Raw genomic sequence first — 57,671 nt, 5'->3', positions numbered from 1 at the left:
AGTACCGGCTTAAAGCGGACTGTTAAAAAAATCAAAACCAGTCTGGGAGAAGCTCAGGTCAAGGTTTGTGAACTGGCATCCGGGAAACGGATTTATCCGGAATACACCAGTGTGGTGGAGCTATGTGAAAAACATCGGTTGGCTTATCAGGATGTTTACCACATCATCAAAAAAGAGTGCGAAGCGGCTGAAGGCATAAGAGGCGTTGAACTCGTTGAACTCAATCGTTTTGAGTTGCCACTATCCTCGTGACTGAGAAAATAATCGGGATGATCAAATAACAAAGTTTGGGAGGATTAAAGAGAAAAAATGGATATTAATAATTTTATGGAACAGTTGAATCGGGGAACGGTGGTTGAAGGTGGCTCGGAAGTCCATCGGATGATGCATGCCATCTCTCAGGAAGCACTGAAACTGACGACGGAGCTCAATGGCGGCTATCATCCGCCGGAAGAAATCCGGGAAATTTTTTCCCGCTTGACGGGCAAACCAGTAGATGAAAATTTTGGATTATTTCCGCCATTTTCTACCGATTGTGGTAAAAATATTCACGTCGGCAAAAATGTGTTTATCAATTCAGGTTGCTGTTTTCAGGATCAGGGTGGCATCTTTATTGGGGATGGGGTTCTCATTGGCCACAATGTGGTGCTGGCCACCCTCAACCACGCTGTCGATCCACAAAAACGCAGCGACATGTTTCCGGCACCAATCCGAATTGGGAATAATGTCTGGATTGGTGCCCAGGCTACGGTGCTTCCCGGGGTTACCATTGATGACGGCGCCATTGTTGCTGCCGGAGCGGTGGTTACCAGAGATGTACCGGCTAATGTGATTGTCGGCGGAGTCCCGGCCAAGATCATCAAAAAAATTGAAATAAATCAGAAATAAATAGTGAAATATCCGGAATAAAAAGAAGGAGGAAACCGGATGCGCAAGATGAAAAAGGTGTATTTAATTTTGGCTTTACTGACCTTATGTTTGTGTTTGGTGGCTTGCGACAGTGGCCAAACCCAGAGAAACGAGCCAGTAAAGCAAGAAAATACAGCGATAGTTAATGAACCGGAAATAACTAAAGAAGTGGTTGAAAATACATCGGTGATGAAAAATGTAAAGATAACAGTAGATGGCCAGGAATTTTTAGCGAATCTTTATGAAAATGAGACAACACTGAAATTCGTCGAAAAACTGCCGTTGACCATTGACATGAGTGAACTTAATGGTAATGAAAAGCTCTATTATTTTGAGAAAGCTTTACCTGTAGCAGCTGAGCAGATTGGAGAAATCCGGGCGGGTGATCTCATGCTGTATGGTGATGATTGTCTTGTATTATTCTATGAAAATTTCTCAAGCTCTTATCGTTATACCCGAATCGCAGCGATCGAAAATGCTGAAGGGTTAGCCGAAGCGGTTGGCAATGGAGCGGTGAGAATTTCGTTCAGCTTATCTGGAGTTTAATCATCAGAAAAATAGATAAGGAGTAAAAATTATGAAAAAACAAGAATTGGAGAAGGTATCTGATTTTGCGTTAGGTCCGGAAAACCTGGGATTGGCCCCGTACTTTATTGGAAAGAGTTACTTAAGTCTTTTGAATGATCAGGAGGTTGACATTTACAATGTTACTTTTGAACCGGGTTGCCGTAATAACTGGCATATCCATCATGGATGTGGGCAGATATTAATCTGTGTTGGTGGCCATGGCTGGTATCAGGAAGCCGGACAAGAAGTTCGGTCGCTGAAAAGTGGCGATGTGGTGTACATCGCAGCGGAAGTTAAGCATTGGCATGGTGCGGCAAAGAACGATGCCTTTGCCCATCTATCATTGACCGTTCCGACGGAAGGTGCCAGCCATGAATGGCTTGAACCGGTGACGGATGAAGCGTATAACAAACTAAAAGTACAGTAAAAACAGAACCATCAATTGCGGTGGCATTCCTGGCTCGAATCATTAAAAGATCGAAAGTGATCCCGAAAATGAAGTGGCCTAATAAACAAAAATAACAATTAAAATATTGGAGGAAAAAATGATTTATCAGAATTTTCAGGACAAAAAACTATCGGCATTGGGTTTTGGAGGCATGCGTCTGCCAACTATTGGCGAAGGCTTTAATGCTCCGGTCAATGAGGAAGAAACAGCAAAGATGGTGGATGTTGCCATTAAGAATGGAGTGAATTACTTTGATACGGCTTACGCTTACCATGGCGGAGCATCCGAAACTGTGTTGGGAAAAACGCTTAAAAATTATCCCCGGGACAGCTATTATCTGGCCAGCAAATTTCCCGGCTATGAAGTCAGAGAAAGCTGGGATGCGAAAGCCCAGTTTGAGGAACAGTTGAAAAAATGCGGCGTCGATTATTTTGACTTTTATCTGATTCACAATGTCTATGAGCGAAATATTGATGTCTATTTTGACGAACGTTGGGGAATTGTTGAGTACCTGATTGAGCAGAAGAAAAACGGGCGAATTAAGCATCTGGGTTTTTCGACCCATGGGCTGAAGCCAACCATTGAGCGCTTTATTGAACGCTACGGCGAACACATGGAATTTTGTCAGATTCAGTTGAACTATCTCGACTGGAAATTACAGAAAGCCAATGAAATCTATGAGATGCTGATCGAAAAGAATCTACCCATTTGGGTGATGGAACCGGTTCGGGGTGGGGCCCTGGCTAGTTTTGACGATGAAAAAACGGCGAAACTTCGGGAACTGCGACCAGATGAAAGCACAGCAGCCTGGGCCTTCCGCTTTCTGCAGGGATTACCCGGTGTGGTAGTGACCTTATCGGGGATGTCAACGCTGGAACAGGTGGAGGAAAACATCAAAACCTATGAATCGATTAAACCGCTAACCGTGCAGGAACAATCAGTGGTTGCGGAAATCAGAGACAGTATGCTCGCGATGCTGCCCTGTACGGCTTGTAAATATTGCTGTTCCGAGTGTCCCCAAGAATTGGATATTCCGACGCTGCTGCATCATTATAATGATCACAAATTCCAACCGGGCTTCATCGCCCCGATGGCGATTGCCGGAATGGATGAGGAAAAGCGACCGGGTGCCTGCATTGAATGCGGTCAGTGCAAACAGGTCTGTCCGCAGAATATTGATATCCCCACGGCTTTGAAAGATTTCCAGAAGATGCTGGATGAAGGGTCGGCTTGGGGTTGATGCTTTTTTAGATTGACAAAAGCGCAGCTGATGAAGTTGATGGATGGAGAATATCGAAAACTGAAAAATTAAAAAGTGGTAGAAAGAAGGAAAAAACACTTACAAAATTTTTGCAGTTCGTATATAATACAATCATTGAAATTTTTAGCGCGTATAATTGTTCAGCGTGAGACCAATCTAGGTCTCACGCTTATTTTTTGCCTAAAATTTTAAAATAATAAGAAGATGAGGAAATGGATAATGGAATTTTACATGAAACTACCCCGCAACAAGAAAGAATTTACACTGTTTATGATGGTGATTTCAATCATCTCGGTGAACATTATTGCCCCCCTGATTAGCTGCTTTGAGGTTGGCTTTAGAATGGACGTCTGGGGAGATGCACTTAAAATAATTCCCTTTATTTGGGTGATCGTGATTGCTCTGGTTTTAATCACCTACAAACCAGCAGGCTGGATGACTGGTAAGATTATAGAAAAGGATGATAGCTTTGCGGCTCATATGGTGGTGAATATTTTATGCAATGTTTTGTTAATGTCGATATTTTTGACCGTCATCGGCCCCTGGATTGGCAACCGTCAAGTGAGTATGGAGCCGATAGTACTGTTTTTCTATAAATGGCCGCGAAACTTTGCCATTTCATTGGCTGTGGAAGCGTTGATTGCCCAGCCCATTGCCCGACTGGTGATGTTAAAACTGCATCAGCTAAAAGATAGGAGGCTTGAAGTTGACAACAGCTGAGTTGGACAGGTCAAAGTTTTGATAACAGAGAAACGGATTCGAAATGTTTAAAAATAAATGCTAAAAAGGATTGACAAAAACCAAAACCCTTGCTAATATGTTAGAAAAAACTAACAAAAGAGGCCATCTTGCTTTGCGGATTGATGATCTCTGACATAAAAAGTGGAGGACGGTATGACGCTAAAATGGAAAGAAACCCTGGAAATGATCACAAATGATGTCTGTTAAATTAAAGATGATTTAACAAAAATTATTCAGATCAGGAGAATTTATAATGAAAAAAGTATCAATTATTTATTGGAGTGGAACCGGAAATACTCAGGAAATGGCCGAAGCAGTTGCCGCCGGAGCAGAGGTAGGCGGTGCTGAGGTTAAGGTTGTCAGCGTCGACAAAGCCAGTATCGAAGAATTGTTAAGTAGTGATGCCATTGCGCTGGGTTGCCCTTCCATGGGGGCCGAAGAACTGGAAGAACAGGAAATGGAACCCTTTGTTACTGAATTGGAAAAAGAAAACCTTGAAGGAAAACCGTTAGCGCTGTTTGGCTCCTACGATTGGGGCGATGGGCAATGGATGGATGAATGGGAAGAGCGAATGAAGAAAACGGGAGCTAATCTGGTGGATGATGGTTTGAAAATCAATGATACACCGGATGAAGAAGGCCTGGAAGCCTGCCGAGATTTAGGTAAACGCCTGACTTCAAGCAGTATCTGAGTAAAATAGTTTAAAATCTCGCGGCAATAGGACATACGTCCTTATTTGCTGCGATTTTTTTTGTTGAAATAAAGACAAAACAGGGGATTAGTTGAAGTTTAATCATAAGTTGCGATGGGATATAAATTTCTGGGATACTCAATATTTTCGATAACAAACACTGGGGAGAAAAACTTTTTTTAATTTTAAATTACCGAAGAAAACACTAAATAGTGATATAATTGAGACTATCGACTCGGTTCTGTTTAGGTTTGACTAGTTTGAGCGTGTTGGAGGAAAATAAAATGAATGTAAAAATGCCGGTTTTGTTTGTTGGTCATGGTTCGCCCATGAATGCAGTTGAAAATAATGAACTTACCCGCGGCTGGGAAGAAATTGCGAAAAAAATTCCCAAGCCTAAAGCAATTTTGTCTATTTCAGCCCACTGGTACACCGCTGAAACCAGAATCAACAACTCGGAAAAACCAGCGATGGTCTATGATATGTACGGGTTTCCCGATGAACTATACCGGGTTGTCTACCCGGCTCCTGGTGCACCGGAGCTGGCAGAAATTACCAGAAACCGGATCAGTCGGACAGTCAAAGTCGATAACACCTGGGGGATTGATCATGGAACCTGGTCGGTGCTGCATCGCATGTATCCTGCGGCAGAAATTCCAGTCTATCAGTTGAGTATTGATATGCGAGCAGCAGCGGAAATCCACTATAAAATTGGACAGGAGCTGACTTCACTTAGGGAACAGGGGGTGTTGATCTTGGGAAGTGGTAATATTGTTCATAATCTGTCCCGGGTAAACTGGGCGCTGGAAGGTGGTTATCCATGGGCAGATACCTTTGATAACTACATTCGACAGAAGATTTTAAACGTGGAACATGGGGCAATCATAGATTACCATTTGGCTGGCGAGTCTTCCAAAGTAGCCTTTATTACCCCCGAACATTTCTATCCGCTGTTATACGTTTTGGGTGCATCAGATGGAGATGACGCGATCACCATTTTCAATGATTCACGCACACTGGGCTCCATATCGATGACAAGCTATTTGATCGCTGAAAAAAATACGGACCAGTAATCGAAAGATTTACAATCAGAAAAAACCATGGCGTGTGTTTATCTCCATGGTTTTTTTCTTTGACACAAGGGTTTTGATAAGATAAGTTAGCAGAACTGAAAAAATCAGTCGTTCTTTTTTTGCATTTCCAATTTTTTCAGCTCAAATTTCTTCTTGTAGTAACAAGCATAAACCTGGGCGTTCTGCTCCTGCTGTTCGCTGACAGTAAGTAAGCGGCACTTATTGATTACCATCATCTGCCCTTTAAAAATGAGATAAATATCTTCCACATCTTTCAGCACTTTGTTGGGATCTGATAATTGATTGATTGTTTCTTCAGCTAAAATCGATAATTGTTTTTTTATTTCAGAATCTGATAACCGTACGGATAAATCAGCCTTGTTTTTACTCTTTTGAGGGAGATTTGTTGCAGTGCTTAAAGGCGATTCTGAAGGAGTCGGGGCTTCTAACGGTGCCGAGGACTCTGAGGGCGCGTTGGCAACGGATTCTTTTTTATCTTTTTTTGTTAATTTCGTACGTCCATGATATTCGTCTCTTGTGATTCGCAAGATGGTTACCTCCATTAAGTTTAGGAATGGGTTTGTTCAAAAATTGATGTTTAAAATTCGATTTGAGAATTCCTTTATTTTACCACTTTTTCTGTGAAATGACTATTATTAAATTCAGTAAGACCTTATCTGTTACAAAAAGAAACGGAAAAGGCTTATTTCTGATTTTGATTTATAGGAGCAACAGCAATTTTTTTAATCCATTTTCGACTTTTCAATCGATAAATACACCAGATAGCTTTGATAATCTGATCAATTTTAAGTAGCGTATAGATCCAAAATGCAGGTAGATGCCAGACTAAACCAGCCAATGCGCCAAGCGGAACCGAGGCCACCCATAAGAAAATAATATCTGCCACCATTAAAAACCGGGTGTCTCCGCCACCGCGCAGGACACCCTTGGTCAGGATGCTGTTGGCAGATTGAAAGATAACAATAAAACCGATGGCAAACATCAGTTGAGCTGCAATTTGTTGGGTTTCTGACGTCAGATTGTAGAGACTGATCATCGGTTTGCTGGTGATCCAGATGATCATGGCACCACAGATGCCAACGGCAATGCCCAGATATAAAAAAGTGATCCCTTGTTGCTGGGCGGTTTCCTCATCACCCCGACCCAGGGTGTGGCCGGTTATAATGGCACTGGCGTTGGCTATGCCCTGGATAAATACGGTGCTGAGTTGCTGAAGAACCAGGGTGATGGCATTGGCCGAGACGAAACTGACACCCAGTCGTCCGATTACCATCGCCACAGCATTGTTGCCAAGGGCGAGTAAAATATCACTGATCAGAACCGGAAGCGCTATGTCAATGTATTCCTTCAAGATATCCCGGCAGCGCATAAAGAGGTGCCTTAGCCGATAATTTATTTTTTTATCAACAAAAAATAAATAACCGCAAATAAATGAGAATTCGACAATTCGGGCAATTAGGGTGGACAGGGCAGAACCCTCTATGCCCATCCGTGGGGCTCCGAAATTCCCGAAGATAAACAAATAGTTGAAGAAAAGATTGATAATAAATGCAAAAATAGACGAAACTAAAGGGAGCCGCACCTGCCCGACACTGCGCAGGACAATGGTGGATGTCAGCGAAAGACCTAAAAGCAGGTAACAGGGAACTGCCCATTTAAAATAGCGCGTGCCTTCCCGGATAATTTCCGGATCAGTTGTATAAATGCGCATGATCGCTTCAGGGGCAAACAAGGTCACCAGCGAAAAGAACAGCGCGAAACCCAGACAGATCCGTAACATAATGGTAATGGTTTTTTTTAAGGCAAGATGGTTTTTCATTCCCCAGAACCGGGAGGTAAGCACGGAAGCGCCCATGCCAATCCCCATGCAACAGATCTGAAAAACCATAATGAACTGATTGGCCAGTGAGGCACCAGACAAAGGTACCTCGCCCAGAGCGCCTACCATCATGGTATCGGTCATGTTGATACCAATGGTAATCAGGCTTTGTAAAGTGATGGGAATGGCAATGGCAGCTACCAGTTTATAAAAGGATGGTTCTTTAATGATTTGATTGATTGGTCTACCTCCCTAAAATTACAGTTTTATTTCTTCATTGGGTTCTAAAATCAGGCGTCCTTCAGCCACAAAGGTTTCGGCAAGCTTACGATCAAACAAAGCGCCCGGTTTCATATGGATGGGGATGCTATGGACGGCACCGATGACTTTCGCGCAGTTCGCAGCTTCCTGAGGATCCATATTATAAAAGCCATCAATCGGTAGCAAGGCATAGTTAATTACTTCTTTGGATAAAACATCTTTCATATAGTCGGTGGTGGATGTATCCCCGGATGCATAGATTTTAATCCCATCAAGCTCAATCACATAGCCCACACACTTGTTTTTGTCATGGCCGGAATTATAGGCAGGAACGGCCTGGATGGTAATCCGATCAATCGACTGACTCCCATAAACCCCATTGATCAGGATGGTTTCCGGCCGGATCACCACACAGTCCTGTTTTTGATGAAGTCGTGCCAAGTTGTTGTGGTCGGGATGCTCATGAGTGATCAGGACAATATCGGCTGGCAGATCGTAACCCTCCCCGGCAAATGGATCGACGTATATCACAATCTCTTTGTCTGAAATAATCCGATAACTGCCGTGACCTTGATAAAATAATTTTCCCATGGAATGCTCCTTTAACAAATTTTATTAATCGATTTTTTGGATTCAATGTCGCATATAAATGCTGATTTAGCACCATAAATTAATCTGTTATTTTCAGTTTATCGCCATGAATTGTTTTTGTCAAAGGAATTTAAGAAGAAAGAACAGTTAGTAGGGAAGGTAAGAAGAATTAGCAGGACAAAAGCCGGGAAGGGAAAAGAGACAAAAAATAAAAACAACGGCTCTTCGACGAGTCCGTTGCTTTCATGAAAGGTTAGAATAGTTTAAGTGTTTGATGATGCTTTGCTTGTTTATAATATACATGGGAATACTTAAGTACATCTTGAAATGATTCTTGATTAAGAATTTATTAAGAAATTCTAATATAGATGTTGATTTATTTTTTTAAAATAATGGAGTTTTTTTCAAAAATACTGGTAACATATTCAAGAAATGTTCGACAATCAAAGTCCTTTATATGCTATAATAGCTTCGTATAACTTTATTCTGCTTAAGCAATTTTGTTTGCGACTAATCATTATCTAATGATCAGCGGAAGAATTGTTTGATAACCAAAAAATTTAGTATAGATCGTTTTACCGCACCTTTGGATTCAGTTTATTATCGTTAAGAAAGAGGCAATGAGAGAGGGCATAATGAATAATCAACATTTTGTTAACAAGGCTTTTCGGGTATTTGTCATCAACAGCATCCTTTCCTCAGCCGGGGTGGTTCTGGGAACCTTTGTGGATGCCATCATTCTGGGAAATGCCTTTGGTGAGGTTGGTTTGTCGGTACTGGCAGTTTCAATGCCGGTATATATGGTTTACAACCTGTTCGGTTACGCCTTCGGGGTCGGCGGATCCCTGAAAGTATCGGAGTCCATCGGTGCCGAGGATAAAGATGGGGTCAGGATCAATTTTACCCAGGCGATGTTTTTTGCGGCGGCAGTGGGATTGATTATTGCAGTATTGGGAATGTTTTTTTTACCAGAAATTATAGGTCTCACCGGGGGGGCAGGTATTGCTGCCGCCGGGGATTATATGTGGCCGATTGTAATAACCGCCCCAATATTCATTCTAGCTCCAGTGATGTCGCTGATGATTCGCAGTGACGCCGATCCGTTTCTATCGACTTTGGGTATCAGCGTTTCAGTGGTCGTAAATCTGGGGTTGGACCTGATCTTCATCTTTGGACTAAACATGGGGGTGTTCGGCGGGGCTCTGGCCATGGTTATTGGACAATTGGGTGCGATTGCCGTTTACTCCCTTCACTTTTTTAAAAAGCATAATCACCTCAAATTGTGTCAGACTTCCCTTAGTCTCAAAGCTGGCTATCAACTTTTTCACGGCGGCTTCGGGATTGCATCGGCCTTTATTTATCAGGGGATCACCCTTGTCATTATTAATAATCTGCTAAGTGTGACAGTGGGGGTTGGAGGACTGGCCGTCTATAATATCCTTTTTAATGTCTCGTTGTTTGCCTATGCCATATTTGATGGGATTTCATTGGCCTTAGCGCCGCTGGTGGCAACTTTCGCCGGAGAAAAGGATACTGAAGGGGTTTATAACACCATGGGCTTGTCGTTGAAGACGGCCGCTTTACTCAGTGCCTTATGTGCATTGGTGTTACTTATCTTCGCCGAACCGATCGCGGCCATGTTTGGGGTAGCCGATAATCTAACTCTGGTGGCTCAGACCATCCGAATCTTTGCTTTCGCGGTGGTACAAACCTGCTTTAACTGTGTGATGGCGCATTTTTATCAGACGATTAAGCGACCAACCCTGGCGGGGATTATTTACTTTATGCGGGGCTTCTTACTGTTGATTGCCTTTTCGGCCTGGTTTATTCCGGTTTTTGGCGTCATGGGAACGGCTTTTGCGATTGTGTCAGCGGAAACAGTAACGATGGTGATCCTGCTCGTCGCAGCGCTGGTGCTTAAGAAACAGGGCGGGTACCGAAACGTACTATTGTTCAAGGAACCCATTATAGCAAAGGATAAAATATATGAAACGACCCTTTCTTCTGACATTAAAGAGCTGGAGAAATGTGTCGAAGAGATCGAAGCTTTTTGCGAACGGCTGGATATTGACAGTAAGAATGCTTATTTTATTAATTTGACCATTGAAGAATTGGCGGCCAATATTATTAATTTCGGCTTTAATGATGGGAAATCCCATTTTATCCATATAAAAATTGCTCTATTTGAAGAAGATATCTACATTCGGCTCAGGGACGACAGCACCAGCTATAACCCCTTTGAAGAATCGGAAAAACCCGATGAAGCCCTGGATTATCTGGGCGTATCGATTGTTCGCAAGAAAGCAAAATCCTTTGCTTATAATCGAACGCTGGTATTCAATAATCTGCTTATTATTCTGTAAAAAAGGTGGTACCAATGAAAGAACCAAAAATTATTCGTCGAATAAGTCTTAAAACAAAATTTGCCTCAGCTAGTATGATTCTGGCCATTTTTCTTTGTGTGATTATTGTTCTGATCTCCTACTTCAGTTACCGTGATGAAATGTTTAAACGGTATGATGAGAACATTTCATCACTTGTTCACACGGCGGCGGCTTTAGTGCCGGCAGATAAGGTGAATCAGTACTATGAAACTCAGCAAACGGATGCGGATTATGATCGATTGATTGAACAATTTCAAATCATTCAGGAACAGAACCATCTTGAATATCTGTACGCCTATGTTCCTACCGCGGATGGGTTCAAAGTTTTTGGTCAGGGAACCAAACCAGGGATGGAAGGTCATTTTGTGCTGGGTGATTTTTTGGGCACCGACTATTATCCGCAAGCCGATATTGATGCGGCAAATAATCTCTTTACCAATCCCGATGCGCCGAAGACCATTATCTCAAATGATAGTGAGTTTGGTTATCTGATCAGTGCCTTTGAAGTGATGCGGGATGCCCAGGGAAATCCGATCCTGGTGGTCGGGGCAGATATGTCGATGAAGGATATTAATTCGACCCTCAATGCCTATATCATTTTAGTATCGTCCATTGCGTTGCTGATATTTGTTTTGTTTATCACGATTTACCTGCTGTTCTTAAACAAATCAATCATCAATCCCCTACAGGTTATTGTGGATAACGCAAGCGATTTTGTCAATATCAACCTGGACGAAAATCTAGGCGAGATTGTCGCCTTGAACATCGATGTGAAAACCGGTGATGAAATCGAAATTCTGGCCGAAGCCTTCAACAAAATGACCAGCGACATCAGCCGCTACATTAAAGAGCTGACCAGCGTTACCTCCGAGCGCGAGCGGATTGAAACTGAGCTGCGGATTGCTACCCTGATTCAGGAAGGCATGTTGCCCCGGAACTTTGAATATCCGGACAGGCATGAATTTACCCTTTACGCATCGATGCGAGCCGCCAAAGATGTGGGCGGCGATTTCTACGATTTCTTTTTTGTCGATGATGATCACTTCTGTATTACCATCGGTGATGTATCCGGAAAAGGGGTTCCGGCGGCGTTATTTATGGCGATGACCAAAGCGACGGTTAAAGATCTGGTGCTCAGACGTTTGCCAGTCGATGAGGTTATGACCGAAGCCAACATTAATTTGTGTAACAACAATGAACAGGGCATGTTTGTCACCTTGCTGATTGCCATTATTAATGTCAAGACAGGCGTGTTTCAGTGGTGCGATGCCGGACATGATCCAGCGATTATCTGGAAAAAAGATGGCACCGTTGAAATGCTAACCGGCAAAAAAGGTTTTGTCTGCGCTGGCATGGAGACCGCCAAATACAAGATGAATGAATCGCAAATTGAAAAAGGGGATATCATCTATTTGTATACCGATGGGATTCCCGAGGCGAATAATACCAAAAATGAATTTTATGGACTGGAACGCCTGAAAACATTGGTTGCTTCAAAAGATGAGCATGATATAAAATCACTGTGCGCCGATATCTTAGCGGATGTGGATGAGTTTGCGGACACGGAACCGCAGTTTGATGATATCACCATGCTCGGATTTAAGCTTGAGGAGTAGCAGGATGGATATAATCATCAGAGCTGGGCAGGAATTGACGGTCGAGGATTTTGAGGCGACGTTAGACCTTGACCGCAAGATTTTTGGAAATGAAATTTTGACCAACCAGGGTATGGCGTTAAAACGGTTTTTGAAGTTTAAGGAAGGACTTATTGCCGCTTATGCCGAGAATACGCTGATGGGCTTTATCAGTTTTTTTGGTGTCGCTGCTTCAGTTTATCAGCGGGCTGTTTTCGAACAGGAGTACATTGACGATAACCTTGATGTACGTGAAGTTTTGCCACTGGAAAAAGGACGGCCAAACAATATCCTGATCCTGGATTTGGCAGTTGATGAATCCTTCCGACATCAGGGCATCTCAAAGCGATTACATGAAATACTCTGGAATTATTTAAGGCATAAACATAACCAAGGCTATCTGATTGAGCGGGTATTTTGTTTTGCAATTACAGCCGAAGGATGTCAAAGTATGAAATTTCTTGGTGCCAGAGCGATCTGGTCAAAAGATAATGTGACCCTTTTTGAACTGGGAAATGAAGTATTCCTGGAGCACTGATGAAATATGTTATTGAAGAGTTCAGTGACGGCCCCATTTATCTTGTGAACAGTAATGTTAAAGACAATCAGATTTTTTGCCAGAGACTAGGATTTCACTCGATCAAAACGATTGATGTGATGGGAGTTTCAGTGGATTTGTTAACCAACAGTAAAGGAGATCAGATAAGATGAAAAGATTGACTGTTAATGCATCGACAGATAACCTGCCAAAGGTACTCGAATTTATCGATAGCGAATTGGAGACAGCGGGGGCCAGTATGAAAATGATATTTCAAATTGATCTTGCTGTGGAAGAAATTTATGTAAACATTGCCCACTATGCCTATGCCCCGGATGACGGCAACGTGATCATTCAATTTGATTCCTATGGTGAACCCCCGCTGGTCGAAATTCAGTTTATTGACCAGGGGAATCCCTTTAATCCTCTGGATAACCCGGATCCGGACATCACCTTGACGGCTGAAGAGCGTCAAATCGGCGGGTTGGGTGTGTTGATGGTCAAAAAAAGCATGGATGAGGTAGATTATCGTTTTGAAGAGAACGAGAACATATTGACCATTAAAAAATTGGTATCCTAAATTAAGATAGGTCGTTTTATCGTATCGAATAAAAAAACGAGGGCTGGAGTTGTTTGATTAACACTGGTTAGAAAGCATTTGGATTTCTTCAAAAATTAACAATAAATATAATGGAGGCGATTGATGAAACGCATTTTTGTAGGCTTGTGCGTATTGATGACATTATTGCTAGCCGGATGCAGTCAGACGGTAGCACCCCTTCCGCCGGTGGAAACGGCAAAAATCGGAACGATGATTGGAACATTGAGTGAATCACTGGCCCCCGAAAAATACCCTGAGGCAGAAATCAGCCGTTTCAACAATTATGTCGATGAGTCGGCCGCGATGATGGCGGGAAAAATTGACTATGCCATCATGGATTATGCAACGGCCCAAAATTTTATTAAAAATAACGAAGGAACGACGATTTGGTCAGAGCCATTGACCGATGAAGTAACCGCGATGGCTCTTAAAAAAGAGAATACTGAGCTTAATCAAAAGATTAATGGGGTGTTGAACAGATATTTAAGTGATGGTACCGTAGATGAAATTAAAGCGCACTGGTTTCCGGAAGAAGGCGGGGCATATGAAATCGTTGACGTACCCAAAAATGCCAGCGGCCCGGTGTTGAGGGTTGCCGTAACATCCCTGACCGAGCCCCGATGTTTTGTCAAGGATGGGGAGCTGACCGGCATGAATGTCGAATTGATGAGCCGTATTGCTTATGAATTGGGGATGCAAGTTGAATTTCAGGACATGGACTTCAAAGCAATGATTGATAGTCTCCAATCGGGAACGAGCGATGTGATTGCAGCCATGTATAATACCCCGGAACGGTCTCAAAAAGTCGATTTTACAGCTGGCTATTTTCCCAATCCTCAGGTTTTTGTTGTTATGGAAGATCGGATCGAGGCAACTGAAGGGGGCCAGACAAGTCAGCAGACGATAAGCAGTAGCAGTGATCTGAACAAGGCTGGCTACATCATTGGCGTACCGGAAGGAACCCCACCGGAAGAGGTCGCCAAAGAATTCATGCCCAACGCTGATATTTCCTATTTCACTCAGTTTATGGATGGCGTGGCAGCATTAAAAAGCGGTAAGGTCACAGCGGTGATCTATGACAGCTCCGGGGTTGATCGGATTCTATTAAGCAATCCGGATCTGGTTAAGCTGGAGGAAGAACTGGGAAACATCGAGATTGCCGCCGTGGTGAGTTTGGAGGATGCAAAGCTAAATGACCAGCTTAATACCTTTATCGGTCAATTTCAGGCGGATGGCACCGCTGCAGCGATGGTTGAGCGGTGGATAAGTAATACTGGTGGGGTAATGCCAGATATTCCCAAACCGCTAAACCCGGAGAAAAAGATCACCATTATTACCAACGGATTAACCGAACCGATGAACTATTATGAAAATGGCCAACTAACCGGTTATGATATTGAATTTATGAAGCGTTTCGCCAGCTATGCTAATCTGGATTTTGAAATCATCACCATGGATTATGCGGCAATGATCCCGGCGCTCCAAAGCGGCAAGGGCGATGTGATCATTTCGGACTTTTTCAAAACCGACGAACGCGGCCAGGAAGTTCTCTACAGTGATGCCTACGTGGTGCTGCATAACAGTGTCCTGGTGCGAAAAAGCATGTATTCCGGAAATAGCGAGAATGTTGAGGGAACGGTTGTGACCAATCAAAGCCAGACTGGTACGGGCAGTTTTTTTGCCTCGCTTCAGGACAGCTTTAACAAAACATTTATTGTCGAAGACCGCTACAAGCTGGTGTTAGAAGGGCTTTGGACAACTATTGTTATTTCGATGCTGTCGCTATTCTTTGGCAGCTTCCTGGGCGCCGTAATCTGTGCCATGCGCAAGTCCCGGTTAAAGATCGTATCCGGACTGGCGATTGTTTATATTCGACTGATTCAGGGGGTGCCAATTGTCTTAACCCTGATGATCCTCTATTACATTTTGTTTGCATCAGTGGATATTCACCCGATCCTCATTGCCGTGGTGGGTTTCTCGATTAACTTTGCCGCCTATTCGGCGGAGATCTTTAGAACCGCCATCGATGCCACTGACAAAGGACAGCTGGAGGCGGCCTATGCGCTGGGATTTACCAGGGTATCCAGCTTTTTCAAGGTAACCTTGCCCCAGGCACTGCGTCACATTCTGCCGATTTTCAAGGGTGAATTTATCAGTATGGTAAAGATGACTTCGGTGGTCGGTTATATTGCCATTCAGGATTTGACGAAAATGACAGACATTATCCGGAGCCGGACCTTTGATGCTTTTTTCCCGCTGTTTGTGACCGCTTTTATCTACTTTGTGATCACCTACCTGTTTATTATCGTGTTGGGAAAAATCGAAGTTCAGATCGATCCTAAACGCCGGAAACGGGTGGTCAAAGGGATTGTCGATCCGGAAGTGAATCCGCTGGAGGTGACGAAATGATAACGATCAACGGTCTATCCAAAAGTTTTGGCCCGTTACAGGTGCTGGAAAATATCAGCACCGAGATAAAAGAAGGCGAAGTCATCTCGATCATCGGGCCATCGGGCTGTGGGAAGTCAACCTTTCTACGCTGCATCAATTTGCTGGAAACCCCGACAAGTGGTGAGATCGTCATTGATGGCCAGAATATCTTGGCTAAAAATGCCGATGTCTCCGCCCTGCGCCAGAAAATGGGAATGGTGTTTCAGTCTTTCAATCTCTTTTCCCATCTGATGATCATTGAAAACCTGATGCTGGGACCTGTTAATTTATTGAAGGTGCCCCGGCAACAGGCCTATGATGAAGGGTTGGCCTATCTGGAAATGGTCGGGCTCCGATCAAAAGCCCTGGCCTTTCCCGATGAATTATCCGGCGGCCAGAAACAGCGGGCGGCGATCGCCCGAACCCTGGCGATGAAGCCGGAGATTGTTTTGTTTGACGAACCCACTTCGGCCCTGGATCCCACCATGGTCAGTGAGGTACTGGGGGTTATCCGCAAGCTGGCATCAACCGGGATGACAATGATGATTGTGACCCATGAGATGAAGTTTGCCCGGGATGTCTCCAGTCGGGTGTTTTATATGGATGAAAAGGGGATCTACGAAGACGGATCGCCGGCAGAGATTTTTGATCATCCCCAGAAGGCCAAGACGCGGGCGTTCATCCGAAAAATTTCATCCTTTGAATATATTGCAGCGGGCAGCGGTTTTGATCTCTATGAACTCAATGCCAAAATCGAAACCTTCCTCAAAAAGCAGATGTTTACCGATCGCCAGATTATGAATGTCCAACTGGTTTGTGAGGAGTTGATCCTGGCAATCCTGCTGCGGGAGTTTCCCAAGGCCACCGTCGCACTTCTGGTGGAGTATTCGGATTTAAGTGGTGAGGTCACCATCCAGGTCAGCTTTGACGGCGACACCTATGAACTGGAAAAAGCAGCGGAAAATGAACTGTCCCTGGCGATTATTCATAATTATGCCAAATCCTTAACCGTTACCAATGAAGCGGGCCGAAATACGGTGAAGATAATTATTTAAGCGAACCATTGATAAATTCACTGTACTGTAACGCTTTTACCAAACGCCTCCGGGTCAACTTGTTGATCCAGAGGCGTTTGCTGTTTGAACAATAATAGATCAAATGGCTTAACGAGAAGAAATCGTATTCATTTGATCCAGCGATTATGATATACTGATTAAAAAGTAAAGCCGACTTAAAAAGTAAAGCCGACATTTACCCAAATCGACTGTAATCAGGGGGATAATAAAATGGCTAACGTGTTTTCTTCCAAGGCCTTAGAGGCCAATCTTAATCAGACCCGGGAAAGCGTCACGGAGATCCCGGAAATACAGCTATGGTTCGGTGAATTATCAAAAGAGTACTGGGGGATTCATAAACGCACCCAGGAATTTTTAATTGAGCTCAATCATAAGTATCGCAACAACCGCTATGTTATTGAATCGCTGCAGACGATTTGTCTTGGCGATATCTGGCTGTACCATGATCTGGAAGACTCCGAAAAAGCCTTCACCGTTCTGGTGGAGATGATCCGGTCAGTGTTGCGGTCTAAACTCAAAGACAGCCAGCGGACGCTGCTCAGCCAGGTATTGATCCGCTTTATGGACCGCCTCGCCAATCTAGACGATTTTCCCAAAGCAATTATTTTTTTGTGCATCGATGTTCTCAAAGAGGACATGGCGGAGCACGAACTTCTTTATGTCAAAAATTCCGGCGTTTTTAAAATATATTTAAATAAGGTGGTGGCAGAACCAGAATTTACCGCAATGCTGGTCGAAATTACCGCAAAATTACTGGATCAGTGCATTGATTATTGGGATCAGACCTCGTTGGCCGATGCGTGGTTTGCTTCCCGACAGAAACTTTTTCCCCATCTGAAGGCAGCTGACATCCAGGCCATCGGCCATGATTTTTTTGAGGATCTCAGAGTTCAGCGTCAGCAGGCCACCGATTGGGATGCGCTTCAGCAGCAACCTTTTTTCAATGACATCGCCAATTATTTCCGCAGCTTCTCAGAAAAATTCCCCACCCATCTGGAAACCATTTACTACTTGTATTATCTATTGCATTTGCCCGGAATGGCCACCCTGAACGACCATTTAATTTATGACATCAACCGCAATCTGCGCAATATCTTTGATGAACTGGATTCCCAGGATATCACCGAATTTATTAACACCATTATGGCTGAGTTTCAGGAACTTAATCGGGAACACGGGGACACGGTACTGGATTGCATACTCACTATGGGTAAAGAAATTATTGCCACTGGAGATGTCGCCAATATTGATTATTTCACCAAAGCCCTGATTAGTCTGGGCTTTAACTACCCGGGGAAATTGAGTCTTAATACCGACTGGCAGATTCTGATCGATTCCAATCACGTCAAAAATATTCGGGTGTGGCTGGAGTTAATTGAAGAAAATCCCCGCGTCATGCGGGAGCTCTTGGCCGCTCTGATTGTCAACCTCAAGTTGGGTGGGATCTTTATTTCCGATACCGATCTCTTTCAGCGGGATATTACCCGGCTGCTTAACGGTGAGATCACGCCGGTTTACCGGGAAATCAAACAGCTGGCGCGGATCTTTCCAGTCTATTTTCGGGAAATCGGGGCCGAGGGTGAGCTCCGGGATGTGACAACTGCCATTGACGAGGCCTCCCGGCGCAAGGACCGGCTGATCCACTTTATGCGCAAACAGATTCATATCGAAAGCAACAATACCCATATTGAGCTGGCCCGGAAAATCATCACCTACTGGTATGACGGTAATAAGGAGCCACTGAAAGAGATGATCCCCCAGGAAATCTACGCTGATCTTGATCAGGACAGTAAATGGTTTATTCGGCCCCATCAAACAATGATCCGACTTTGTGAAGAATTACAAACGTCTCCTGCCGGGCTGCTCCGTCTGGATCTTGATGTGATCCGGGGGGCCCTCCAGGAGTTGGAACCCGATCCAAGCCTGGATATCAAACGAGTACTTCATCTATTCAGGGTTTATTTCCTGCTGTTGGAAAAGTATTCCTTTGAATTTGATGATGTTCTGGCCATGCTCAGAGGTTACAGCCCCAACCTGACCGGGGACTTGAGCCAACTGAAACACATTCTAAAAAGTGACGATAAAGAAGCATCGATCCGCCAGATTTATCAACACATGAACCATCTCAAAGCGATTATTCAAGATCCTCATCCCAGTGAAGCCACCGAAAATATTTATTACAAACGGCACATTGCGGCGGATATTCCCTCGATGTACGGCGAGTATGTGGAGCCTAAGTTTGATGCCCTGGGTCTGATGTACCGGTTGGAACGAACCGTGGCCAAGCTGATGACCCAGGTCACCCAGCCCTTTAATGCGGAGTATATTACCGCCAAAACCTTCAGGCAGATTTATCATATTCTGCTGCTTTTTAAGGATGGCCTGGAGCTGGATGGCATTTATAATCAGGGGCTGAACTCCCATCTGGATATGCTTAAATTTGGGCTGGCTTCGCCCAGCTTTTCGATCCACCAGTACATCAATATTTTTCAGTTTATGGCCAACGATATCAAACAGATTATCAGCGAATACTTTTTTGATCTTTTTGAGGTCCCGATGAAGGTCATTATTCCCCAGGTGCTCGCGACAAAGCAGGTCGAAATGGCTGGGGACAGCCGCAAATTCTATCATATCGAATCAGAGAAATTCCTGCGGGACAACCTGTCCACGGCCTTTCTGGTTCAGGATCTGGATAACTTTATCACCGATACCATTAGTGGATTGCGCAGCATGATGAAAAATTATTCCAGCACCTTTATCGAAAGCATGATGACCTATGACCCGGATATTACCTTCAGCCTGCTGACCGAAAGCACCCCGGAAATTGATAACCCGGTTTTTTTGGGGGCCAAGGCTTATTTTCTGAAGAAACTGATCACCTATGGATTTCATGTGCCGCCAGGATTTGTGATTACCACCGAAGTGTTCAGACATAAGGAAACCATCGAAGGTCACCCGGATATGCTGCGGGATCTGGATCTGCTGATTGAAAAGCATATTGCTTTTATTGAAGCAATTACCGGCCAGTATTACGGAAAAGCAGAAAAGCCGCTATTCTTTTCGATCCGCTCGGGCTCATCGATTTCGCTGCCCGGCGCGATGAAGACTTTTTTAAACGTCGGGATGAATGACGAAATCGCCGAAGCTTATAGTAAGCGGCAGGGTTATGGCTGGACCGCCTGGGATTGTTACCGGCGCTTTCTGCAGAGTTGGGGGATGGCTTTTGGCATTGACCGGGATGTTTTTGACCGGGTGATGCTGGAATATAAACAACAATGGGATGTGGACCTGAAAATTAACTTTACTCCCGATCAGATGAAGACCATCGCCTGCAGCTACAAAATGGTCTTAAATGACTACGGCATCGAAATCGAAATGGATCCCTTTCAACAACTGAAGCAGGCCATTCGCTCGGTTTTGGACTCCTGGTTCTCCGAAAGTGCGGTTTACTATCGCGATCATCTGCAGATTGCCGAGGACTGGGGCACCGCCGTGGTGGTCCAAAAAATGGTGCTGGGGAACCGTTCAGCCCGCTCCGGCACCGGGGTGATTTTTACCAGCAGCCCCTTTAACGGCTGCGCCGGGATTAATCTCTATGGCGATTTTGCCCTCTGCAGTCAGGGCGAAGATGTGGTTTCCGGACTGGTCAATACCCTGCCTATCAGCGAGTTGCAAAGGAAACGGGATTATCGGGACAGTAGTTTGTCGCTGGAGTCGGGATTTCCTAAGATCTACCAGGCCCTGATCCATTATGCCGGAAGACTGATTGAAGAATATGGCTTTGTCCACCAGGAAATTGAATTCACCTTTGAATCTGATAATCCGGAAGATTTGTATATTCTCCAGACCCGGAATCAGAACCTGAAAAAACAGACCTCCTTTTCCAGCTTTCTGCCAGCACCCCACGAAATGGAACTGGTCGGTCACGGCATCGGCATGAGTAGCGCGGTGCTGTCAGGACTGCTGGCCTTTGATATGGCGGATATGGAGGGTTTAAAACGAAACTGTCCCGAGGCCAAAATTATTCTGGTCCGGCCGGATACGGTTCCGGATGATATTCCCCTGATCTTTGTCTGCGATGGTCTGATTACGGCCAAGGGTGGGGTCACCTCCCATGCGGCAGTAGCAGCCGCCAGCGTGGGCAAGGTTTGTGTCGTTAAATGTAAGGGTCTGGTAGTGAATGATTCAACCAAAGAATGTACTATCAACGGGCATCGTTTTAAATCCGGCGATCCCATCGCCATCGACGGCGGGTTGGGGAATATTTACAAGGGGAATTATGAGATTGGTGAGATTTAAAAAAGATCATTGTTTCTGAATGAATACAATAATACTATGAATAACCGTTTGTCATAGCGAGTATTTAGCGAACGATTCTATTTTTTTGAATATACTGGCGAATAATTTCCAATCCTTTTAGGAGTTTTTTACTATTGCCGGCTTTAGATAACGTAACTCTTAAGTAGTGTTCGTCTTCATTTGGGATAACAGTAAAACGATAAGAATGAACAATTTCAACACCTAATTTCATAAGCTCATGCTCTACCTCCTTTCCCGGCTTATCGCATGGAAAGGGAAGCCAGCGGAAAAAGCTGCTATTGGCTGGGGACTTGTGGCCAACCAGTGGGAAACAGGTATCAAAAATCTTATTTGCCTGCAACGCCAGTTCGTATTTTCTCTGAATCAGTTCAACTGCATCTCCGCTATGAATCAATTCGGTAATGATCTCGGCATCAAGGCTGCTGGTTTTCATGTTCATGTTATATATTCCATTTTGCAATTTTTCTCGGAATTGTTCTCCGAAAACTAAAAATGAGACTCGTAATCCTGTACATAAAGCTTTTGGAATATCGCTAAGATAACAGGTCTGCTCTGGCAGTAAGGTGTAGAATGTTGGTGGTTCGGCGGATGGTAATCCAGCAAAAACATCATCTTCAATGATGATCAGATGGTGTTTACGAACAACATTTACCAACTGACTTCTGCGTTTTGCAGAAATGCTGATTGTTGTAGGGTTGTTGCAGGGGGGCATAAGATAAATCCCGCGGACTGAGTTTAGCCTGCATGCTAGATCCAGTTCTGTTGCCAGCATACCTTCCCAGTCAGAGAAGACTGGGATCAGACGAATGTGCATGATTCTGGCGAGTTCGATAAAATTGGGGTAGGTATAATAATCAACTGCAATTGCGTCGCCGGGTGAAAAAAGGGTTGCCAGAATGATCGACAGGCCATTCATAACACCAGACACAATTGCGATGTGATCGATATCAGCATGAATCCCATATTGTTCCAGCGAACTAAGACCTGCAGCAAGGTGATGCGGGTGCCCCAGCATATAGTTATAATCTAATAAATCGGTCAGATACTGTTTTTGTGCGACTTTCTGGACAGCTTTTGCAACAATTGCATTGCATTGTTCAAAGCTGCTGATATAACCCATCTCAATAATGCCGGACTGTAAAGGAAATTCATGGATGGAAATGTATTCAGACGCATGTGGCGCAACAAAAGTACCGCGTCCAGTGACGCCATAAATAAGACCTTTTTGTTTGCACAAATTGTAACTGCGTGTAACTGTCGTAAAATTGATATCCAAATAATCAGCCAGTTCTCGTTGTGGAGGAAGCCTTGTTCCTGGTTTTAATTTTCCCGCAGAGATATCCGCAGCCAAAGCAGAAGCCAGAGAAAGATAATAGGGCTGTTTCAAATGGGATTTTTCCGGCTTCCATGACAAATGATAATTATCATAAGAGTTGATGGGCATACTAAGCACCTCATAAATTATTGTATCCATACAATTGTATCATTGTATGGATATGGGCGCAATGCTATAATTTAGCCAGTAATTTTAATGAGGAAAGGAAATTGCGATGAGAGAATTCAGGTTTGCTGTAAAACAGACAATTGCTATCTTCTTTACATATCTTTTTATTGGGATGGCATTCGGGGTCTTAATGAATGAAGCGGGATATTCTGTATTTTGGTCAGTGATTGCGGCGTTGTTCATTTATGCAGGGTCGATGCAGATTGTTATGGTTTCTCTGCTAACGGCTGGTGCACCGGTTTTGGCAGTTGCGGTAATGACATTTTTTATCAATGCCAGACATATATTTTATGGAGTTGGATTTATCGATCGTTTTCGGAAAATGGGTTGGAAATATCCATATATGGTTCTTACTCTCACAGATGAGACATATTCGGTTCTTTGTTCGGTAGACTATGAGGTGGGACTTGACAGAGAAAAAACAGATTTTTTTATCGCGCTCATTGATCATTGTTATTGGATGTTGGGCTGCTTCCTTGGTGGTTGTATGGGACAGTTTCTGCCTTGGAATACCGCTGGTATTGAGTTTTCTGCGACCGCATTTTTCCTGGTGGTCGTCATCAATCAATGGCAGCAATATCCATCTAAGATCCCCTTTTTCACTGGAATAATCAGTTCTGTCATTTTCTACTGTCTGCTGGGAGCAGACAATTTCCTGATCCCGTCATTGTCTGTCAGTCTGATTGTTTTATTGGTACTGCGCGATCGGGTTGCGTTGCGAATGGAAGGTGCGTAAAAATGGTAAATAATTTGGCTTACATGACCGGGGTAATCGCCATTACTGCGCTAGTGACATGGTTGACGCGGGCACTACCTTTTCTAATTTTTGGAAAACGGCGGTTGCCGCAAACAATCGAGTATCTCGGTAAAGTACTGCCTTCTGCAATTATGGTGATATTGGTTTTTTATTGTGTCAGAAATATCAATCTGACACAGTACCCATATGGAATGGCAGAAATAATTTCTTCCATAGCAGTTATCCTGACACAAATGTGGAGGAAAAACATGTACCTTGCGATTATTGTTGGAACAGTATGCTACATGATTCTGATTCGGACAGTTTTTTAAGCTATGCGCTGAAGTGAATAGCAGTCGTAATGGTCACGATTCACTTATCTTGGCGTAGCCATAGAAAGAAACGGTATGTAGGTCGACTGACAGAACAATCGACCCAGAAATCCAAGGAGCGATAAAGAAAATCCAGGCTGGGTTTAGGTAAAATTATAAGATCATGTCATCCCGGGGATCCCATCTCCATTGACGGCGGGCTGGGGAATATTTACAAGGGGAATTATGAGATTGGTGAGATCTAAGACCAGGGTTAAATTAAATAATAGATTACGTTATAATGAAAACAAATGTGAAATAATGCGATAGTTTTCGTTATGTCGAAAACTATCGTTGAAAACCGATTATTTATAGGATATAATTAAGATAAAAAGACAGGTGGTGGTAACTGATGATAAAAAGAGAAAGATATTTACAGAAAATCAGACCTTTTTTTAATCAAAACATTATAAAGGTATTAACCGGAATCAGAAGATGTGGAAAATCCGTAATGCTGGATCAGATTAAAACTGAATTGATGGATTTAGGTATTGAAAGCAATCAGATTATTGCGATTAATCTGGAGTCCGGGGAATGGTTGTTGAAAAATCAGGTTGAACTGCTTTACGATTATGTGAAGGTACGCATCAATCAAACAAAAAAGAACTACCTGTTTCTTGATGAAATTCAGGAAATTAATGGATGGGAGAGAGCTGTTAATGCATTTTTGGTCGATTTCGACATTGATATCTATATAACCGGGTCAAATGCAAAATTACTCTCGGGAGAATTGGCGACCCACCTGGGAGGCCGATACGTGGAATTTAGCATTTATCCTTTTTCGTTTGCGGAAGTCTGCGAAATCAAAAGGGATAAAGAGTTGGATATCGATATACAGAAGGTTTTTCAAACCTATCTACGAATGGGCGGGATGCCTTTTATTTATGAATCCGACATTGATGAAAGTTCACAGAAAAAGTATCTATCAGATATTTATGATTCGGTGGTGCTAAAAGATATCGTGGGCAGAAATAATGTCAGAAACATCGACTTACTCCAGCGGATTCTGCTATTTTTGATGGCTAATATCGGAAATCCATTCTCATCATCAGCTGTGATCAAATTTTTGAAAAATGAAAAACGAAGTATTTCGCAGGAAACCATCTATAATTATATTAATTATTGCGAAGCCGCATGTTTTGCTTATTTGGTTGCAAGAGAAGATATTGTTGGTAAACAAATTCTGAAATTTCAGGAAAAAATTTACCTCACTGACCACGGATTCAGAGAAGTGGTTTATGGCAACAACGAACGGGATATTCAGCAGATTCTGGAAAACATCGTTTATTTGGAACTATTACGAAGAGGCTATGAGGTAAGAATTGGAAAAGTATCGACCAGAGAGGTCGACTTCATTGCAATAAAAGGCAATCAACGTGAATATTACCAAGTTTCCTATATTCTTGCAGAAGAAACCACCATTGAAAGAGAGTTCTCTCCACTTGAAGCGATTACCGATAATTTTCCCAAATATGTGCTGACTATGGATGCCTTTGATCGAAGTCGAAATGGGATTAAACATGTGAATATTGTGGATTTTTTGTCGGGGGAGTAGGAAGAGTAGAACAAGAACGGCATAATCTGTCGAAACTCTACGGAGCGTTGATTGAATAAGTTCCATCGATCCATTATTATAGTTCATATGGAGGTAATTTTATGGATTGCACGAAGGTAGGCATACTACTGAAGGCGTTACGAAAAGAAAAAGAAATGACTCAAAAACAGGTTGCCGATCGGATGCACATCAGTGATAAAACCATCTCCAAATGGGAACGCGGCCTGGGTTGTCCGGATGTATCCCTGTTAGGGGAGCTGTCGGAACTATTTGAGGTAAATATTGAAAAAATACTTTTAGGAGATCTGGAACTGAATGATATGGAAACTGGAAACTTGAAACGAATAAAATTTTATGTTTGTCCAAACTGCGGAAATGTGATCAGCACCACTGGCGATGCGGAGCTTTCCTGTTGTGGACGCAAACTGGCTCCACTGGTGGCCAAACCAGCTGATGAAAAACACACCGCGGTAGTAACGGATGACGATGGGGAATACTACATTACCTTCGATCATGAAATGAGCAAAGCTCATTTTATTTCCTTTGTGGCTTATGTGTCGACTGATCGGTCCTTGTTTATCCGGCTGTATCCCGAGCAAACCGCGGCAGTGCGGCTGCCTAAAATGAGCGGCGGCAAGCTGGGCAAAAAGTTTGGCAGTAAACTGTATTATTATTGCAGCAAAGAGGGGCTTTGGGTATTGTAAAAATAGGCAGCATTGATTAAGGTGATTTAGATAGATGGAAACGCGATCAAAAAAAGCATTAAAAGAAAACTATAAAAACCGGACCGTTGTTGGGGGAATCTTTGGTATAAAATGTCACGGCAATGACCGGATCTGGATAAAATCAACCAAGGATATGACCGGTCAAAAAAACCGCTTTGGGTTTGCGGTGGCAACCAATTCCTGTCCGGAGCCCGGCATGCTGGGAGCATGGAAACAATACGGTGCCAAGTCGTTTTCCTTTGTTGTTTTGGAAGAAATCGAAAAAGGTGAAACCCAGACTGAGGGAGAGTTTAGTGATGACGTTGCAACGTTGCTTGAAATATGGATTGATAAACAGAAGGAAGAACTAAAGAATGAACACACAATTACATCCCATTGACTTTGAAGCCTGGGAGCGGAGACCGTACTTTTACTACTTTACCGAAATGCTGCCCACCGGGTTTAACCTGAACGTAGAGATCGATATTACGGAGACTTATCATCAGATTAAAGAAGCGGGTATGAAGTTCTTTCCGGCTATCTTTATCTGGTAGCAAAGTTGATAACCGAGCAGTCGGAATTTCGAGTAGCAAAAACAGCTGATACGTTGGGTTATTACGAGGTATTACATCCCTCCTATGCCTGTTTTCACGAGGACGATAAAACCATGTCGCATCTGTGGACAGAATATGACTCGCATTTTGAGAGCTTTTACCAGAACTACCTGAATGATCAGGAACACTATTCCGGGAATCACGGGATTCTGGCAAAACCGGAGCTGCCACCTCCCAATAGCTTTATGGTTGGGATGCTGCCGTGGACACAGTTTAGCAGTTACTCACCGATACCTTATGGCAAGGCGGATTATTATTTTCCGATCCTCCAGGCGGGTAGATTTTTTGAAAAAAACGGCCGAAAAATGATGCCCTTTTCGATCACCGTTCACCACGCTGTAGCCGATGGTTACCATGTCGGTTTATTCCTGGAAAAATTTCAGGCGGCCATGAATCATCCCGACCAATGGATCAGGTTATGACGAAAGTCATAGCCTTTTATTTCTTTTTGCACTGTGTAAGGCGTTCTTAAAATGATATCTTAAGTATGAACAATCTGTGACTGACCAATGAATCGGGCAGATTATTGCGTATGATAGATAAAAAGTGTGATAAAGAAAGGACGTTAAGAATGGAAACTGCAATTGTAAAACTGGAAGGCTTGACAAAAAAATATGATGGCAAGGCCGTCGTCGATCATGTTTCACTGGAAATTCGACCGGGGGAGGTTTTTGGACTGTTGGGGCCTAATGGCGCTGGTAAAAGTACCACGATGAATATGATCTGTTCGTTGGTGAAGCCAACCGCTGGCAAAATCAGTCTATTTGGCAAAGATGTCCAAACCGATATGAAGGAGGCCAAAGCCAGACTCGGTTACATTCCCCAGGAGCTGGCCATTCATGGCAATTTGAAAGCCTGGGAAAATGTCGAGCTGTTTACATCGCTTTATGGAATAAAGGGCAAGGAATTAAAAAGAGCAATTGATGATTCATTGGAATTTGTTGGATTAAAAGATCAACGCAATGTCTTCAGTAAAAACTTTTCAGGCGGAATGAAACGCCGGTTGAACATTGCCTGTGCCATTGGCCATCATCCGGAGCTGTTAATTTTTGATGAACCAACGGTGGGCATTGATCCCCAATCCCGAAATTTTATTCTGGAAAAGATAAAAGTTGCCAATGAGCAGGGTGCCACCATTATTTATACCAGCCACTATATGGAAGAAATTGAAGCGATCTGTTCCCGGATTGCGATCATGGATAATGGCAAGATTATTGCCATGGGCACAAAAAAAGAACTGACCGAACTGGTCACGGCAGAAGCAGACTCGACAATGAGCCTGGAAGAAGTTTTCCTGACTTTAACCGGCAAGAAGCTGCGCGATTATGCCGAGGGAGAACTGTGAGATGCCACTGATATTGATCAAAAACAACATGAAACTGATGTTTCGGAGTAAGGCGTTTCTGTTGATGATGGTCATTATGCCGATCATTGTTATCGCCCTGTTGTCCAGTGCTTTTAAGGACATGATGGCGTCGGCCCGGGAAATCGATCCGTTTACGGTGGGCTACCGAATCACGGAGGACAGCCCTTATCGGACGTATTTATCGGAACTGAAAAAAGCAAGTGCCGAGAACGATGTAACCCTCACCGAATATCCGGAGGGCGAGATCGAAAACCTGATTAAGAATGGTACCGTCACAGCCTTTGTAGACATCCAGGATGATGATTATATCCTGTATCAGTCAAGCGAAAAAAAGGCCGAGGCATTGATCACAGAAAGTATTTTTGACCGTTTCTTTTATCAAGTGGACGCCAATTCTGCCCTGGTAAAAGCCCAGATGGAGCAGGGAATTATTGATCTAAAATTGCTGGAACCGGATCGTAAAACAGCAACCCGGGAGGTATTGGAAGTGGAACCAATGCCCACATCCACCGATTATTATGGCATTATCTATATTGTCTTCTGGAGCTTTTGCGGGATGATGCCATTGGCGGCGGTCATTTCAAGTGAGCGTAAGAATGCGATTCCCCAGCGGATGCGGGTGTCACAAATGACAAAGACGCAGTTTTATCTGGCCAAATTCGTGCCCTGTTTTCTGGTAACCTTTATTGAAATGGGCTTGGCCTGGACAATCTCAGCCTTGCTCTTTAACGTCCATTGGGGACAGCTTCCGGCTTCAGTCGGAATCATTTTGCTTGCTACTATGGCAGCAGCAGCGATCGGCGTTTTTCTTTATCAGCTCTTTAGTAAGGTGGTTGTCAGCGTGGTCGTGGGCTTTTTTTTGACCTGGGTGCTGGGCTTTTTCGGTGGTTCCTTTGATCCGTACTTCTATGAAGATTTCCCGATCATGCTGATGAAAGCATCACCGATTTATTATGTTAACCGGACGCTGGTGGAATTTTCCACCAAAGGATACAGCGACTATACTGGCACCTGTCTGATTTATCTGATTGGTCTGATTTTTGTTTTTGGAATATTAGGCAGCATGCTGATGAACCGGAAAGTGGAGGAATAATATGAATGGCTTTGTTACCTTGGTAAAAACAAATCTGAAGCTGCTGCTTCGAAATAAAGGCTATCTGTGTCTGGTGATACTACTGCCGATTCTATCAGCCGGCCTATTATCTTTGCAATTAGACGAAACCGTGACGATGAAAGATGACAGCTCTTATGTTGTTCAAAACATTGAAGACCGGGATGATAATATCACCAGTATTGAAAATACCAAGCTTTTGGTTAAAATCTATGACAACAGTAACAGTCAATTATCCGACGATCTGGCTCAGGAACTGGCGGGTTCAGGAATTTTTCGAATCTTCCGCTATAATCAGGAAGTGGTTGATTTGGCCACTGCCAGAGCAGCCAGTATCGACAGCGCCGGGAAGAGTAATATTGGCGCGGTGGTCTATATTCCTGAGAATTTTGAGACCGACATCTTATCCGGTGGCAGTGGAAATTTATCGATCATGGAGATCACCGATGACGGACGAAATGACTTGTTGGCCAGCCAGGTCAATACTTACATCAGCTTTATGATGCAAGCCGCCGACAGCACGAATTATGATAAAACAGCACTGGCTTCGATGCTGGGTGAACTGAAAGAAAGTCGGCTCAACAAAAAAATTGAAGCAGTGGAGGTCGGCAATAGCCTGGCATTAACCAGTCAGCAGAACCACCAAAGCACCCGCATCGGTTATTCAATTGCGGCGCTGACAATGGGTTTTCTGTTCTGCGGGGTCTTTATCGCCGACATCATCGTCAAGGAAAAAAACAACAAGGTCTATAACCGGATATTTTTGTCAAAAGCCAGTATCCTCAATTATGTCGTAGCAAAAATGGCCATGATTTTGTTGACCGTTGCGATACAGACCGGTATTTTAGCCTTGGTCACGCCGCTCATGGTGAGTACTGATTTTGGTATCTCTTTTAGCAGCTATCTGTTCCTGGTTTTTGGTCTGGGCTTATGCATCAGTACTCTGTCAGTGGTTATCGGCACCCTGGTCAGCAATACCATGAATGCAACCTACGCTGTCTTTGCCATCTGGATTGTCTCCAACATTATGGCCGGGCTGTACTTTCCGATTACCAGTGCCGCCCAGTGGTGGGTAAAAGCATCGCTATTGATTCCCCAGCGCTGGGTGATCGTCGCCTCTGAAATGCTGATGACTGGAGAAACGGGGGTTTATGCAATGTACGGGATGATTGTCGGCTGTTACCTGCTGGTCCTGATGGCTGGTACCTCCATTGGCGTTATGGTTGGCAAAAAGGATTATTAAACAATTACGTTGAAGTAAAAATTGAATATGTGATAAAATGTCCATAAAACGAACAGGGGAAGGAAGTCAGGCAGATGGTTGAAAAGATGAAGGAAAACTATTTCTCGATGATGAAATTCAGCTGTCTGGCGGTCATGCTGGCATATGTGATCGTTGGCGGTGCGAAATCCTTTCAAGCGATCAGCCAGGAGGTTTTTTGGCTGGGATTGTTTCTGGCGGTAGCGACCCTTTATGAGTTGCTGGACAAGGAAAAAATGGGCTGCCTGGTTGTTGAAATTATCCTCGCGATCGGGATCCTGTTTTTATTTGGGGAAAGCAGCGTCGGTTTTTATTTAATTCCGGTGGTGGTACTGGATACGGTGGCATATTTTAAATTGCCCCTCGTCGTCGGTTTGATGGCCGCTGCCGGTATCTTTTTCAATCCGCCGGATTTAACTGTATATATGATTTTCTGTATCTTTATCAGTGTTATTTATTTTCAGAATCATGTGATGATTAAGCGCTATCAGGATAAGCTTGAAAACTATGAGCAGGAAGAGTTTAAACTAAAGGATTCCATTTCGGACAAAGACCTGATGTTTAAAAAGAAACTGGAACAGAACAGCCTGCATTATAAAAATCAAATCCTTGAAGAGCGGGCCGGAAACTATCAGGCCTTGCATGATAAGCTGGGACATAGCATTAACGGTTCTGTTTATCAACTGGAAGCCAGTAAGGTGCTGATTCATAATAAACCGGAAGAAAGCAGCCGGATTATTCAGGCCGTGATCGACACCTTAAGGGAAAGCATGGATGAAATCCGTTTTATCTTACGCAAGGAAAAACCAGAGCGGAAAAAGGCAGCACTGCTACAGCTGCATGGATTATGTGAAGAATGTCGGGAAAAATACGGCATTCAGGCGACCTTGCTGTTAGAGGGTGAAGATAAAGAGATCCCCGATCAAATTTGGGAAGTGATCCTGGATAATGCCATTGAAGCGGTTTCTAATGCCCTTAAATATGCTGAATGTTCCAGACTAGCCATTGAATTGGTAGTGATGAACAAAATCGTCCGCTGCAGTATTTTTAATAATGGCACAAGCTGTGAAACAATTGTCGAGGGAATGGGGATTCAGGGCATGAAAGACCGGACCCGGAAAGTGAATGGGCTGATTGATATTGATGGCCAGAACGGATTTCGGATTAATATGATTTTTCCGTTAACGTCCGTTTCGGAAAGGGGACCGGTATGAATAAAATAAAGGTAATCATTGTTGATGACTCTGATTTTGTACGCGATGGCATGGGCATCATCCTCGGTGTCGATGATGAGTTCCACGTCGTCGGCTGTGCCAAAAATGGCAGAGAGGCGCTGGAATTTGCCCAAAAAGAAAAGCCGGATGTTTTTTTGATGGATATCCAGATGCCGGAGATGGACGGCATTGCTGCGACCAAAGAGATTGTTGCCCAAGGTCTGGGAAAGGTGCTGATTCTAACTACCTTTGATGACCGCGAGCTGGTGGAACAGGCCATGAAAAATGGTGCCGATGGATACCTGATCAAAAATCATACCCCGGAACAACTTAAACAAAGCATTAAATCTGTTTATCATGGGGTTCATTTTCTCGACAGTCAGGTGCTTGATAAATTTACCGAACCGCAAACAAAATGCAGCACTGGTTTTGACGGCAGTTTGTTTACGGCCAGAGAACTGGGGATCATCGAAGCGGTAGCCGATGGCTTATCGAATAAGGAAATCGCCGAAAAACTCTTTTTGAGTGAAGGAACCGTTAAAAACTATATTAGTGTGATCCTGGACAAAGGCAATCTGTCTCATCGGACCCAAATGGCCATTTATTATTTAACCGGCAGACGATAAGCAAGAACGGGGAAATAAAAAAACGCCATTCGAATTTTCACTCGAATGACGTTATTGACAAGTCTGATTGCGGAGCTGCGGTCAGATTTTTTTTAATGCCGGCTCCAACTGTTGCCATTTGTTGCCCAGAACCGGCGGGGTATAGTGAATCATCTGATCGACCAGCTCCCCGGGATCCGATGAGAGTAGCACCAGTTTGGTATTGGATGGGTTCATAAAGCCTTCGTTGACAATATTCTGCATCATCGCCATGAAGGAATCGAAAAAGTTGGAAATGTTGAGAACTCCAATCGGTTTCTTGTGAATGCCCAGTTGCGCCCAGCTGAGGGTTTCAAATAATTCTTCAAAGGTCCCCACGCCGCCGGGAATGGCAATAAAACCATCAGATAAGTCGGCCATGGTCTGTTTGCGCTCGTGCATATTTTTTACTTCAATAAATCGGGTCAGACGATCATTAATTACTTCCTTGGGGAAGAGACCACCGGGCATAACGCCGGTGACGCGGCCGTTATTATCCAGCATATAGTTGGCTATTTCGCCCATTAAACCGGTTTTCGATCCGCCATATACCAATTCAATATTATTCTCGACAAGGACCAGACCCAGTTTTTTAGTAATTTCTTGGTATTCTGGACGAACACCCAGATTGGAACCGGAATATACGCATATTCTTTTCATTGCTGCTTCCTCCCAGGATCTTATAAAAAATTTAATGGATGCATCAGGAGAGATGCACCCAAAATCATAAGTTCTATTAAGATTCTATATTATATCAAGCAGTGACCGGTTTGACAAGCAGGATCGGTCATTTTAGCCCTTTGCTTAAGAATTGTCGTAAACCTTTCAAATTAAAGAGCAAATAGAAAAAGCGGAAAATATGAGTGTTCTGATCAATGAACAATAACTGGGAACGTGGCTCGTTAATTATGAAGATTTGGTTAAGATTCACGAAGAGCGTTGATAAAATACACGCCGGATGCTATACTTTTTTCATGAAGAAAAAAGGAGCGTGTTGATGAAGCTGGATTACCGCCTCACGGTTTTGGTCGGTCTTGGGTTTATGACCATTAGTGCATTTTGGAGCCTGTATGATTTTGTGATTCCCATGATTATGTTGAAAGCCTTCGAATTTGGGGACACCATGGCTGGGGTGATCATGTCCTTTGACAATGTGTTGGCCTTGTTTATGTTGCCTTTGTTTGGGATGCTTTCTGATAATACCAGCACCAGAATGGGGCGACGAATGCCCTATATTTTAGGCGGAACCGCAATGGCGGTAGTTTCCATGCTCTTGATACCCTACGCAGTGATGGCCAATAAGCTGATTTTGTTTATTGTGGCTCTGGCTTTGGCGTTATTGTCGATGTCTTTTTATCGCTCACCGGCGGTGGCCCTGATGCCCGATGTTACCCCTAAACCACTACGATCAAAAGGGAATGCGGTAATTAATCTGATGGGGGCAGTTGGCGGGATTATGGTCTTGGGAATGGTGGCGCTACTGGCCCCGGATAAAGACAATATCAATTATTGGCCCCTTTTTCTGGGTACCGCCGCAGTGATGGTGGCGGGTGTCATTATTCTCAAACTGACAGTTAACGAACCGGATGCGGTAATAAAAATGCGTCATAACAGTGCGGCTCTGGGCATTGACGTCGAAGAGGCGGAACATGATGCGACGCTGGTGACCCATGAAAAGCTGCCTAAAGAGTATAAGAAGAGTCTGATCTTTATTCTCTTATCAGTATCCTTGTGGTTTATGGGCTATAATGCCGTTACCTCGGCTTTCTCAAAATATGCCATGGTTTCCTTGGGGATGCAAGAATCCCAATCGGCACTCATTTTGATGGTCGCCAGTATCGCCGCCATTATCTCATTTATTCCGGTGGGGATTATTTCCTCGAAGTTGGGACGCAAAAAGATCATCCTGATGGGTGTGGTCGTGCTGGCCGTTGTTTTTGCCACCGCGACTTTTTATAGGGCCTTTAACCCGATGCTGTTTATATCCTTTGCGTTGGCCGGAATCGCCTGGGCGGCGATAAATGTCAATTCGCTGCCGATGGTGCTGGAAATGTCCAAGGGTGCCAACGTGGGCCGCTATACCGGTTATTATTATACGGCCTCGATGGCTGCCCAGGTGGTTACGCCGATTGTTTCCGGCGCACTGTTAGAGCATCTTGGCTATCATACCCTGATGCCCTATGGTGCCTTGTTTGTCGCGTTGGCCTTTGTAACGATGATGATGGTTCAACATGGCGATTCAAAGCCCATCGCCCCGCGGTCCAAGCTGGAGGTTTTTGATGTGGCAGATTGAGATGACAAATTGGTTTAGACAGGAAGGCCGACGATGATTTATCTGATTCTGGCACTGATCGCATTCTTTTTACTCTATCTTTTTATCATTTCGCCAGGAGCATGGCCGGACCATTCTGATCCGGTGCTGTGGGAAATCAGTTATGCCCATCGGGGCCTCCATCAAAAAGACAAGACCGTTCCGGAAAATTCGCTGATGGCCTTTGGAAAAGCAATTGAAGCAGGATATGGCATCGAGTTGGATATAAACCTGACCGCCGATGGAAAGGTAGTGGTTTTTCACGATGACAGTCTGCTTCGGGTATGTGGGGTGGATAAATTGATCACCCAATGTCTGTCAGCAGAGCTAGTGGATTTTCGGCTGGAAAACACCGAACAAACCATTCCCTTATTAGCAGATGTGCTGAAACTTGTGGATGGGCAGGTTCCGCTCATTGTCGAATTGAAAAACACCAAAAATTGGCCGCAACTCTGTGTCAAAGCCGCCGAACAGCTGGCTGATTATGCAGGACCTTATTGCATCGAGTCCTTCCATCCCGGGATTGTCAGCTGGTTTTACAAGAATAAACCGACGGTAGTAAGAGGTCAGCTTTCAGCGGGACATCAAAGTTTTGAGGGTACCCCCCGGTGGCAAAGCGTTTTGATCGCTTCGATTATGACAAATGTGATTTCCCGGCCGCATTTTATCGCCTATAAGCACCAGGATGCCCATCATCGCCTCCGTCTCCAGCTGTTTCGACAATTGGGAGGGAAACTGGTTGGTTGGACGGTCAGGGATAGCGATGATATCGTCGGGTGTATAAATTTTTTTGATGTGATTATCTTTGAATTTTTCAGACCTTAGCTATGCAAAATAAGATTTAACAGAAAATAGTCTAAATACTAATCTAGTTTTAATGATTGATTGAGAAAATAAAGGGGTAAATAAAGAAATACACGACAAAAATAGACACTAATAAAAAAAGCAACGGTTAAGTTATTGCGAAACAGGTAAGCAGCGTAGCGTTTTCGCAATGGCCGCTAAAATTTCAAGAGAAAGGAACTGATTTGATATTAGATTAACAGAAGAGGGTGAGGGTACATGACACTATATATCGTGGCAGGAATAGCCATATTTATAATTTATATTTTGTTGCTGCTCCCGGGCAGAATGCCAAAGGAGGTTGATGACCGACTTTGGACCAGTTACTATGCCCATCGGGGATTGCACGAAAAGGATAAGTCGATACCGGAAAATTCGATGACTGCTTTTAGAAAAGCGGTAGATGCCGGCTATGGAATCGAAATGGATTTAAATCTTACCGCCGATGGTAGAATCATTGTCTTTCATGATGATAATTTATTGCGTTTGTGTGGGGCCGATAAATTAATAACGGATTGTACCTATGAGGAATTATTGACTTATAACCTGGAAAATACCGGGGAAAAAATCCCTTTGTTTGAAGATGTGCTGAGCATGGTGGATGGTCAGGTTCCCCTGATCGTCGAACTCAAAAACACCAAACACCTCAACGAGTTGTGTTCAAAAACAGCCGAGCATCTTGATCATTATGAGGGGCTGTATTGCGTCGAATCCTTTCAGCCGTTGATTGTCAGGTGGTTTTATAAAAACCGGCCGGATGTGGTCAGAGGGCAGCTTTCAGTCGGTCGTAAAAGTCTCAAGGGACTGGATGTCAAATTGTGGCAATGGTTGTTAATCATTTCATTTGCCACCAATTTTATCTGCCGTCCTCATTTTATGGCATTCTATCATGGTGATGCCCGAAGAAAACTGGGTCTCAGCCTGTTCCATCTGCTGACCGGAAGACTGGTCGGATGGACGGTCCAGGATACCGATGATATTGAGTATTGCAAGAAAAAATTTGATGCGATCATTTTTGAATATTTTGAACCATGAGTTTTAGTAAAAGGTCATAGCATATCAAGGCGATATGCTGGGCCTTTTTCCAGGTTAAGGGAGGAACGAGATGGAATTTTTACAAGAACAATTAAAGGCCCAAAAAGCCGGGCAGGCTTATGCCGTTCTGACGGTTGTCGAAACAGCCGGAACATCCCCGTGCAAGGTGGGAAAAAAGATGTTGCTGTTGGACGATGGCACCTTTTATGGCACGGTGGGGGGCGGCGAGTTTGAACGGGAAGCCCTGGAAGAAGCCAAACAGGCCATGAAAAACAAGCAAAGCTATTTAAAAGCTTATGAACATATCCCAACTTATGAGGCTGAAGGTTTAGGCTGCAGTTTTAAGGTGACGCTTTTTGTAGATGTTGTTTTTCCGCGGCTGCAATTAGTGATCTGCAACGGTGGCCATGTGGGTACGGCGGTTTTGCGTTTGGCAAAGCATCTCAATTTTGACACCATTCTGCTGGACACCAGAGATCCGGAAGTTATCAAAGAGCAGATTGAGATGGCTGAAAGGTTCATTCCCTGTGATGTTTTTGAACATGGCATTCTTGAAGGTGACATTCCTGACGGGGCTTATTACCTCTGCTGTGCATCGACCCATACTCAAGATAAGTCGGCACTGAAGGGAGCCTTGCAGAAAAAATTTGCCTATATTGGGATGTTGGGCAGTGTCAAAAAAACGGTTGAAATGTACCGACAGCTGGAAGAAGAAGGGATCAGCAAAAGTCTTCTGGAACAGGTGCACACCCCGGTTGGGCTGGATATCTGCGACATGTCACCAGAAGAGGTGGGATTTTCGATCCTGGCAGAAATATTAATGATCAAAAATGGCGGTTCCGGTAAATCCCGGAAGGAAGTCAAAATGACGAGCCGATAAAATAATAGACAATAACAGCGGATTCAATCCAAGTTTAAAATCAAGGTCAAAGGATTAGCAAATGAAGATAGATCGACTCATCGGAATATTATCCATCCTTCTGCAGCAAAAAAAAGTGACGGCGCCTTATCTGGCAGACATGTTCGAAGTCTCTCGCCGAACCATTAACCGGGATATTGAAGACATCTGCAAGGCCGGAATTCCGCTGACGACAACTCAGGGTGCAAATGGTGGCATCGCCATTATGGAAGGCTACAAGATCGATAAAACACTGTTGTCTTCGGCGGAACTGCAGTCGATTCTGGCCGGACTGAAAAGTCTGGATAGTATCGCCGGGACCAATCAGTATCGGCAATTAATCGATAAACTGGCCGTGAATGGGGGACCAACCCAACCCGATAACCATATTGTCATTGATCTGTCCTCGCACTATAAAAATTCATTGGCGCCCAAATTCGAAACCATTAAACAGGCCATTGACCAGCGGCGGCTGATCACTTTTTATTACTACGCACCTAAAGGTGAAAGCAGTCGCCAGATTGAACCGTATTTAATGGTCTATCAATGGTCATCCTGGTATGTCTGGGGCTATTGTCGGGAGCGGTCTGATTATCGTCACTTTAAACTTAACCGCCTCTGGGATTTGCAGGTGTGGGATGAGACCTACGAGCCCCGGGAGCTGCCGGAATACAATAGCCAAGAGCAATTGGCAATGCCCAGCCAGATTCAGCTGGTGGCAGAATTTGACCCGATGATGAAATGGCGGCTGATTGATGAATATGGCATTGACTGTTTTACCATCACCCAAGCGGGAAAACTTCGTTTTGAGTTTTATTTTTCCAGCCGGGAAAATCTTTTCAGTTGGTTGTTGAGCTTTGGTGATGGGGTGGAATTAATTGAACCCGAAGCACTGAGAAAAGAGTTATTAATGATGGCAAAAAGTATCAGTGAAAAATACCAATGATCAATTCAAACATGACAGACAGGTGTCGTGATTACTGCGGTACAATAAGTCAAAAACGAGGAGGAAAAGAAATGAAATTTGAGGCAGCCATGCTGGTGGTGGATGATATCAATCGGTCCCGGGCTTTTTATTGCGATGTTTTTGGTTTAGACGTGGTGATGGATTTTGGTGAGAACATTACCTTTGATGCGGGGTTTTCACTTCAGGATAAGGCTCTTTGGGCAAAATTCATCGACGCCGAAGAAACGGCAATTGTTTATCGGGGCAACGATATGGAGATGTATTTTGAAGAAGAGCAGCTTGATGATTTTATAAAAAAATTAAAAACCTTTGAAGATATTAGATACTTACACGGGGTGAAAGAATACCCTTGGGGCCAGCGGGTCATTCGCTTTTATGATCCGGATTATCATATCATCGAAGTGGGCGAAAGTATGGCTGTAGTTTGCCAGCGCTTTCATGCCCAGGGCATGACTGTCGATGAAATAGTCGAACGAACCATGTTTCCGGCAGAACTAGTTAAGAGTTTTCTATAAATAAAGCTGAATTTTATCTAACGTCAAAGAATCCCTTCAAAAAAATGAGGGGATTCTTTGACGTTAGTCTTAAAAATGATATAATCAAAAATAAGATGAAATTAAAGAAAAGAAGGAAATAAAATGCAATCAGACATAACGATTCGGATCGCCCGAGAATCAGACACGGAAGAATTACTGGCTATTTACGCCCCCTATGTTAGCGAAACCGCCATTACCTTTGAATATACGGTGCCGACCATTGAAGAATTCAGTGAACGAATGAGAAAAACATTGACGAAATACCCTTATCTGGTGGCCGTACAGGATCAGAAAATCCTCGGCTATGCCTATGCTTCAGAATTTAAAAACCGGGCCGCTTATGACTGGGCGGTCGAAACCACCATCTATGTCAAACAGGACAGCCGCAAAAGCGGGGTCGGTAAAAAACTCTACCAGGCCCTGGAGGAAGTTTTAAAACAACAGCACATCTGTAATCTTTACGCCTGTATTGCCTATCCCAACCCCGGTAGTATCGGTTTTCATGAACACCTGGGCTATCAGACCATTGGCCATTTTTCAAAATGCGGTTATAAATTTGAAACCTGGTATGATATGATCTGGATGGAAAAAATGATTTCAGAACATGATCTCTATCCCGAACCGTTTAAACCGATTACCGAACTGCGAGAGTGGGAGGCACTGCTGGAAAATTGTTAGTGTTTATTGGTTTGGACCAGCGCAACGCGCAAATAAAAATCGCCGGACATTTAATGTTCGGCGATTTTTATTAACGGGTATTTTTGTCAGGTTGTTGTAATGCTTATTTTGCCGCGGGCCCGATTTGTCCGGCTCGATAAGCCTTGCTGTATTTTCGGCAGTGCCGGTCCTGGCCCATCAGGGCATAGGTGGCAAAAATGGTGCCCATCATTTCCCGGTTCAGCGGATCCAGCACCGCCGAATCCATACCGGCCTGAATGGCGAAAGCCATGCCGGTTTTATTCAGCAGTGACCGGACTGGCAAGCCAAAGGAGATATTGCTGATCGCGCCGGTTACATGGATGGTTGGATACATTTCCTTGATCGCTCTGATTTCCTGAGTGAAATTAAGCAGGGAATTGTTTTCCGTTGATAATGCCATCACACAGGGGTCGATATGAATACGATCCGGGGTGATCCCATAGTGAGCGGCTTTTTCGACCATTGTTCGGGTGATCGCAACCTTGGTTTCAACATCATTGGGGATCCCATTGTTATCGCAGGTAAGTCCGACAACCTCCCAGGTATTGCCTTCCATCAGTGGTAATAAAATCTCGCATTTATCGCCTTCTTCGGATATTGAATTCAGCATTCCCGGTTTATTGGCATACTTAAAGACGGCTTCAATGACCCGCGGATTGGGACTGTCAATACAAAGTGGCGTATCGGTGGCATCCTGAACCACTTTCATCAGCCATTTCAGGGTTTCAATTTCAAATTCCGGAGCGGTACTGGCACAGACATCAATGAAATGGGCGCCGGCAACGGTCTGCTTTACAGCCCGGTCAGCGATAAAAGCAGCATCTCTTTTTTCGATCGCTTCTTTGACAGCAGGGATCGAACCATTAATTTTTTCTCCAATAATAATCATGATAACCTCCTATACCCAACTCTGGCAAATCTTCACGCCTTCAGCCGCATTGGTGGTGAAAGCATCAGCACCGACAAATTCACAGGTCTCTTTGGTGGTTGGGTTACCGCCAATAATTATTTTGGTGTCAACTCCGGCTGTTTTCAAACTTTCTACCGTTTCTTTCATGGAGTCAATCGCCAGGGTCAAGACGCCGCTCATCCCAATAATCTGGGGTTTTAGTTCGGTTGCTTTGGCAACAAACTCTTCAACAGCCACGTCAATGCCGATATCTACGACTTCAAAACCGGCCGCTTCAGACATGCTTTTAAAAATATTTTTGCCGATATCATGTAAATCCCCGTGGACGGTTCCCAATAAAATGGTGCCCTTGATTTCAGTGGCGCCACTGCCCAGAACGGGCTTTAAAACATCAATGGCTTCGGTTAGTAGTTCTCCGGCAAAAATCAGATCGCCAACAAAATAATCGCCGCTCTCGAAAAGATCGCCGACAATTGCCATACCACCTTGACAGGCCGCAACTGCTTCTAAAGCCTCGGTTTTAGAGGGATTCGTCGCGGCAAAGTCTTTTAACATCTCCAGTACCAGTTCTTCTTCTAAATCACCCAACGCCTGAGTTAATACTTTTAAATCTAACATATTTATTTACCTCTTCTATTAATAATAATTTGTTTTACGTAACAATACACAAATGTTTTTTTAAAGCTATCGTAATTTTACGATCGGTTAAGTTAACCCGTTACTCTTTCATTGCTGCTTCTGACAACATTTTTAAACAGCTGATGACAATGATGCTGTAGATCAGACAGGTTGGTAATGCCAGGATCACCGAAAGGGCCTGAACCTGAACTAATGAGCCATTGAACATCATTAATACCATCGGTATTGCTGCCAATGTCACGGCCCAGAATATTGTCAGTTTTTTTCTGGGCCGTCCATCTAAGGGAACGTATTTTGATGAAACCATGGCCATGGTGTAGGCAGCAGAGTCAAAACTGGTGGCCATGGAGAGAATTGATGTAATCAACAGCACGAATACGAAGACGCTGCCAAATGGCATTTTAGTAAACAGATCAACGACTGTTGTCGGTCCGCCATTTTCAGTCACACCCTTGACAATATCGACAAGGCCGCGTAAGTGCAGATCCAGGCTGTAATTGCCAAGCACCGAAAACATTGAAAACGAGCCTAAAAAGCCATAAAACAAGCCGCCGAAAATGACCTGCCGGATGGTCCGGCCCCGGGAAATTTTGGCAATGAACAGTCCCATGAAAATCGAATAGGACAGCCACCAGGCCCAATAAAAGACCAGCCAGGATTGGGAATCGCCACTGTTGCTGATGGGGTCCAGATAGGTGCTCATTTTAAAATAATTATCCAGCAGCAGCCCCAGCGACGTTGTTTGCATATTGACAATGAAACTCTGATTGCCAACCAGGAATACATAAATAATCATCAGTAACATCAGGATAATATTGATGTTGCTTAAGATCCGAATCCCTTTTTTTACGCCATTATAGGCGGATACGGTAAAAATAGCAGTGACCACGACAATGACCGAAAAACGCAACATCGGGGTATCTTCCCAGCCAAAAAGTTGATTCAGGCTGGCTGAAACCAGCGGCGATCCAATCCCCAGAGCGGTGCCAATCCCACCTAAAATACCAAAGAGGAAAAGAATGTTGATCATTTTTCCACCGACCCCATCGGCATATTTTCCCAATAGGGGTTTACAGGCAATGGCGACATCAAAGCGTTCATTTTTTAAATTATAACGCAGGAAAGCAAACGCCACGGCGGGAATCAGATAAACACCCCAGGCTGAGATGCCCCAATAAAAGATCGGTAAGGTGGCCGCATACTCGGCCGCTTCAGGACTCAATGGATTGATTCCAAAAGGTGGTTTGATATAATGAAACACCCATTCAATGCTGCCCCAATAGATAAAACCGGCGGCCATGGATGAGCAGAACATCATCGCCGCCCAGGAAAATTCACTGTATTCTTTTTTTTCCTGGCCCAATCGAATCGGGCCAAATCGGCCGGCACCAATGTAGATACACAAAAATAATGAGATCAGCACAATCCAGACATAGACAAAGCCGAAATTAGTCAGGATATAATTGTTCAGCGAGTCAATCACACGCTTGGATTGATCCGGAGCGATAAAGAAATAGGCAATTACAATGAATACAAAGGCCAGCACGGTAATAATCATACTGTAATTTGTATTTGATTTAGATGATTTCATATCCATTCATTTCCTTCTATCAGGATTTTTCAATAAGTTAACCGTTATCATATCGAATAATTTTTTCAGTATATCATATGAATACAACTTCTTCGACACCTTTAGCTCCCGTTTATGATTACCCTGAGATCAGCCGGTAGCGTTTCATTGAATTAGCGCCTGATTGTCTTTATTGCTCCAGCTTTGTTGCCGAATATTTTGATTGATTATGAGGATCGTTGTTAAATTATTTGTGGTTCTTCTATTGCGGCGGTTTCCACGTCAGTGCTGTCTGGTGAATTTACCCAGCCATTGGTGCGGATATCTTTTAAAAATGACAAGGTCATCAACGCAATAATCAACAGTGCCGGGATACCGCAAATAACCGTAATGGTTTGGAAAGGTCGGATCCCGCCAATCATCAGTAAGGCAATACTGATCACACCAATACAGATTGACCAGAAAATACGAATCCAGATCGGTGGTTCCTGACCGGCTTTTAATACCTTGGTGGTTGCCATGGCCATACTGTAAGCATTGGCATTTAATAAGGTCTGCATGCAAATGTTGGCAAAAACGAATAAAACTGGCATCATTACAACGGCAAAGGGTAAAAATTTCCAGACTGCCGCAATGGCAGCGCCCTGTCCGCCAGTAGCCATAACAGCACCCAGATCCAAGCCCTCATTCAAGAAGGTATGAATTGAAAAGCCCTGGAAGACGGCGAAAAACATGTAGGTACCAATGACGGTTGAACCGATCAAACCGAAAATCAGTTCGCGCACGGTCCGGCCCCGGGAAATTCGTCCATAGAAAGCGCCATTTTGAATCGACATGGTTATATACCAGGCAAAATAGAAAACGGTCCAGCCCTGCGGCATTAAGGATTTTGCATAAGGGTCGGTATTGGAGATCAGGTGTAGGGTATTATTCATTACCATGCCCAGTCCGTCAGTAAATGAATTGAGCATAAAGAAAGTCGGGCCAAAAAGTAAAACAAAAACGAGAATCCCGAAGCCCATATAAACCCGGATATTACTGAGCAGGCCCAGACCTTTTTTAAGTCCGGCAAAGAGCAACACTGCCATGATTAAACTCCATAATAGGATTAATACCACGGATATGATAAAGGGCGGCTGGCTGCCGGTCATATTGGCAATAATCGCCACCAGCGTCGGAATATTGACACCCACACAGGTAACAACGGAAGAGAGCATGGAAATTACAAAAATGATGTCAATTATTTTTCCGAAACCACCGTTGGATCGTTTGCTGCCAATCAGTGTGGTACAGGCGGTACTGGGCAGCGAATCCGCTGATTTTTTACAATAGAACTGGTAGGCAAAAACGACGGCAATCAGGGCATAACCCATGTAAAATACTGGGCCCCAGTGGAATAACGGCAGCATTGCCGCCTGGGCAAGGGCCTGCGGAGTAGCGGTTTCCACACCCCACATCGGGGTCTGATAGGAATAGAACCATTCAACCGTGGTCCAGGTGAGGACCCCCAGACCGGCCGCACCGGTAAACATCATTCCCAGCCAGGAAGCGGTGGAATATTCCGGTTTTTCATTACCAAACCGTTTTTTTCCCAGCGGACCAAAGGCCAGAAACAGAACGACTGCTGATAAGGCCATAAAGTACCAGCTGAACATCCAGGCAAAACTGTCAGTGGTAAAGGCAAAGGCAGCTTGTAGAATCTTTCCAAAGGCTTCGGGATTGGTCATAACCACGGCGCTCAAAACGACGGTGAAAATCAGTGGCGGAAAAAAAGTCCAGCCATTAACCGTTGAAAAAATCGAAGCCTTAGCGGGCTTCTGCATTTCTTTTTTCATTTCTTCTTTGATATATTAGAATTTAATATATCTTCTCCTTTCAAAGTACTATTTGAATATTTAAATAAGCAATAAACATGCCAAAGTATAGAATGGCGAATTTCAAGGCTTTTACGAATGCGACGGTTATGGTTTCAGATGATTCCTGAGTGAAAATCACTCAAACGAACGAATTTCATTCACTGAGCAATTAAAAAAACATGTCGATTTGGAGGGTTTATCATAAAAATCCCAAAAATATTGGATTCTGACATGTTGGCACGAATTATGCGTAGGATACTGATTAGAAATACTCAGGAGGTATACTATTATGTATAAGAAACACTACACGAGAAACTTTGTTACAAAAGAGTCAGTCGAATTAATTCACGAAAAATCCTTACATTTATTAAAGACTAAAGGGATTCGTTTCTGTTCAGCTGAATTGCTGGAGCTATTTAAAGCGCGAGGATTAAAAGTTGACGGCGAGATCGTCTATATCACCGAGGAGCTGGTCAATGAAGCGCTGGCGTCCTGTCCCCGTAATTTTGTGCATGTTTCCCGGGGTAAAAAAATTCCGATTGGCACCGTCCAGCAGAAAACTGTCGGACAATCATCGTTGGGTCCCATCAATGTCCTGCAGGAAGGCATCCACCGACCGGCCACGGCTGATGACTTTGTCAATTTCATAAAACTCTTTCATACCAGCGATGTGATTGACATCATTGATTGTGAGCTGCTTTACCCCCACGATGTTCCGGTGCCTTACCGGACCGATTTTATGACCCTGGCGCCGATGATGTATAGCGACAAACCTTTGGCCGGTTTAAACGGCAGTGCGGAAGTTTGCCGCCGGACGATAAAACTGGCCCAAGAATTTAATGATATTCATGACCAGGTGTTGATGTCAACCCTAGTTACCAGTGCCCCACCTTTTGCCTGGGATCGTCATATGTGCGAAACCCTGATCGAATATGCCAGAAATGGGCAAGTTTGCTGTATCGCCGGAGTGGGTCTGGCGGGACTGACCGGACCGCCGGCTTTAGCGGGCAATATCATTCAGAACAATACCGAGCGGCTGGCCGGCATTGTGGCTACGCAGCTGGTCAATCCGGGAGCCCCAGTCATTTACCAGTTCAGCGCCCTGCAAACCGATCTGCGCTATAGTCTCTGTGTCTGCGGCGGGGCCGAAACCAGCGTTGAATGGTTTGTTGAAAGTGAACTGGCCAATTTCTATGGCTTACCCAAACGATCCCACGGCTGCCTCTCCGATGCTAAGGATGATGATTACCAGTCGGGACGGGAATCAACCATGGTTGGTCTCTCGGCTTTAATGTGTGAACCGGAAGTATCCTATATGCTGGCAGGCATCATGGATTCCTTTAATACCCTGGGCTATGAAAAATTCATGCTTGATGAGGATACCTATAGAATATCCGGACGCTTTTTAAAAAGTGTTGATTTCAGTGACGAATTCCTGTGTATGGACAAAATGGAAAAGATCGAACATTCCGCCAATTATATTGCCAGAACCACAAAAACCTACAAACATGATTTCATTTTCCCGGAATTTGCCAACCGCAAAGCTTATTCCAATTGGGAAAAAGAGGAGCATTCCATCAGTATCCGGGACCGAGCCACCCAGGCCTGGAAAAAGAGAATCGCTGACTATGTTCCATTAGAACTGGATAAGGCGCAAATAAAAATGATCGAAGAACTGCTACCCCCAGAATTAAGACTTAAATAAAGGTTGTCGCTAAACTACCGTACCGACCAATTGTTAATCTGTTGTTCGCCGCGGAATCGGACAGGCTTTGCCGTGTCCGCTCCGATGCGTACAACATGATGTAACAATTGTCGGTACTGGGGTATCTTTTTTGATAGTCTGTAATCCACAGGTTTTGGCCTGTGGATTTTTTTGTTTTGCCAGTGGTGCGATTTGTAAAAATAAAAAAAAATGTTATAATGACTCCATCAGTCATTTGAGCGGCAACAGCAGCATTGAGACACGACACTATCAAAGATCTTTTTAAGTTGATGCTTTTGTTGGGCCGGGAATGATATCGTTAACAAATATAAAAAAAGAGAAGAGAAACTTATGATCGATCTATCCATAACTGTCAACACCCCTGCGTATGATGACTATTTAAAGTCAATCCCCCATGAAACGCTGTTAAAGATTCTCGAAAATTCATTTACCGAAATCTATGTCCTCGACAAAGATGGCAAGGTGGTCTATGCCAATCCCGCGGTTACCCGGCTTTATGGCATCAAACCGGAAGACATTGTCCAAAAAGACAGCAAAAAAATAAAAGAAGGGCTCTGGGATCCCTATAGTTTTGATCTGACCAAGGTCTCCCACCAGGCCATCGTCACGGAAAATATATATTACAAAACCAATCGCACCATTATCTGTATCAATGTGCCGGTTTACGATGATAATAATGAGTTTGAATTTATGGTTTCAACCTCACTGGATAATATCCGGTCAGTCGATTTAAGTTATCGTGACGTCCGCAATCCCATTGAAACCATCGATCTGGAGTTTTCAGATCAAATTATCGGAAAGAGTAAATTATTCAAACAATGCCTCAGCGATCTGGAAAAAATTGCCAAATCCGACTGTAATCTGCTGATTTTAGGGGAAAGCGGAACCGGCAAAAGCTATATCGCCCAAACTGTTCATAATGAGAGCCGCCGGAGTCATAAACCGTTTATTGCCATTAATTGTGCCGCGATTCCTGATGGCTTGTTTGAGAGTGAACTTTTTGGTTATATGCCTGGAGCCTTCACCGGTGCCAATGTAAAAGGTAAAACCGGTTTACTGAAAGATGCCGATGGCGGTACCATTTTCCTGGATGAAATCGGGGACTTATCGCCTAAAATGCAGGTGAAAATTCTGGATGTGCTGGAAAACCAGCGCTTTATTCCAGTGGGCAGTAACAAACCGGAACATGTCAATATCCGGATCATTGCCGCCACCAATCAAAAATTGATTCAGGCCATCAAAGAAAAGAAATTCCGGAGTGATCTTTACTGGCGGCTCAATACGGCGAAAATTATTCTGCCGCCGTTGCGTCAGCGAAAAGATGATATTCTGCTGCTGGTAACCCATTTTTTAAATGATTTTAATAGACGCTATAATACCAAAAAAATATTCGGCAAAGCAATTCTTTCTTATTTTATCAGTTACGACTGGCCGGGAAATGTGCGGCAATTAAAAAATGCAGTTGAACGCATGTGCATATTGTCAGACAAGATCATTGTTAATGAAAGTCTTTTTCTACAGTACCTGGATCAGGAGGAAGACATCGAAGAGTTCGATGAGGAATGTTTTAATGTTGAAGAATTTAAAAAGCGCACGGTCATTAAGCTTTATGCGAAATACAAGTCGAGCCGGATTATTGCTAAAAAAATGGGGCTCAGTCAATCTACGGCTAATCTTTTAATAAATAAATATATCAATGAGATGTGATCTTCTGGAGCATAAATTCTGTTTGGATTTTTTTGGAATAGATTCACAGAGGATGAATAAAAGCGCGTTCAATTGGTATAAAGAAAGTGCAGCTGTTTTAACAAAAAAGCAATAGACAAAACAGTTAAAAAAGAATACACTGTATAAAAATCACGAAAAATGTTGATAAGATATAGATAAACTGAATATAAATTGAACTTGGAGGCACATAGTGAAAACGATCAACTTGAAACTGATGCTTATTCATCGCGGAACCCGGACGCATTCAATCACCCAAATTGAGCCAATTGGCCATATGTCGCTGGCGGAAATGATGGCCAGTAAAGGGATCGATGTGGCTGTTTTTTCAGGCGAGCTGTTAAGAGGGCTGGAATTTCTCGAAGCGACTGGATCGGACGAAAACACGGTGGTGGGTTTATATTGTGATTATGAGAATCAGTCAGCAGTTGAGAGTTTTTCCAAAGAAATAAAAAAGCGCTATGGCGCCACCGTTTTTGTGGGCGGACCCCAGACCGTGGGGTTGGGTGAAGAATTTTTGCGCGCCAGCCAGGCCGATGCGATCATGCGAGGTGAAGGGGAATATTCTCTGTACGAAGCCATCCAGGCCATTCAAGATGAAGCAATCGAGCGATGGGAAAGCATTTTCGGGATGTGTTCATACCGCAAAGATGGCAGCTATTATGATAATGGCATTTATCCAGCCATTGAGAATCTGGATGACTTACCGATAATCACGGGTACAATTAAATCCGCCCAGCATCAGGGCATAAATCATATGGCAGTCATGTCAGGACGAGGGTGTCCTTTCCACTGCTCTTTTTGTTATGAGGGTGGAAACAGCAAGAATGTCCGGCGCCGCAGTGTTGAAAGCGTGATGAAAGAAATCCGCTGTCGGCTAAAACAAAACCCCAATGTGAAGTATATCTTTTTCGGAGATGATACCTTTACCCTGGATAAGGAACGGGTGCGAACCTTTTGTGAACAACTTAAAGAGCTGCGAAAAGAACACGATTTTGTCTGGTTTGCCGATGCCCATGTCAATATTGTCATCAAATATCCGGAAATTGTAAAAATGATGGTGGACGCCGGGCTGGTCCGGATGCAGATCGGGATTGAAAGCTGTAATCAGCACATTATTGATATCTATAACAAGAAGATCAAACGGGAAGGTCTCTTCGAAGTCATTGAGATCTGTCAGGCCGCTGGTCTGCCCCAGCTGGTCGGCAACATCATTATTGGCGGAGCCCTGGAAACCCGGGAAAGCCTGGACTATACCTTTGATACCGTCAATCAAATGATCAAGGCTGGTCGGGGCATGGTGGAAGTGGTCAGCACTTTCTACATGCCGTTCCCGGAAACGGCGATGTCAAAAGATCCGGAAGCCTTCGGGATTTTTGTGAAGGATGAACAAGCACTGACCTCGGTGGGAGATTTTCCGGTGATTGAAACCGCAACCCTGAGCATCGAAGAAATCTGCGCCGCCCGGAATGAGTTTTTTGAAATGAATATCAAATTGATGCGAAAAATGCTCAGTGATGGCGAAATTCCCGATGCGGTAATTCTGGAAAGTTATAACCTCAGTGAAAAATATGGCCTCAGTGGGATGTGGCAGGGACTGGCCTATTCCCGGTACCCCTATTTTGATGCCCAGTACAAGGCCCGGATTCGGGGCGATAAGCTGACCAGAGATTATCAAGGTGAAGCGGTTTTTGCGACGTACCCCCAACGGATTGCCCTGCTTTCCCTGACCCCCGAGCTAGCGGCCGAAATTCCGGTGTTAAACGGATTTGTTTACTCACCCTTTGAATTTGAAGTATTAAAATACAGCTCCGGAAAACTGACCATGAACGAGATGGCAAAAATACTTTTCCCGGCATACCAGAATAGCTTTGAGAACTTTGAAGCGTTTAAACAGCATCTACTGGAAACCATCAAGAAACTGGAAGCCGTGGGGATGTGTGTCTTGTCAGGAGCGCTGACTGCCACAGCGGCAGATCAGGAATGGAAGCAGCAGGGCAAAGCAGAGGGAAAAGAAGTTGAGGATGTCGTGAAAAATAAGTTCATTCTTTTTAAATTATCAACCATCGGGATGGAAATTGCCGGCTTCAGTAGAAACGGCGCTTTTCTGGGCATTTATGGCCTGGCCAGTTATCTGGACGCTAACGGTTATGACGCCATTGTCTGTGAATGCCGGCCGGATCAGGCCATCGATTATCTGAAACGCTATCCTTTTAATGAAATTTGCGGGATTGGCTTTTCGGTCGATTTTGAAAATAAGCACGTGGTTAAAAAAGTCAGTGCGGCAATTACCGAAACCTATCAGATTCCGATATTGATTGGCGGACCGGAAGCGATTTCTCTGGATGAAGATTATCTGCGCCAGTCCCAAGCGGCAGCGATTGTCAGGGGCGAAGGCGAACTGGCGATGGTAGCGGTTCTTAATGCCTTAAAAGAACAGCAAAACCTGGATGGGATTGCCGGCATCTTTTATCTCAACGAAAATGGTGACTGCATCGATAGGGGCGAAGGTCCGGTGGTGGAAAATCTCGATGATCTGCCCTTTCCGGCCTATGATAAAAGCATCACCCCGATTGATTTTTCCAGCCTCTATCTGATGAGCAGCCGGGGTTGTCCCTATCACTGCGTTTTCTGCCATGAAGGTGCTTTGAAACGGCCGATGCGGCAGCGGAGTGTGGCCAACGTCATCGCTGAAATGAAACATTTTCTGCTTAAATATCCGGAGCTCAATTATTTTAAGTTTTGTGACGACACCCTGGTTACGGATCCTAAATGGCTGGATCAGTTTTGCCGGGAGGCTAAAGCCCTTCAGGCTGTCAAGCCCTTTCAGTTCTATTGTGAGGCCGATGTGGTGTCCTTAAGCCGCCGACCAGAAGTATTGCAGGCGATGGTGGATGCCGGCCTTAACCGGCTTCAAATCGGCATTGAAACCGTCGATAAGGAGATGCTTAAAATTTACCGCAAAAATATTTCTCCGGAAATGGTGGAAATCGTCGTGAAAGCGGCCTATGATGCCGGGGTTCAGCAGGTCTTTGGCGCGCTGCTGGTGGGTGGTCCCTTTGAAAATCGGGAACATATTGAAAAGAATAAGGCTTTTGGGGCCAAGCTGCTGCGGTTGGGCCCGGGAATGATGGAAATTGCCCCCAGCATTGTGATGCCTTATCCGATGACCGATATTGGCCTGCACCCCGAAAAATATGGGCTGACGATTTACGACAAGCAGGGTCTCGGCAGTATTTCCGACTATCCGATTATGGATAGTGAAACCATGGATCGCCGGGAGATCATGGGGGCCTATCAGGAATATCTCCAGAGTTTTGTGGATGAGGTAAAAATCATGTTAAACGACGGGGAATTGGGTCACGAAGATATTTTAAGATGCTACCAAACATCGATGGCCTCCAACGGGCCCAAATACTGGATTAATATTATTTCTCATCATCGCCCGACCTTGACCGCCTATTACACCATGCTGGCCCGGGAATCCGCCAGTCGGGTTATCGATGTGAATCCGGCCGAACTGCCCAACTGGCGGCCCCAGCGGATGATTGAAATGTGGCGGGATGTCGATTTTTCCCAGGGTTATCCGCTGTTATGGGGCGAGGCACTGTCACCCTTTGAATACGAAATCATGAAATACTGCACCGGCAAAAGCACCATCGCTGCCATTACTGACATCCTATACGAGCGATTCGGAAAACCATTTAACGAAAGTTCCAATGAATTAATGGAGCGGATCATTGCGACGCTGAAAGTTTTTGATAAAAAATACTGGCTTCTTGTTGTTCCGTTCTAGAAAAAGGGTAATAAAATGAAGATACTTCTTTGCAATGTGTCAAAAAAATACGAAACCAGTTCCCATGATTATGTCGGGCTCTTTTATCTGGCCGGAGCGCTAGAAGAAGCCGGCTTTGAGCCGCTGGTTTTTCATGGCAAGCCGGAACATCTGCTGGAACAGGTAAAACAGAATGAACCGGTCGCCGTGGGCTTTTCCTGTGATTTTGATAATGTTCAGTTGATTGAAGCTTTGTCTAAAAAAATCAAAGCAGATTGGAATATTCCCATTATTGTTGGTGGTCCTCAGAGTATTGGACTGAAACAGAAATTTCTGGAAGACAGTCAGGCCGATTTCATTCTAAGAGGTGAGGGCGAAGTATCGCTGCCACTGCTTTTAAAGGCCGTGTTAAAAGAAGATGGCGATTTAAGTGAGATCAACGGGCTGGCGATGATCAAAGACGGGATTTTTACCGAAACTCCACCAGAAATAATCGCAAATCTCGATGCTCTGCCGCTGCCGGCTTACCACGCATCGTTGCAAACAGATCACTCCTATGGTAAATTGATTTTTACCGGCCGGGGCTGTCCCTACCAATGTGCCTATTGCGCCCCCAGCCCGGGCAAACAGCAGGTCCGGTTGCGAAGCATTCCGCTCGTACTGGCGGAAATCAAACTCAACTTGCAAAATAATCCGGACTTGAATTACATTATTATCATGGACGATGCCTTTACCCTCAATCGGGAGCGAATTGAAGAATTTTGCCTCGGCATGAAAGAAATTAGAAAAGACCGGGATCTGGTCTGGTATTGCGAATGCCATGTGGGCAGAATCAAAAACTGGATGGATATCCTGCCGACGATGATTGCGGCCGGGCTGATCCGCTTACAAATCGGCATTGAATCCGGCGATCAGCAGGTTATTGATGCGTACAACAAACATGTGAAGATTGACGACATCATTGAATTTGTATCCTACGCCGCCGACTGCGGTCTGACCCAGATTGCCACCAATTTTATCGTCGGCGGTCCAGAGGAAACACCTGGGGCAACTGCTAACCTGATCGAAACGCTGATGGATCGGGCCCCCGGGGTCATTGATATCATCACCGGTTTTTTAAGAGCTTATCCCGGCACCGAGATATTAACTAATCCGGAAAAATTCAATCTGCAGCTACATGATCAATCCGGCCGGTTTTCCGGCGATGACTATCCCTTTGTTACACCAAAAGGAAAAAGTCAGGATCAGTTGATGAATGACCGCCAAGAACTCAATAAGGTGATCCGGCAAAGCATGCAAAAGAAAATCAAAAATCATCAACTGAAACAGCAAGCGGTGATGAAGCAATTTAAAGCCGCCCTGACCTATGGCATCCGCAGCCGCTGGTTTGAGGAAATTGCCGCCAATCCCCGAGCTTATGAATATTATTACGTGCTTTATTTAAACGAGGGACAGGCATTTGACCCATCACTGGATTTTTCCAGCGATTATCCCCAGCGCACCTTTGAATTATGGCGCACGATGACCTTTACTGAAGGGTTCCCAAAACTTGATGGCATGGCGCTTTCGCCGCTGGAGTATGAGCTGCTGCTGCGTTGTGCCGGTAAAAAAAGCCTGGCTGAGATCGAAACCGAATTGTTTACTATATTTGGTGGCCCTTATCAAAACCAGGCCGAATTCCATGGAAAATTAGTTGATATTCTGTATCAATTTAATTTTAAATATTGGCTGACACATTTTGTGATTTAGCCAAAATCGTTTGGAAAGGAGGAAGAAAATGAGTATTGATGGTGCAAAAGCATTAGCCGCAAAAGTATTAACTGATGAGGCATTGGCAAAACAACTTGATGATGCTAAAACTGAAGCAGAATTTGATGCAGTTGTTGCAAAATTAGGTTACAGCTGTACTGCAGCTGAATTTGATGCTGCTTTTAAAGAAGCACAGGCAAAACAACCAATCAGTGATGATCAATTGGATCAGGCTGCTGGCGGTTTAAGTATTGTTGGCGTAGATTACGCCTTTACAGCAACACAAACAGCTAGAGCTTAATAAGCGAAGAAGGGGATTTCCCCCTTCGAACTACTGATTGGTTGGCTACAGTCAGCAGTTCAAAGGGGGGGTGTTAGATATGGAATTATTATTGATCAAATCACACCGCTATGTCAGCGGTTATATTCCCGGCAGTAATCTGGGAATGAATATACTGACTCAACTATTAAGGCAAAAAGGTTATCAAGTTGAAATGTTTCAGGGTTATGCCAAGGAAGCCCTGGATTATGTCATCGCTGTGATGGAAACAGAAAATAAACCCAAAATCATTGGTTTCTACTGTGATTTTAACAATGTTCATTGGGTAAAAACCTTTGCCCAGGAAGTAAAAAAACGCTATCCCGAGGTGACTTTGCTGGCGGGTGGGCCACAAACTTCTGGAATGGATGCCCAATTTCTGAAACAAACCGCGATTGAGGCAGCCTGTATCGGCGAGGGCGAAGAAACGATTGTGGAGCTGATGGATTATTTCATCAAAGATAAAGGTTCGCTTGAAGCGATTCAGGGGATTGTTTATCTCGATGAAACGGAAACCCTGGTGGAAACACCGCCACGAAAGCCCCCGGAAGAACTGGACGACATTCCCTGGCCGGATATTACCCTGACCAACGATTATAAATATTATCGGCTGCTGCCAATCTTGACCGGCCGGGGCTGCCCCTTTGGCTGCACCTTCTGTTATGAAGGAGCCAACGCCAAACGGGTTCGTCGCCATTCGGTGCCGTCACTGATGACGGAGATCCGGCAGAATTTTGAACGCGATCCAGCCATTAATTATATTAACTTTCTTGATGATACCTTTACCCTGGATCATAAGCGGGTCAACCAGATTTGTCAGGAAATAACAGAAATCCGCCAAGATTATGATTTTGTCTGGTTTGCCAGCGCGCATATCTCAACGATTGACAAGCACCGGGAGATGGCCGGGAATCTGGCGAAAGCTGGCCTTAAAAAGATCTTTTTTGGGCTGGAATCCGGCAGTGATGAGGTTTTAAAAAGCTATAATAAAAAAATAACCCGGAAAATGGCTGTTGATGTTATTGACCACTGCGTTGATTCGGGGATTCACGGCATTTCTGGCAATATTATTATTGGCGGTCCCCATGAAACCCGGCAAACCATCGCGGAATCCGAGGATTTGATTATGGAACTACTTTACCGGGCTCCAGGTCAGTTCGAAACCGCTTATTTTTCATTTTTGCCCTATCCCAAAACTCCCATCACCCTTAATCCGGAAAAATTCGGGATGTCCATCTATGAGGATTTGATTGATTGCTGTAATGAGGATATTCCCCTTTCCCGCACTAAAGAACTGGATTTTACGAACCTGATTAATATTCGTTTGCAGGCTAACAAACGGCTGCAGAATGAAATGCGAAAAATTTATTTTGATGGAAAAATTCCCGAAGCGGTAATTCTGGATTCTTACCGCTTGGGTCGTCAGTATGGTGTTTTTACCCGTTGGAATGATTATGTCTATAAAAATATTCCGATTGATGATGCCTATTGGAAAATGCGGGCTTCGGATGAGTATGTCCGGAGTGATCAATTGGGAAAAAATGCTGAAGCGGCGATTGTCCACCGCACCTTTGAGCTGTGGCTGTACACCGATGTTAGCGGCGAAAAACCGCAGATATTTGATCAGGAACTGGATGAAATCGACTATACCCTGCTGAAATTATGCAATGGCAAACTTTCTCAAAAAGAAATCCTGCAACAGGGCAAACTGAAACTGGACCCCCAGGGAAAAAATGCTGATTTCTACAACCAGGCGGAACAATCCCTGAATAAAATGGAGGGGCATAAGTGGCTTTTATACCGGAAACCGTAACCAGGAAACCCGAAGTTCTATTGGTCTACACCCAACGAATGATCCGGGGCCGGACCTTTGAAATGATCGAAAATCTGGGAATATTGACCCTGGCGGCCCAACTCAATGCCAATGGTTTTGATGCAAAAACCTATACCGGCATTACCACCGACGCAGTAAAAACCATCGAAGAAATGAAAGACCGTCTGTTTGCGGTCTGTTTTTACTGTGATTTTGATAATCGGTCAGCGGTAGCAGCCATCATCACCTATTTAAAAAAGCATTATCATTTTTATATCGTATTGGGCGGCCCCCAAACCTTGCATATGACCGAAGATGATCTGGATGTTTATCAGGCTGATGGCATTTTAAAAGGCGAAGGCGAAGAAAGCCTCCTAACCTGGCTGGGTGCCAAGGTCCGGGGCGAAGATGTGCTCGTTCCGGGTGAAATCCGAAAATCCCAGAATGCCGATTATGTCTACCTGGAAGATTTCTCAAAATATGAACTGCCCCGCAACGAGGATGTGTTTAATTATCAGGAGCGACCGCTGTTGTCGGTGATTACCGCCAGAGGCTGTCCTTATCGTTGTGCCTTCTGTTTTGAGGGCGGGAATTCTAAAAATTTGCGGATGCGAACTGCGGAAGCGGTGCTGGGCGAAATAGCAGCCCGTTTAAAAAACAGTCGACGACCGCGATACCTGTTTTTCTGCGATGATACCTTCACCACCAATCCAGTTAGATTAAAAAAGATCTTAGCCGGTTTGCGAACGCTTCGAAAGAAATATAATTTTGTCTGGTTTTGTGAAGGCCATCCCGGGTTTTTGGTAAAGCATTCAGCACTGATCCGCGAAATGATTGACAGTGGCATGGTACGGATGCAGATCGGAATGGAGTCAGGGGTGGATGATGTGCTGAAAGCCTATGGCAAACAAGCCAGCCCCGCCGACATAAAAAAGGTGGTCGAGATCTGCTATGCCGAAGGATTGCCCCAGTTAACCGGGAATTATATTATCGGCGGCGCCTTTGAAACCGCCGCAACCCTCGCCGAGACCACTAAAACAGTCCTGGCGCTGCTGGATCTGGCGCCGGGGATGTTGGACATCTCAACAACCTTTATTATGCCCCTGCCCGGCACCCAGATTTATAATCATCCCGAAAAATTCGGGATTGTTCTGGAAGACCGGGAATGCCTGACCAACCTGGAGGATTTTCCGGTCAACCATACCCAAGCGCTGTCACTGCCGGAAATCTGTATGGGTCGCTCCCGTTTTATTACGGCCGTCTCCAATAAAATGAAGGAGCAGTTTGAAAAAGGTCTGATTCCCCAAGAACGGATTAAAGCCGACTTCAACCTAGCCTTTAACTACGGTATTGCGGCCGGATACCTTAAATTTATTTATGCCAAAGATGCGACCATGGTGGCGTACTATAAAAAACTGATTGCGTACAAAGGCCTGTTGAAAGAATGGTATGAGCTCAGTGAAGAAGAAAGAAATACCTGGATTATCCACAAAATCCCGGATTTTTCGATGTTGGATCTGAACACTCTCAGTCAAACCGAAGTTGAGATTCTCAGCTATTCCGGGAGATTTGCCAGCAGTGAAATGGCTGAAAAATTGAATTTGTCTGCCGGGGACCTAAAAAAGTTGTTGGTGAAAATGAGTAAACAGCATTTGATTTTATTTTCAGCATTTATTTAGTTTAAGAATTATACAAACGTAAGGAGAAGGCGATGAAAAAACACCTTATGATCTTATCGATCTTATTGATTGGCCTGGTGTTTTGCTTTGGCTGCACAGCAGAAACTGCCAAAATAAACACCCTGTCGGTGGATGTGGTTTATCCATTCTCGCAGGAGTACAGTGAGTCCTTTAAA

Annotated in this window: 48 protein-coding genes and 2 pseudogenes (2 of these 50 cut by a window edge); 41 read left to right on the top strand and 9 right to left on the bottom strand. The window is 44.3% G+C overall.

The window, feature by feature from the left end; genetic code table 11:
* The 8 genes from larC to ygiD all read left to right on the top strand — a co-directional run.
* Nucleotides 1–252, top strand: the 3' portion of a protein-coding gene (gene larC, locus A3KS_RS0103420) for a nickel pincer cofactor biosynthesis protein LarC (RefSeq protein WP_026393720.1). It extends 1,101 nt beyond the left edge of the window; the window shows 252 of its 1,353 coding nt (coding positions 1,102–1,353); its start codon lies off the left edge, out of view; it ends in the stop codon at nt 250–252.
* 57 nt (nt 253–309) lie between these two features.
* Nucleotides 310–888 carry a sugar O-acetyltransferase gene (locus tag A3KS_RS0103415; protein ID WP_026393719.1) on the top strand — a complete coding sequence of 193 codons (579 nt, stop codon included), beginning with the start codon at nt 310–312 and terminating at the stop codon, nt 886–888.
* Nucleotides 889–927: 39 nt separating this feature from the next.
* Nucleotides 928–1,455, top strand: a complete 528-nt coding sequence (locus tag A3KS_RS19890) for a cyclophilin-like fold protein (RefSeq protein WP_026393718.1) — start codon at nt 928–930, stop codon at nt 1,453–1,455.
* 31 nt (nt 1,456–1,486) lie between these two features.
* Nucleotides 1,487–1,903, top strand: a complete 417-nt coding sequence (locus A3KS_RS0103405; RefSeq protein ID WP_026393717.1) for a cupin domain-containing protein — start codon at nt 1,487–1,489, stop codon at nt 1,901–1,903.
* Nucleotides 1,904–2,021: 118 nt separating this feature from the next.
* Nucleotides 2,022–3,164 carry an aldo/keto reductase gene (locus A3KS_RS0103400; RefSeq protein WP_026393716.1) on the top strand — a complete coding sequence of 381 codons (1,143 nt, stop codon included), beginning with the start codon at nt 2,022–2,024 and terminating at the stop codon, nt 3,162–3,164.
* A gap of 240 nt (nt 3,165–3,404) precedes the next feature.
* Nucleotides 3,405–3,905 (top strand): hypothetical protein, encoded by a 501-nt coding sequence (locus A3KS_RS0103395; RefSeq protein WP_026393715.1) that lies wholly within the window; start codon nt 3,405–3,407, stop codon nt 3,903–3,905.
* 274 nt (nt 3,906–4,179) lie between these two features.
* Nucleotides 4,180–4,617, top strand: a complete 438-nt coding sequence (locus A3KS_RS0103390) for a flavodoxin (RefSeq protein WP_026393714.1) — start codon at nt 4,180–4,182, stop codon at nt 4,615–4,617.
* Nucleotides 4,618–4,901: 284 nt separating this feature from the next.
* A complete protein-coding gene (gene ygiD / locus A3KS_RS0103385) occupies nt 4,902–5,690 on the top strand; it encodes a 4,5-DOPA-extradiol-dioxygenase (RefSeq protein WP_026393713.1) in 789 nt (262 codons plus the stop codon).
* Nucleotides 5,691–5,794: 104 nt separating this feature from the next.
* On the opposite strand, the gene A3KS_RS0103380 is transcribed toward ygiD, so the two are convergent.
* From A3KS_RS0103380 to A3KS_RS0103370, 3 genes are all read right to left on the bottom strand, one after another.
* Nucleotides 5,795–6,238, bottom strand: coding sequence for a hypothetical protein (locus A3KS_RS0103380; RefSeq protein ID WP_026393712.1), 444 nt, complete (start codon nt 6,236–6,238; stop codon nt 5,795–5,797).
* Between the two features lie 155 nt (nt 6,239–6,393).
* Nucleotides 6,394–7,734, bottom strand: coding sequence for an MATE family efflux transporter (locus A3KS_RS0103375; RefSeq protein ID WP_341349825.1), 1,341 nt, complete (start codon nt 7,732–7,734; stop codon nt 6,394–6,396).
* A gap of 54 nt (nt 7,735–7,788) precedes the next feature.
* Nucleotides 7,789–8,382, bottom strand: coding sequence for an MBL fold metallo-hydrolase (locus tag A3KS_RS0103370; protein ID WP_026393710.1), 594 nt, complete (start codon nt 8,380–8,382; stop codon nt 7,789–7,791).
* Between the two features lie 635 nt (nt 8,383–9,017).
* Here A3KS_RS0103370 and A3KS_RS0103365 point away from each other — a divergent pair.
* The 7 genes and pseudogenes from A3KS_RS0103365 (at nt 9,018) to A3KS_RS0103330 (ending at nt 21,344) form a co-directional block, all read left to right on the top strand.
* Nucleotides 9,018–10,745, top strand: a complete 1,728-nt coding sequence (locus A3KS_RS0103365) for an MATE family efflux transporter (RefSeq protein ID WP_026393709.1) — start codon at nt 9,018–9,020, stop codon at nt 10,743–10,745.
* Nucleotides 10,746–10,759: 14 nt separating this feature from the next.
* Complete coding sequence (locus tag A3KS_RS19885) at nt 10,760–12,382, top strand: SpoIIE family protein phosphatase (RefSeq protein WP_051355628.1); 1,623 nt, start codon at nt 10,760–10,762, stop codon at nt 12,380–12,382.
* A 4-nt stretch (nt 12,383–12,386) separates the two neighbouring features.
* Entirely contained in the window at nt 12,387–12,938 is a 552-nt protein-coding gene (locus tag A3KS_RS0103355) for a GNAT family N-acetyltransferase (protein ID WP_026393708.1), read from the top strand.
* 169 nt (nt 12,939–13,107) lie between these two features.
* A complete protein-coding gene (locus A3KS_RS0103345) occupies nt 13,108–13,518 on the top strand; it encodes an ATP-binding protein (protein ID WP_026393707.1) in 411 nt (136 codons plus the stop codon).
* Between the two features lie 123 nt (nt 13,519–13,641).
* Complete coding sequence (locus tag A3KS_RS22270) at nt 13,642–15,948, top strand: ABC transporter permease subunit (protein WP_051355627.1); 2,307 nt, start codon at nt 13,642–13,644, stop codon at nt 15,946–15,948.
* Nucleotides 15,945–16,661: pseudogene (locus A3KS_RS0103335) on the top strand (amino acid ABC transporter ATP-binding protein); the annotation flags it as partial. The gene A3KS_RS22270 and the pseudogene A3KS_RS0103335, both read left to right, overlap by 4 nt.
* 594 nt (nt 16,662–17,255) lie before the next feature.
* Nucleotides 17,256–21,344: a PEP/pyruvate-binding domain-containing protein gene (locus A3KS_RS0103330; protein ID WP_026393705.1), complete on the top strand. Its 4,089-nt coding sequence runs from the start codon at nt 17,256–17,258 to the stop codon at nt 21,342–21,344.
* Between the two features lie 64 nt (nt 21,345–21,408).
* On the opposite strand, the gene A3KS_RS0103325 is transcribed toward A3KS_RS0103330, so the two are convergent.
* Nucleotides 21,409–22,839 carry an aminotransferase-like domain-containing protein gene (locus A3KS_RS0103325; RefSeq protein ID WP_207637739.1) on the bottom strand — a complete coding sequence of 477 codons (1,431 nt, stop codon included), beginning with the start codon at nt 22,837–22,839 and terminating at the stop codon, nt 21,409–21,411.
* 76 nt (nt 22,840–22,915) lie between these two features.
* Between A3KS_RS0103325 and A3KS_RS0103320 the strand changes: the two genes are divergently transcribed.
* The 11 genes and pseudogenes from A3KS_RS0103320 to A3KS_RS0103270 all read left to right on the top strand — a co-directional run bounded on the left by A3KS_RS0103320 (nt 22,916) and on the right by A3KS_RS0103270 (nt 32,427).
* The gene (locus tag A3KS_RS0103320) at nt 22,916–23,605 is read left to right on the top strand and encodes an AzlC family ABC transporter permease (RefSeq protein WP_026393703.1); all 690 of its coding nucleotides are present in this window, start codon (nt 22,916–22,918) and stop codon (nt 23,603–23,605) included.
* A 2-nt stretch (nt 23,606–23,607) separates the two neighbouring features.
* A complete protein-coding gene (locus A3KS_RS0103315; RefSeq protein WP_051355626.1) occupies nt 23,608–23,937 on the top strand; it encodes a branched-chain amino acid transporter permease in 330 nt (109 codons plus the stop codon).
* A 391-nt stretch (nt 23,938–24,328) separates the two neighbouring features.
* Nucleotides 24,329–25,531, top strand: a complete 1,203-nt coding sequence (locus A3KS_RS0103310; protein ID WP_026393701.1) for an ATP-binding protein — start codon at nt 24,329–24,331, stop codon at nt 25,529–25,531.
* 101 nt (nt 25,532–25,632) lie between these two features.
* Entirely contained in the window at nt 25,633–26,235 is a 603-nt protein-coding gene (locus A3KS_RS0103305; RefSeq protein ID WP_026393700.1) for a helix-turn-helix domain-containing protein, read from the top strand.
* Between the two features lie 34 nt (nt 26,236–26,269).
* Nucleotides 26,270–26,635, top strand: coding sequence for a GIY-YIG nuclease family protein (locus A3KS_RS0103300; protein ID WP_026393699.1), 366 nt, complete (start codon nt 26,270–26,272; stop codon nt 26,633–26,635).
* Nucleotides 26,610–27,271: pseudogene (locus A3KS_RS19875) on the top strand (CatA-like O-acetyltransferase). Before A3KS_RS0103300 ends, A3KS_RS19875 begins: the two are co-directional and overlap by 26 nt.
* 149 nt (nt 27,272–27,420) lie before the next feature.
* Entirely contained in the window at nt 27,421–28,194 is a 774-nt protein-coding gene (locus A3KS_RS0103290) for an ABC transporter ATP-binding protein (protein WP_035355087.1), read from the top strand.
* A 1-nt stretch (nt 28,195) separates the two neighbouring features.
* Nucleotides 28,196–29,308, top strand: a complete 1,113-nt coding sequence (locus tag A3KS_RS0103285) for an ABC transporter permease (protein WP_026393697.1) — start codon at nt 28,196–28,198, stop codon at nt 29,306–29,308.
* A gap of 1 nt (nt 29,309) precedes the next feature.
* A complete protein-coding gene (locus tag A3KS_RS0103280) occupies nt 29,310–30,569 on the top strand; it encodes an ABC transporter permease (RefSeq protein WP_026393696.1) in 1,260 nt (419 codons plus the stop codon).
* A gap of 74 nt (nt 30,570–30,643) precedes the next feature.
* Nucleotides 30,644–31,801, top strand: a complete 1,158-nt coding sequence (locus A3KS_RS0103275) for a sensor histidine kinase (protein WP_026393695.1) — start codon at nt 30,644–30,646, stop codon at nt 31,799–31,801.
* The gene (locus tag A3KS_RS0103270) at nt 31,798–32,427 is read left to right on the top strand and encodes a response regulator (RefSeq protein ID WP_026393694.1); all 630 of its coding nucleotides are present in this window, start codon (nt 31,798–31,800) and stop codon (nt 32,425–32,427) included. The genes A3KS_RS0103275 and A3KS_RS0103270 overlap by 4 nt, the downstream gene beginning before the upstream one ends.
* Before the next feature lie 81 nt (nt 32,428–32,508).
* Here the strand turns inward: A3KS_RS0103270 and A3KS_RS0103265 are convergent, their stop codons facing one another.
* On the bottom strand, nt 32,509–33,105 hold the full coding sequence (locus A3KS_RS0103265; RefSeq protein ID WP_026393693.1) for an LOG family protein: 597 nt from the start codon (nt 33,103–33,105) through the stop codon (nt 32,509–32,511).
* A gap of 337 nt (nt 33,106–33,442) precedes the next feature.
* On the opposite strand from A3KS_RS0103265, the gene A3KS_RS0103260 reads away from it, so the two are divergent.
* From A3KS_RS0103260 to A3KS_RS0103230, 7 genes are all read left to right on the top strand, one after another.
* Nucleotides 33,443–34,738: an MFS transporter gene (locus tag A3KS_RS0103260; RefSeq protein WP_026393692.1), complete on the top strand. Its 1,296-nt coding sequence runs from the start codon at nt 33,443–33,445 to the stop codon at nt 34,736–34,738.
* Between the two features lie 33 nt (nt 34,739–34,771).
* Nucleotides 34,772–35,581, top strand: a complete 810-nt coding sequence (locus A3KS_RS0103255; RefSeq protein WP_026393691.1) for a glycerophosphodiester phosphodiesterase family protein — start codon at nt 34,772–34,774, stop codon at nt 35,579–35,581.
* Nucleotides 35,582–35,818: 237 nt separating this feature from the next.
* A complete protein-coding gene (locus A3KS_RS0103250) occupies nt 35,819–36,634 on the top strand; it encodes a glycerophosphodiester phosphodiesterase family protein (protein ID WP_026393690.1) in 816 nt (271 codons plus the stop codon).
* 70 nt (nt 36,635–36,704) lie between these two features.
* Nucleotides 36,705–37,514 (top strand): XdhC family protein, encoded by an 810-nt coding sequence (locus A3KS_RS0103245; RefSeq protein ID WP_026393689.1) that lies wholly within the window; start codon nt 36,705–36,707, stop codon nt 37,512–37,514.
* Nucleotides 37,515–37,575: 61 nt separating this feature from the next.
* A complete protein-coding gene (locus A3KS_RS0103240; RefSeq protein WP_026393688.1) occupies nt 37,576–38,478 on the top strand; it encodes a helix-turn-helix transcriptional regulator in 903 nt (300 codons plus the stop codon).
* 71 nt (nt 38,479–38,549) lie between these two features.
* Nucleotides 38,550–39,014 carry a VOC family protein gene (locus A3KS_RS0103235; protein WP_026393687.1) on the top strand — a complete coding sequence of 155 codons (465 nt, stop codon included), beginning with the start codon at nt 38,550–38,552 and terminating at the stop codon, nt 39,012–39,014.
* A gap of 123 nt (nt 39,015–39,137) precedes the next feature.
* On the top strand, nt 39,138–39,713 hold the full coding sequence (locus A3KS_RS0103230; protein WP_026393686.1) for a GNAT family N-acetyltransferase: 576 nt from the start codon (nt 39,138–39,140) through the stop codon (nt 39,711–39,713).
* Between the two features lie 103 nt (nt 39,714–39,816).
* Here A3KS_RS0103230 and A3KS_RS0103225 read toward each other — a convergent pair whose 3' ends face one another.
* The 4 genes from A3KS_RS0103225 to A3KS_RS0103210 form a co-directional block, all read right to left on the bottom strand.
* Entirely contained in the window at nt 39,817–40,623 is an 807-nt protein-coding gene (locus tag A3KS_RS0103225; protein ID WP_026393685.1) for a methyltetrahydrofolate cobalamin methyltransferase, read from the bottom strand.
* A 9-nt stretch (nt 40,624–40,632) separates the two neighbouring features.
* Nucleotides 40,633–41,262, bottom strand: a complete 630-nt coding sequence (locus tag A3KS_RS0103220) for a cobalamin B12-binding domain-containing protein (RefSeq protein WP_026393684.1) — start codon at nt 41,260–41,262, stop codon at nt 40,633–40,635.
* Nucleotides 41,263–41,362: 100 nt separating this feature from the next.
* Complete coding sequence (locus A3KS_RS19870; RefSeq protein WP_051355625.1) at nt 41,363–42,880, bottom strand: BCCT family transporter; 1,518 nt, start codon at nt 42,878–42,880, stop codon at nt 41,363–41,365.
* A gap of 215 nt (nt 42,881–43,095) precedes the next feature.
* Nucleotides 43,096–44,688 carry a BCCT family transporter gene (locus tag A3KS_RS0103210; RefSeq protein ID WP_026393683.1) on the bottom strand — a complete coding sequence of 531 codons (1,593 nt, stop codon included), beginning with the start codon at nt 44,686–44,688 and terminating at the stop codon, nt 43,096–43,098.
* A 310-nt stretch (nt 44,689–44,998) separates the two neighbouring features.
* Here A3KS_RS0103210 and A3KS_RS0103205 point away from each other — a divergent pair, with 310 nt between their 5' ends.
* The 8 genes from A3KS_RS0103205 to A3KS_RS0103170 all read left to right on the top strand — a co-directional run.
* Nucleotides 44,999–46,414: a trimethylamine methyltransferase family protein gene (locus A3KS_RS0103205; RefSeq protein ID WP_026393682.1), complete on the top strand. Its 1,416-nt coding sequence runs from the start codon at nt 44,999–45,001 to the stop codon at nt 46,412–46,414.
* A 351-nt stretch (nt 46,415–46,765) separates the two neighbouring features.
* Nucleotides 46,766–48,142, top strand: a complete 1,377-nt coding sequence (locus A3KS_RS0103200; protein ID WP_051355624.1) for a sigma-54 interaction domain-containing protein — start codon at nt 46,766–46,768, stop codon at nt 48,140–48,142.
* A gap of 211 nt (nt 48,143–48,353) precedes the next feature.
* A complete protein-coding gene (locus tag A3KS_RS0103195) occupies nt 48,354–51,956 on the top strand; it encodes a B12-binding domain-containing radical SAM protein (RefSeq protein ID WP_026393680.1) in 3,603 nt (1,200 codons plus the stop codon).
* Between the two features lie 15 nt (nt 51,957–51,971).
* Complete coding sequence (locus tag A3KS_RS0103190; protein ID WP_026393679.1) at nt 51,972–53,684, top strand: B12-binding domain-containing radical SAM protein; 1,713 nt, start codon at nt 51,972–51,974, stop codon at nt 53,682–53,684.
* Nucleotides 53,685–53,712: 28 nt separating this feature from the next.
* Complete coding sequence (locus A3KS_RS0103185; RefSeq protein ID WP_014354806.1) at nt 53,713–53,985, top strand: Nif11-like leader peptide family natural product precursor; 273 nt, start codon at nt 53,713–53,715, stop codon at nt 53,983–53,985.
* A 79-nt stretch (nt 53,986–54,064) separates the two neighbouring features.
* Entirely contained in the window at nt 54,065–55,816 is a 1,752-nt protein-coding gene (locus tag A3KS_RS0103180) for a B12-binding domain-containing radical SAM protein (RefSeq protein WP_026393678.1), read from the top strand.
* The gene (locus A3KS_RS0103175; protein ID WP_026393677.1) at nt 55,792–57,495 is read left to right on the top strand and encodes a B12-binding domain-containing radical SAM protein; all 1,704 of its coding nucleotides are present in this window, start codon (nt 55,792–55,794) and stop codon (nt 57,493–57,495) included. The genes A3KS_RS0103180 and A3KS_RS0103175 overlap by 25 nt, the downstream gene beginning before the upstream one ends.
* Nucleotides 57,496–57,527: 32 nt before the next feature.
* Nucleotides 57,528–57,671, top strand: the start of a protein-coding gene (locus tag A3KS_RS0103170; protein WP_026393676.1) for an ABC transporter substrate-binding protein. The gene runs 999 nt beyond the window's last position; 144 of the gene's 1,143 nt are visible here — the first part of the coding sequence; the start codon lies at nt 57,528–57,530; its stop codon lies beyond the right edge, outside the window.

This window comes from Acetobacterium malicum subsp. dehalogenans DSM 11527 (genome assembly GCF_000472665.1).
In the GTDB taxonomy this organism is placed as follows: domain Bacteria; phylum Bacillota; class Clostridia; order Eubacteriales; family Eubacteriaceae; genus Acetobacterium; species Acetobacterium malicum.
The sequence above is the reverse complement of the archived record's forward strand: the minus strand, read 5'-3'. Positions and strand labels throughout refer to the sequence as shown.

Coding starts and splice junctions, on each gene's coding strand:
- A3KS_RS0103415 (WP_026393719.1), top strand. CDS start 310: ATGGATATTAATAATTTTATGGAACAGTTGAATCGGGGAACGGTGGTT.
- A3KS_RS19890 (WP_026393718.1), top strand. CDS start 928: ATGCGCAAGATGAAAAAGGTGTATTTAATTTTGGCTTTACTGACCTTA.
- A3KS_RS0103405 (WP_026393717.1), top strand. CDS start 1,487: ATGAAAAAACAAGAATTGGAGAAGGTATCTGATTTTGCGTTAGGTCCG.
- A3KS_RS0103400 (WP_026393716.1), top strand. CDS start 2,022: ATGATTTATCAGAATTTTCAGGACAAAAAACTATCGGCATTGGGTTTT.
- A3KS_RS0103395 (WP_026393715.1), top strand. CDS start 3,405: ATGGAATTTTACATGAAACTACCCCGCAACAAGAAAGAATTTACACTG.
- A3KS_RS0103390 (WP_026393714.1), top strand. CDS start 4,180: ATGAAAAAAGTATCAATTATTTATTGGAGTGGAACCGGAAATACTCAG.
- ygiD (WP_026393713.1), top strand. CDS start 4,902: ATGAATGTAAAAATGCCGGTTTTGTTTGTTGGTCATGGTTCGCCCATG.
- A3KS_RS0103370 (WP_026393710.1), bottom strand. CDS start 8,382: ATGGGAAAATTATTTTATCAAGGTCACGGCAGTTATCGGATTATTTCA.
- A3KS_RS0103365 (WP_026393709.1), top strand. CDS start 9,018: ATGAATAATCAACATTTTGTTAACAAGGCTTTTCGGGTATTTGTCATC.
- A3KS_RS19885 (WP_051355628.1), top strand. CDS start 10,760: ATGAAAGAACCAAAAATTATTCGTCGAATAAGTCTTAAAACAAAATTT.
- A3KS_RS0103355 (WP_026393708.1), top strand. CDS start 12,387: ATGGATATAATCATCAGAGCTGGGCAGGAATTGACGGTCGAGGATTTT.
- A3KS_RS0103345 (WP_026393707.1), top strand. CDS start 13,108: ATGAAAAGATTGACTGTTAATGCATCGACAGATAACCTGCCAAAGGTA.
- A3KS_RS22270 (WP_051355627.1), top strand. CDS start 13,642: ATGAAACGCATTTTTGTAGGCTTGTGCGTATTGATGACATTATTGCTA.
- A3KS_RS0103330 (WP_026393705.1), top strand. CDS start 17,256: ATGGCTAACGTGTTTTCTTCCAAGGCCTTAGAGGCCAATCTTAATCAG.
- A3KS_RS0103325 (WP_207637739.1), bottom strand. CDS start 22,839: ATGGATACAATAATTTATGAGGTGCTTAGTATGCCCATCAACTCTTAT.
- A3KS_RS0103320 (WP_026393703.1), top strand. CDS start 22,916: ATGAGAGAATTCAGGTTTGCTGTAAAACAGACAATTGCTATCTTCTTT.
- A3KS_RS0103315 (WP_051355626.1), top strand. CDS start 23,608: ATGGTAAATAATTTGGCTTACATGACCGGGGTAATCGCCATTACTGCG.
- A3KS_RS0103310 (WP_026393701.1), top strand. CDS start 24,329: ATGATAAAAAGAGAAAGATATTTACAGAAAATCAGACCTTTTTTTAAT.
- A3KS_RS0103305 (WP_026393700.1), top strand. CDS start 25,633: ATGGATTGCACGAAGGTAGGCATACTACTGAAGGCGTTACGAAAAGAA.
- A3KS_RS0103300 (WP_026393699.1), top strand. CDS start 26,270: ATGGAAACGCGATCAAAAAAAGCATTAAAAGAAAACTATAAAAACCGG.
- A3KS_RS0103290 (WP_035355087.1), top strand. CDS start 27,421: ATGGAAACTGCAATTGTAAAACTGGAAGGCTTGACAAAAAAATATGAT.
- A3KS_RS0103285 (WP_026393697.1), top strand. CDS start 28,196: ATGCCACTGATATTGATCAAAAACAACATGAAACTGATGTTTCGGAGT.
- A3KS_RS0103280 (WP_026393696.1), top strand. CDS start 29,310: ATGAATGGCTTTGTTACCTTGGTAAAAACAAATCTGAAGCTGCTGCTT.
- A3KS_RS0103275 (WP_026393695.1), top strand. CDS start 30,644: ATGGTTGAAAAGATGAAGGAAAACTATTTCTCGATGATGAAATTCAGC.
- A3KS_RS0103270 (WP_026393694.1), top strand. CDS start 31,798: ATGAATAAAATAAAGGTAATCATTGTTGATGACTCTGATTTTGTACGC.
- A3KS_RS0103265 (WP_026393693.1), bottom strand. CDS start 33,105: ATGAAAAGAATATGCGTATATTCCGGTTCCAATCTGGGTGTTCGTCCA.
- A3KS_RS0103260 (WP_026393692.1), top strand. CDS start 33,443: ATGAAGCTGGATTACCGCCTCACGGTTTTGGTCGGTCTTGGGTTTATG.
- A3KS_RS0103255 (WP_026393691.1), top strand. CDS start 34,772: ATGATTTATCTGATTCTGGCACTGATCGCATTCTTTTTACTCTATCTT.
- A3KS_RS0103250 (WP_026393690.1), top strand. CDS start 35,819: ATGACACTATATATCGTGGCAGGAATAGCCATATTTATAATTTATATT.
- A3KS_RS0103245 (WP_026393689.1), top strand. CDS start 36,705: ATGGAATTTTTACAAGAACAATTAAAGGCCCAAAAAGCCGGGCAGGCT.
- A3KS_RS0103240 (WP_026393688.1), top strand. CDS start 37,576: ATGAAGATAGATCGACTCATCGGAATATTATCCATCCTTCTGCAGCAA.
- A3KS_RS0103235 (WP_026393687.1), top strand. CDS start 38,550: ATGAAATTTGAGGCAGCCATGCTGGTGGTGGATGATATCAATCGGTCC.
- A3KS_RS0103230 (WP_026393686.1), top strand. CDS start 39,138: ATGCAATCAGACATAACGATTCGGATCGCCCGAGAATCAGACACGGAA.
- A3KS_RS0103225 (WP_026393685.1), bottom strand. CDS start 40,623: ATGATTATTATTGGAGAAAAAATTAATGGTTCGATCCCTGCTGTCAAA.
- A3KS_RS0103220 (WP_026393684.1), bottom strand. CDS start 41,262: ATGTTAGATTTAAAAGTATTAACTCAGGCGTTGGGTGATTTAGAAGAA.
- A3KS_RS19870 (WP_051355625.1), bottom strand. CDS start 42,880: ATGGATATGAAATCATCTAAATCAAATACAAATTACAGTATGATTATT.
- A3KS_RS0103210 (WP_026393683.1), bottom strand. CDS start 44,688: ATGAAAAAAGAAATGCAGAAGCCCGCTAAGGCTTCGATTTTTTCAACG.
- A3KS_RS0103205 (WP_026393682.1), top strand. CDS start 44,999: ATGTATAAGAAACACTACACGAGAAACTTTGTTACAAAAGAGTCAGTC.
- A3KS_RS0103200 (WP_051355624.1), top strand. CDS start 46,766: ATGATCGATCTATCCATAACTGTCAACACCCCTGCGTATGATGACTAT.
- A3KS_RS0103190 (WP_026393679.1), top strand. CDS start 51,972: ATGAAGATACTTCTTTGCAATGTGTCAAAAAAATACGAAACCAGTTCC.
- A3KS_RS0103185 (WP_014354806.1), top strand. CDS start 53,713: ATGAGTATTGATGGTGCAAAAGCATTAGCCGCAAAAGTATTAACTGAT.
- A3KS_RS0103180 (WP_026393678.1), top strand. CDS start 54,065: ATGGAATTATTATTGATCAAATCACACCGCTATGTCAGCGGTTATATT.